The organism is Streptomyces mangrovisoli, assembly GCF_000974985.2.
Lineage (GTDB): Bacteria > Actinomycetota > Actinomycetes > Streptomycetales > Streptomycetaceae > Streptomyces > Streptomyces mangrovisoli.
On record NZ_LAVA02000025.1, the window covers coordinates 1 to 53,537 of the forward strand.

The following is a 53,537-nucleotide window of genomic DNA, read 5'->3' on the forward strand; positions in this document are numbered from 1 at the left end:
ACCGGTGGTGCCGTGTCAGGTGGGACCTGACCGGTGGTGCCGTGTCAGGTGGGACCTGACAGGTGGCGCCATGTCGGGTGGGGCCCGACGGGTGGTGCGGCGTCGGGTGGGGCCCGACGGGTGGTCGCGTGTCAGCTGGGCCGGACGCCGAGGGCGGGGAGGACCACGGCGTCGATGTACGCGGACAGGAACGCCTGGGTCGGCGGCTTGTCCTCCAGAATCGCGCGCGTGGCGAACCCGCCGATCATCATGTGCAGCGTGAAGTCGAGCGCCGGGCAGTCCGGACGGACCTCGCCCCGGTCGACCGCACGCTGCATGACCTGCCGGAACCCGCCGATCTCGGGATCGACGATCTGCTCGTAGAACGCCTCGCGCAGATCCTCGTTGTGGTGCATCGCCATGGCGACGCCCCGCATCAGCGCGGAGTTCCGCTCCATGGTGCAGTCGTCCTCCAGCGCCACCAGCGCGTGCAGGTCGCCCCGGAGGGACCCCGTGTCGATGTCGTCGAGATGGGCCGTCTTGCTGTGCCGCAGCGCCTTGACGACCAGGTCGGCCTTGCCGCCCCACTGGCGGTAGAGCGTCGCCTTGCTGGACCGGGTGCGCGTGGCCACGGCGTCCATGGTGAGGGCGTCGTAGCCGACTTCTCGGAGCAGGTCGAGGACGGCGCCGTAGAGCTCGGCCTCGCGCTCGGGCGTGATACGACTGCGACGCGCCGTTGCGACCTCAGTCATGGCCCTCACCTTCCACTCCGGACGACGGGCTTTCGTTCGCGTACACGATGAATGTAGCGCAGCAGATAGCGAAACGAAACCGTTTCGTACGTGTCTTGAGTCACGCCGGCGGGGAACGGGGTGCGGGAGCTAGGGCGCCGGTGGGGGCGCGCGGGCGCTCGACGGGGCGCGGGCGCACGCGGCGAGCGCGGATCGGGCGGCACACGCGGGGGCGGGTCGCGCGGGGCGGGCCGCGCTCGGTGCTGCGCGATCGGGGCGCGAGGGCGGGGCGCGCGGGCGAGGCGCGCGATCGGGCGGCGCGCGATCGGGGCGCGCGGGTGGGCCGCGCCCAGGCGCGCCCCGACGGCGCGCACCCCGTGTCCGCACGCGGGCGCGGGCAGCGCGCAAGCCGAGCGCGAGTTGCGCACCATCAGCGCGCGAGCCGGTGACGCGCCCTTCCGGCGCACGCGAGAGCCCGCGCGCCGGTTTTTCACAAGTTGCTCCGGTCCGTCCCGCGGAAAAGCATGGGGAGGTGAGCTATCTGCGCCTGCCCCACCTCAATGGCGACCTGCTGTGCTTCGTGGCCGAGGACGATCTCTGGCTGGCCGACCTCGACGGCCCGGGCCGGGCCTGGCGGATCACCGTCGACCGCACCAAGCTCGGCCACCCCCGCTTCTCGCCCGACGGCCGCCACATCGCGTACACGAGCTGGCGCAGTCTCGTACCGGAGATCCACGTCGTGCCCGTCGAGGGCGGCGAGGGCCGCCGGCTGACCTACTGGGGCAGCCCCGACACCCGCGTCTGCGGCTGGACCCCGCCCGCCGAGGACGGCGCCGCCGAGATCCTGGCCGTCGCCTCCCACGGCGAGCCCTTCTCCTACTACATGTGGGCCTACAAGGTCGCCACCGACGGCGACCCCGGCCGCAAGCTCCCCTGGGGTCCGGTCTGCGACATCCAGGTCGCCGACATCGAGGACGAGCGCCGCACCCTCCTGCTGACCGGCACCCCGCCGCACGAGCCCGCCGCGTGGAAGCGCTACCGCGGCGGCGCGACGGGCCGCCTCTGGCTGCACGGACAACGGCTGCTGCCCGGCCTGAACGGGCATCTGCACTCTCCACTCTTCGTGGGCGGCCGGATCGCTTTCCTCTCCGACCACGAGGGCGTCGGCAACCTCTACTCGTGCGCCTACGACGGCTCCGACCTGCGTCGGCACACCGATCACGACACCTTCTACGCCCGCCACGCCGCCGGCGACGGCACCCGGGTCGTCTACCAGTGCGCGGGCGACCTGTGGATCGTCGACGACCTCTCCGCCGGCTCCGAGCCGCGCCGCCTGGACGTGCGCCTGGCCGGTCCGCGCGCCGGCCGCCGCCCCTACCAGGTGCCCGCGGCCCAGCACGTCGACGGCATCTCCGTCGACGAGACCGGGCGGGCGAGCGCGGTCGTCGTCCGCGGCAGCCTGTACTGGCTCACCCACCGCGACGGACCGGCGCGCACCATCACCGACACGCCCGGCGTGCGCGTCCGGCTGCCGGAGATGCTCGGCGAGAGCGGGCAGGTCGCCTACGTCACCGACGCCGACGGCGAGGACGCGATCGAGATCGCGCACCTGCCGCGCGCGACCGGTGACCGCGAGCCCCGGCGGCTGGCCTCCGGCGAGCTCGGCCGCGTACTGGAACTGGTCTCCGACCCCGACGGCGAACGGCTGGCCATCGCCGCGCACGACGGACGGCTTCTCCTCCTCGACTCGACCGAGGACTCCAACGGAGAGGTGACCGAGCTGATCCACTCGGTCAACGGCCCCGTCCGCGACCTCGCCTTCTCGCCGGACGGCGCCTGGCTGACCTGGTCCCACCCCGGCATCGGGCGCACGCTGCGCCAGATCAAGATGGCGCGGATCTCCGGCCCGCAGCCCGCCGGCCGGCTGATCGTCGACGTCACCGACGGCCGCTTCGAGGACGAGAACCCCGTCTTCACGCGCGACGGCCGCTATCTGGCGTTCCTGTCGTGGCGCGGCTTCGACCCGGTGTACGACGTCCACACCGGCGACCTCTCCTTCCCCCTCGGCTGCCGCCCCTACCTGGTCCCGCTGTCCTCGGCGACCCCCTCCCCGTTCGCGCTCAGCCCCGACGGGCGCCCCGCCGCGGGCGGCCTGGACCCGCTGGAGGACGATGACACCGGCGGCTCCGGCGAGGGCGGCTCCACGGTCACCGTGGAGGTGGAGGGGCTGGCGAACCGGGTAACGCCGTTCCCGGTCTCCGCCTCCAAGTACTCGGCGCTGTACCCGGTCGCGGGCGGCGGCCTGGTGTGGCTGCGCTGGCCGATCTCGGGCGCGCTGGGCGAGACGTTCGCGAACCCGTCGGACACCAGCGGCCGCCCGACCCTGGAGCACTTCAACATCGCCAAGGCGAAGAAGTCCGAACTGGTCGACCACCTCGACTGGTTCGCGGTGAGCGGCGACGGCAGCCGGCTGGTCGTGGTGGACGAGGGCGACCTGCGCGCGGTGCCGTCGAGCGAGAGCGGCGACAGCGACTCCATCACCTGGATCGACCTGCGCCGCATCCTGCACGAGGTCGACCCGGGCGCGGAGTGGCGTCAGGCGTACGAGGAGGCGGGCCGGCTCATCCGCGCCTACTTCTGGGACCCCGGGATGTGCGGCATCGACTGGGACGCCGTCCTCGCGCAGTACCGTCCGCTCGTCGAACGGGTCGCCTCACCCGACGACTTCGCCGATCTGCTGCGCGAGGTGCTCGGTGAACTGGGCACCTCGCACGCCTATGTCACGGCCGCCCGCCGCGACGAGGGCCCCCCGCACTACCAGCGCCGCCAGGGCCTGCTCGGCGCCAACCTCGTGCGCCGGGACGCCGGCTGGACGGTGAAGCGCATCCTGCCCGGCGAGTCCTCGGACTCCAAGGCCCGCTCACCGCTGGCCGGCACGGGCATCCGCGAGGGCGCGGTCCTCACCCATGTCGACGGCCGCCCGGTGGATCCGGTGACGGGCCCGTACCCGCTGCTCGCCGGGGCGGGCGGTACGACGGTGGAGCTGACGTTCACCCCGGCGGCCGGGGAGGGCCGCTCGCGCCGGGTCGCGGTCGTCCCCCTCGTCGACGAACGCCCGCTGCGCTACCAGGACTGGGTCGCCAAACGGCGTGAGGTGGTGCGCGAGTTGAGCGGCGGGCGGTGCGGCTATCTGCACATCCCCGACATGGGCGGCTCGGGCTGGGCCCAGTTCAACCGAGATCTGCGCATGGAGGTCTCCCGGCCCGCCCTCATCGTCGACGTGCGCGGCAACGCGGGCGGCCACATCAGCGAACTGGTCGTGGAGAAGCTGACCCGCACGATCCTCGGCTGGGACCTCACCCGCGACGCCCAGCCGGTGTCGTACGCCTCGAACGCCCCGCGCGGCCCGGTCGTCGCGCTGGCCGACGAAGCGACGTCGTCCGACGGCGACATGATCACGGCCGCCTTCAAACTACTGAAGCTGGGGCCGGTGGTGGGCCAGCGCACCTGGGGCGGGGTCGTCGGGATGACCGGCCGCCACCGCCTCGGGGACGGCTCGGTGATCACCGTGCCGATGAACGCGGCCTGGTTCGACGCCTACGGCTGGTCCGTGGAGAACCACGGTGTCGCCCCGGACCTGGAGATCCTGCGCACCCCCCTCGACTGGGCCGAGGGCCGCCACGCCCAGCTGGACGATGCCGTCCAACTGGCCCTGGATCTCCTGAAGACGACTCCGGCGGCCGTTCCCCCGGACCTCCACGACGTCCCGGACCGCTCCCGCCCGAAGCTTCCGCCACGGGGGGCGTGAGGCGATGGTTCGCGCGCGGGCGTGAAATGACATTCTCCGGCGCGCACTTCGACACTTCCGCCGGGCGCTCGCTCCACTTGAGGGGCGCGCACCTGAGTCAACGCACCTCCTGGCGCGGGACAACGGCTTGCACGCCGGGCGCACATGCGGCGAGGGGCGCCCCCGTGGGGCGCCCCTCGCGTCACGAGGACCTCGCGTCAGGCGTCGTAGTCCTGGGCGAAGCGGTCCTCGTCGTCGCGCTGCATGCGCTCGGACTGCTCATCCATGTTGTCCTGGCGGCGCGCACGCTGCTGCACCTGCTCCTTGGCCTGACCGGCCTTCTGGCGGGCCTGCTGCGAGCGCTGCTGGGACTGCTCCTGGAACTTGTCCTTCATACCCATGTGGGTTCACTCCTGTGGGAGATGAGATGTCGGGGCCCCCTGTCGGGGCCTCCATCAGATTCACACGGGCGGTGACCCTGCGCATGTCGATCAGTCACGCTGAGCGACGCGCTGCTGTTCATCGGCCGCGCCGCCGGCGCCGACGAGCCCCGTGCGCATCCCCTGGAGCCGCGGCGCGAACCGCCGCATCTCCCGCTGCCCGACCGTGCCGATCAGCCCCGGCAGGTAGCCGCGCACGCCCTGCATCCCGCGCAGCCACCACTGCCCGTAGACATGGCTCGCGCGCCGCTCGATCCCGGCCACGAGCCGGTCCACGGCGGGGCCCAGCGGATACGTCTTGTTCGACGGCCACGGCAGCCGCTGCCGCAACTCCCGCATGACCTCCTCCTGATCGGCACCGCGCACCATGTCCGTGTCGGTCCACGAGAGGTAGCCGACGCCGACCCGCACACCCTTGTAGCCGACCTCGGCGCGCAGACTGTGCGCGTACGCCTCCACACCGGACTTGGAGGCGCAGTACGCCGTCATCATCGGCGCGGGCGTGATCGCGGCGAGGGACGCGATCTGGAGCAGGTAGCCGCGGCTCTCCATGAGCAGCGGCAGGAAGGCGCGGGCCGTCACCGCGGAGCCGATGAGGTTCACCTCGATCACCCGGCGCCAGGACTCCGGGTCGGAGTCGACGAAGGGACCGCCGGTGGCGACACCGGCGTTGGCCACGACGATGTCGACCTTCCCGAAGCGCTCCTTGACCTCCCGCGCCACCCGGGACATCGCCTCCTGGTCGGTGACGTCGGCGTACCAGTGGTCGCTGTCGCCGTGCAGCCGCCCGGCGACCTCCTTGAGCGCGTCCGGCTCCAGTCCGACCAGCGCCACCGTCGCGCCGCGCGCGGAGAGTTTGCGCGCGAGCAGCTCGCCGACGCCCCGCGCCGCGCCGGTCACGACCGCGACCTGACCCTCCAGGCTCACCCTGCTCATGCGCCCTCCTTGACCTCTGCGGCCGTCACGGCCGCTCCGTCTTCCGTCACGGCCGTGCCGTCGGTCACGTCTTCAGCTTCCCCGCCGGCCGGTGCGGCCGCCAGGTAGGTACGGGCCAGCTCACGGATCTTCACCGTGACCGTCTCGGGCGCCTCGACCGGAGTCATGTGGCCGAGCCCCGGCAGCTCGGTGAGCCCCACGCACTGCGGGAGCGCGGCGACCAGTTCGCGCGCGTGCACCGGCGGGGTCAGCCGGTCGGCGGTGCCCACGATCACGGCCGTGGGCACCGTCAGCTGCCGTACGCCGTGCGCCAGATCGAGCGCCTCCAGCGTGCGCGACCAGGCGTGGCGCACCTTGCGCGGGCAGGCGTGCACGATGTGCGCGCACGCCTCGACCATGTCGGGGTCCGAACCGGCGCCCATGGTGGCGTACTTGAGGATGCGCAGCGCGACCGGCGTGACCGGGCCGAGGGGGGCGCGCGAACTCAGCACGCGCGCCGTGAGCCAGGTGCGTACACGCCCGGCGGGCAGCGGCAGCACCCGCGACTCCGCCACCAGCCGCGAACTGCCCGTGCTGCACAGCAGGACGGCGGCGGCGTGCTCCTTGAGGCGGGGGCGCGCGGCCGCGGCCATCACGGTCATGCCGCCCATGGAGTGGCCGGCGATCACGGCCTTCTCCCCGCGCGCGAGGGTGGCCGCGAGCACCGCTTCCAGGTCGTCCGCCAGCGCGTCGGTGGTGCACGCGGGGCTCGCGGGACTACGCCCGTGCCCCCTCTGGTCGTAGACGACGACCCGGTGATCGGTGGCCAGCTCGCGGACCTGCCACGCCCAGAAGGCGGTCGAGCAGGTCCAGCCGTGCGCGAGGACAACCGGGGGCGCGTTCTCGGGGCCGTGCACCTCGACATGCAACCGCGCGCCGTCGGCGGAGGTGACGGTGAGCTCGTGGGCCGCGGCGGGGGGCGCGTACGGACCGGAGGCGACGTGCGTCAGGCGGCTCACGCGGTCACCGACTTCCGGCCGGTGGAGGGCTTGCCCTTGGAGGACGGCGCGCCGCCTTCCGCAGCAGGGGCGCCCCCTTCTCCAGGGGGCGCGTCCACAGAAGGCGCGCCCCCCTCGGAAGCGGGTGCGCCCCCTCCGGCAGCAGGCGCCGGCGCGCGCAGCACCGCGTACTCCGCCAGGTCCACCCGCCGCGTCGCGCGCCGGAACTCCGCGGTCGTACCCGGCCAGATCGTCGTGTTGCGGCCGCTCGCGTCGAGGTACCAGCTGGTGCAGCCGCCGGTGTTCCACACCGTGCGCTTCATGCGCTCCTGCACCGTGCGGTTCCAGGCGTTCACGGCGCTCGGGCGGGCGTCGAGGGCGGCGCGCCCGCCGAGCACGCCCAGTTGGTGCAGATAGTCGGCCATGTAGTTCAGCTGGGACTCGATCATGAGGATCATCGAGGAGTTCCCGAGACCGGTGTTGGGGCCGATGATCGTCATCCAGTTGGGGAAGCCGGCGGCGCTCGCGCCGCGCAGCGCCTGCATGCCGTCCTTCCAGGACTCCGCGAGCGTGTGCCCGTCCGCGCCCACCACGCGCTCGGCGATCGGCATGTCCGTCACATGGAAGCCGGTGCCGAAGACGATCACGTCGACCTCGGTCTCGGTGCCGTCCGCGGCCACCACGGTCGAGCCGCGCACCTCGGCGAGCCCGCTGGTGACGACGTCGACATTCGGCCGGGCGAGCGCCGGGTAGTACTCGCTGGACAACAGGATCCGCTTGCAGCCGATGCGGTAGTCGGGCGTGAGCTTGGCACGCAGGGCCGGATCCTTGATGGCGCGCGCCATGTTGCGCTTGGCCAGCTTCTCGACGAAGCCGAGCTCGTCGGGGCGCTTGGTGAACGCCTGGACCTGTAGCTCCCTAATGCCCCACAGCATCCCCCGGCGCATCTGGGTGGTGAAGGGGAGCGCGCGGTGCAGCGCGCGCTCCGCACCGCTGATCGCGCGGTCCATGCGGGGCATGACCCAGGGCGGGGTGCGCTGGAAGAGCGTGAGCCGTCCGACCTTCGGCTGGATGGCGGGCACGATCTGGATGGCGGACGCGCCGGTTCCCACCATGGCGACCCGCTTGCCCGACAGGTCCTCGTCGTGGTCCCAGCGCGCGGAGTGGAAGACCTTGCCCGGGAAAGAGTTGAGCCCCGGGATCTCGGGAACCTTGGGATCGGACAGCGGCCCGGTCGCGGAGACCACGACATCGGCGGACAGGTTCCCGCTCGCGGTCTCGATGTCCCAGCGCAGCAGCTCGGCGTTCCAGGTCATCCGCTTGACCTCGGAGTCGAACCGCAGGTGCGGCCGCAGCCGGAAGACGTCGGCGACGTGCTCCAGGTAGGCGCGGATGTGCTCCTGCCCGGAGAAGGTGCGCGGCCAGTCGGGATTGGGGGCGAACGAGAACGAGTACAGGTGCGAGGGCACGTCGCAGGCGCAGCCCGGATAGCTGTTGTCCCGCCAGGTCCCGCCGACGCTGCCCGCCCGTTCGAGGACCACGAAGTCCGTGATCCCCTCGCGGCGCAGCCGTACGGCCGCCCCGAGCCCGCCGAACCCGGACCCGATCACCGCCACCCGGACATGCTCGTGCGCACGCCCGTCCTCGTGCTCGTGCTCGGCCATCCCGGAGCCTCCACGCATCGCATCGGACCACGCCAGTGAATACTGGCGCAATGGGACTGTAGAACAGCTCCGTACCGATGGGTAGGGGGCGGGGAGGGAAAGTTACCTGCGGTACGGACTAGGGTGCCCGTGTGGCGGAGAAGCGTGAATATCGCATGGATGAGCTGGCCGAGAAGGCCGGGATCACGGTGCGCACCCTGCGCTTCTACCGCGAGCGCAAGCTCATCCAGCCACCCCGCCGCGAAGGCCGTATCGCCTGGTACGACGACACGCACCTGGCCCGGCTGCACACCATCTCCACGCTGCTGGAGCGCGGCCACACCCTGAACGGCATCGCCGAGCTCGCGGAGGCCTTCGACCACGGCCGGGACGTCGCCGACCTCCTCGGCGTGGGCGCCCCCACCGAGGAGGAACCGGTCCGCCTCACCCCCGAGGAACTCGCCGCCCGCTTCGAGGGCGAGGTCACCCCCGAGAACCTCGCCGCCGCCCTGGACCTCGGCTACCTCGGCACCGACGGCGGCGACATCGTCCACATCAGCCGCCGGCTGCTCGACGTCTCCTCGGCCCTGGTCCGCGAGGGCATCCCGCTCGCCGAGGTCCTCCAGGCCGGCGCCCGCGTCCGCGAACACGCCGATGCCCTCGCCGCCCTCTTCACCGAACTGATCCTCCGCCACGCCCCGGAGGAAGACCTCCACCGCCTGCGCCCCCTGGCCCGCAGCGTGGTCGAGGCGGAACTCTCCCTGGCACTGGACCGCCGGATGCGCAAGCGGGACTGAGGGGCGCGAGCAGGACTGACGCCCGGAGGGGCGTGCGCGGGGGCGCGCAGATGGGCGCGCAGGGGCGCGCGAGAATCTGAGGCGCCCCCTGGGGGCGTGTCAGAGGTCGTAGACGACCGTGACCGGCGCGTGGTCGGACCAGCGCTCCCCATGCGTCGCCGCGCGCTCCACGTACGCCTTGAGCGCCCGGCTCGCGAGCCCCGGCGTGGCCATTTCGTAGTCGATACGCCATCCACTGTCGTTGTCGAAGGCCCGCCCCCGGTACGACCACCAGGAGTACGGACCCTCGGCGTCGGGGTGCAGTGCGCGTACGACGTCGACGTAGCCGCCGTCCGCCGGGTCGAGGACGGTACCGAGCCACTCGCGCTCCTCCGGGAGGAAGCCGGAGTTCTTGGTGTTGCCGCGCCAGTTCTTGAGGTCTGCCTGCTGGTGGGCGATGTTCCAGTCGCCGCAGACCACGACATGGCGTCCGTCGGCCGCAGCCCGCTCACGCAGTTCCTTGAGGTAGGCCGCGAACTCGGCCATGAAGCGCATCTTCTCTTCCTGGCGCTCCGTGCCGACCTCGCCGGAGGGCAGGTAGAGGCTCGCGACGGTGACGCCGGGCAGGTCGGCCTCGACGTAGCGCCCGCTGCCGTCGAACTCCGCCGACCCGAACCCGATCCGGACCCGGTCCGGCTCGCGGCGCGTGTACAGCGAGACACCGGCGCGCCCCTTGGCCGCCGCCGGCGCGTGCACGACGTGCCACCCTTCGGGCTGCCGGACCTGCTCCGGGAGCTGCTGCGGCTCGGCGCGCACCTCCTGGAGGCAGAGCACGTCCGCGGAGGTGGCGTCGAGCCACTCCACGAAGCCCTTCTTGGCGGCGGCGCGCAGCCCGTTCACATTCACGGAGGTCACAGTGAGCACCCCGGCACGATACCGGCACACTGGACGATGCCCCTGCCCGTCTCATGCATAGAAGTACGATCTCCCACATGAACATACGCCGCGTCCCGTTCGACCACCCCGACGCCGTCAAGCTGAACGACCAGGTACAGGCCGAGTACCACGTGCGCTACGGCGACGGGGGCGACTCCACCCCCATGGCCCCCTCGGACTTCGTCCCGCCGTACGGCGCCTACCTGATCGCCTACGACGAGTCCGACCACCCCGTCGCCACCGGCGGCTGGCGCAGCCAGAACGAGAACGGCGAGGGCAACACGGACGGCGATGCCGAGCTGAAGCGCATGTACGTGGTCGAGGAGGCCCGCGGTCTCGGCATCGCCCGGCGCATCCTGGCGGCGCTGGAGGAGGACGCCCGCGCGGCGGGCCGGCTGCGCATGGTGCTGGAGACCGGCGACAAGCAGCCGGAGGCGATCGCGCTGTACACGTCCAGCGGCTACGAGCCGTGTGCCAAGTTCGGCTACTACCGCGACTACGAGTCGAGCCGCTGCTACGCCAAGGCACTCTGAGGACGGGGTTCCTCTTCCGGCGGCACCACGGCCCGCCGGAAGGAGGACGCTCCGCGTGGTTGCATGCATGAAAGAGCCCCTGTCGGCTACTGCCGACAGGGGCTCAAAGATGCGTGGACCTGAGGGGATTCGAACCCCTGACCCCCTCGATGCGAACGAGGTGCGCTACCGGACTGCGCCACAGGCCCTTGCAACGAGTGAAACTCTAGCATCCAGATCCGGGTGCTTGGAAATCCATTCCCCGGCAGGTCAGCGACCCGGCTGCCCGGGGCACCCCAGGGGGTGACCCGGGGCACGTCGGCCGGGCCTCCGGCCGACGCGGGCGCCCGTCATTCGTTGGCCGCGCGCGGTCGGCCGTCTTCGTCGTACTGGTCGAACAGGGGCGTACGGCCGCGCTCACGCGCCCGGCGTGCGGAGGCCGCGCGGCGTGCGTCGCTGCGGCCGTCCGCCGTGGAGCGGTCGTCCGCGCCCTCCTCGTCCGCGTCCGCCTCCGGAGCGGCGGGCTGCGCCGCGTGCTCCTGCTGCTCGGGCACGACGGCGCTGGAGCGCGCCGAGCTCCAGGTGTCGGGCGCCCCGAGGTCCACCTCGGACGTGGCGCGCGGCGCGACGGGCGCGGTCACGTAGGTCGGCAGCGGTACGGGCACCGGGTCCCAGCTGTCGCCGTTGCCGGGGCGCTGGCGCTCGCGCTGCTGATCGACCCACTCGGCGTGGTCGGTCTGCTCCACGAGGGCGCGCCGGTCGGCCGCGAGCGACGACAATTCCGTGTCGGTCTGCGCCGCCGCGGCCTCGTCCATCTCGGCGGCGCCGGTGTCCACGGGGGTGCGGCGGCGCGGCTGGCGCTGCCTCTCCCGCAGTCGCTGCGCCGCGGCCTCGGCGCGGCGGCGGTCCATCTGGTAGGCGAAGCGGTGGCGTTCCTGGGAGCGCAGGTAGGCGATGTACGTGCTCAGGAGCAGGGCGGGTGCGGCGGGCGCCCAGAGGAGGGAGAGTCCGCCGACCGCCGCGACGATCGCACCGAGTGTGAAGGCGAGGAAGAGGACGACGGTGGTGCGCCGACGGCGCGCGAGCACCTTCGTGCGCCGGGCGCGCGCTGCAGCCGCCTCCGCCGAGGGCGTGCGCCGGGCGTGAGGGATCTGCTTGCGCGCCGGCGTGGACCCGGTCGCGGGCGCCGGGTTCACCGGTACCGGCGCGGACGCCTGTTCGCGCGCCGGTTCGGACACCGAGTCCGCGCGCTCCAGGCGCTCGGTGCGCTCGGTGTGTTCCGGGCGTTCGTGCTCCTCCGTCGGGACCGGGGCGTGCGCCTGCCGGCGGGTCGGAGGCATGGCGAAGGCCCGGACGTCCACCGAGTCGGTGGCCGCGTCCGGTTCGCCGGCGCCCTGCTCCCCCTCTTCGGTGGAGCGCGCCCGCAGGTCCTTGGCGTATCGGCGCTCCATGCCCGCCCGTCCGGACAGCAGCCGGATGGCGGTGCTGAAGCGTTCCGTCGGACGGGCCTCGTTCAGCTCGTCCTGCCTACGGAGCCACATCGGCACCAAGTAGGCGGCCCAGGCCCCGACAATGACTGCGTAGATGAGGCCGCTGCTGCTCACGCCTCACACGGTAGAGGGGTTTGCGTGAGGCCATCCGCCAATTGAGCCGGTGTGTCGCACGATCTGGCTGATATTTCCAGCGTTTTTTCCGACCGATGCGATCGACGGGCCATCAGGGACGTGAATTTCCACGCCCCGAGCCGATCACCCGCCGATCAATTTCGAACACACATTCAATTTTTGCAGCCTAAGCGGGATTGCCGGGAGTGTTCTGCGGATTCCTCGGCGCGCCGTTGGCGCTCGGCCGCGCGCTCTGCGCACGCCCCCGCCGCCAGCGGTTGAGCAGCCCTTCCGGGACCTCCTCCACGGTGAGCGCGAAGACGAGGTGGTCGCGCCAGGCGCCGTCGATGTGCAGATAACGCGGCCTGAGGCCTTCCTCGCGGAATCCGAGTTTCTCCACGACGCGGCGGCTCGGCCCGTTCTCCGGGCGAATGCAGACCTCGATGCGGTGCAGGCCGACGGTCCGGAAACAGTGGTCCACGACGAGCGCCACGGAGGTGGGCATCACCCCGCGTCCGGCGACTCCCTGATCCACCCAGTAACCGATGTGCCCTGAGCACATCGATCCCCAGGTGATTCCCGCGACCGTCAACTGTCCGACCAGCCGCCCCTGGTACTCGATGACGAACGGCAGCATCCGTCCCGCGTTCGCCTCGGAACGCAGGTGCCGGACCATCTGGCGGTAGGTAGGCCGGTGCGTGATCGGGCCGCTGGGCGTGGGCGGCGGGATCGTCGCCTCCCAGGGGCGCAGCCAGTCGCGGTTGCGCCGGTTCACCTCGCGCCAGGCTCGCTGGTCGCGCAGCCTTATCGGCCGGAGGACGATGTCGCCGTCCCTCAGCACGACGGGCCAGGATGGGCTGTTCAGCTCGCACCCCCCGTGGTGGCACCGGGTCTCGGGTGGTCGCCGCCGCGGATCTGGTCCACGGCGTGCGCCAGCAGGGGCGCGAGGACGGCCAGCCCGTCCTTCACCCCGCCGGTGGAGCCCGGCAGATTGACGATCAGCGTCCGGCCTGCGACTCCGGCAAGGCCCCGGGAGAGCGCGGCGGTGGGCACCTTCTCGCGGCCGTACGCGCGGACGGCCTCCGCGATGCCCGGCACCTCGTGGTCGATCACCTCGCGGGTCGCCTCGGGGGTGCGGTCGGTGGGCGAGAGGCCGGTGCCGCCGGTGGTGACGATCACGTCGTAGCCGGCCGCGGCCCCGGCACGCAGCTGCTCCGCCACCGGGTCGCCGTCGGGGACGACTCGCGGCCCGTCGACGGCGAAGCCGAGGCCCTGGAGCCCTTCGGCGATCAGCGGGCCGCCCTTGTCCTCGTAGACACCGGCGGAGGCGCGGTTGGAGGCGGTCACGACCAGCGCGCGGTACGGCTCGCGCGCCCCGGCGCTCACGACCGGCTCCAGTCGCCCGAGGCGCCGCCGGCCTTCTCCTCCACCCGTACGTCCGTGATGACCGCTCCCTTGTCGACCGCCTTGACCATGTCGATCACGGTGAGCGCGGCGACGGAGACCGCGGTGAGGGCCTCCATCTCGACGCCCGTGCGGTCCGTGGTCCGCACGGTGGCCTCGATCTCCACGGCGTCGTCCGCGACCGACAGATCCAGTCTCACACCGGACAGCGCCAAGGGGTGGCACAGCGGGACGAGGTCCGGGGTGCGCTTGGCACCCATGATGCCCGCGATGCGCGCGGTGGCGAGGGCGTCGCCCTTGGGCATGCCCTCGCCGCGCAGCAGTTCCACGACGCGTGGGGAGACGAGGACCCGGCCGCTGGCGCGCGCGGTGCGCGCGGTCACGTACTTGCCGGACACATCCACCATGCGGGCGGCGCCCGCTTCGTCGATGTGCGTCAGTCGGTCCTGCGCAGGGGTTCCGGGGGTCTCCCCCCGGGATGGCACGGTCATGGCGTGTGGCGCTCCCGGTCCGGGCCCGTCGCGGTACGGCGCGCGGGCCTGTTGTGCGCGCTACGGTACCGCCAAGTCGGCGCGGGCAGCGGACCAGGAGTGCCTTGCCGCGCTCCCGCGCGCGGGGCTCAGCCGAGCAGGACGACCTCGACCTCGGTGCCGGGCTCGACGGACTCGACGTCCTCGGGGACGACGATCAGCGCGTCGGCGAGCGCCAGGGCCGCCACCAGGTGCGATCCCGCGCCACCGACCGGGCTGACGGTCCCGTCGGCGTGGACGCCGCGCAGGAACTGCCTGCGGCCCTTGGGCGAGCTCAGCGCCTCGGCGGCGGCCAGCGTCGCCCGGGTCCTCGGCCGGTGGACGTCGGGCAGGCCCATGAGGGTGCGGATCGCGGGCCGGACGAACAGCTCGAAGGAGACGTACGAGGAGACCGGGTTGCCCGGCAGCGCGAGCAGCGGGGTGTGCTCGGGTCCGATGGAGCCGAAGCCCTGCGGCTTGCCGGGCTGCATGGCGAGCTTGCGGAAGTCGATGCCGCTGCCCGCCTCGTCCTCGTCGCCGGCGTACGACAGCGCCTCCTTGACGACGTCGTACGCCCCCACGCTCACGCCCCCCGTGGTGACCATGAGGTCGGCGCGCACGAGTTGGTCCTCGACGGTGGACCGGAGGGTCTCCGCGTCGTCGGCGACGGCGCCCACGCGGTAGGCGATGGCGCCCGCGTCGCGCGCCGCGGCGGTGAGGGCGAAGCTGTTGGAGTCGTAGATCTGTCCGGCCGCCAGCTCCTCGTCGGGCTGGACGAGTTCACTGCCGGTGGACAGCACGACCACGCGCGGGCGCGGGCGCACGCGGACGGTGCCGCGGCCGATCGCCGCGAGCAGCGCGATCTGCGGCGGTCCGAGCACGGTGCCCGCCTCGAGCGCGCGGTCGCCCGCCTTCACGTCGCTGCCCCTCGCGCGCACGTGGGCGCGTGCCTCGGCCGGCCGGTAGACGGCGACCTGTCCGGAGGCGCCCTCGGGTGCCAGGCTGCGGGCACGCATCCCGGTCACGGGGCCTTCACCGAGTCCGCCGTCGGTCCACTCCACGGGGACGACGGCCTCGGCACCGGACGGCATGGGGGCGCCGGTCATGATGCGGGCGGCCTGGCCGGGGCCGACGTGCACCTGGTCGGCCGAGCCGGCCGCGACGTCGCCGACGACCTCCAGGGCGGCCGGGAACTCCTCGCTCGCGCCCGCGACATCCGCGACCCGTACCGCGTACCCGTCCATGGAGCTGTTGTCGAACGGGGGGAGGGACACCGGCACCATGACGTCCTCGACCAGGACGCAGCCCTGGGCGTCGAGCAGTTGGAGCTCGATCGGCTCGAGGGGACGTACGGTGGTGAGGATGTCCTCGAGGTGCTCGTCCACGGACCAGACGTGGTCCGGGTCGTCGGTGCGGGTCGCGGCGCTGCTCAATGTTGCTGCATCTCCTCGGCTACGTAACTGCGAAGCCAGGTCCGGAAGTCCGGGCCCAGGTCTTCACGTTCGCACGCGAGTCTGACAATGGCACGCAGATAGTCACCTCGATCGCCGGTGTCATACCGGCGGCCCTTGAAGACGACGCCGTGGACGGGTCCGCCGACCTTCTCGTCCTCGGCGAGGTGCTGGAGGGCGTCGGTGAGCTGGATCTCGCCGCCACGGCCAGGCTCGGTCTTGCGCAGTATGTCGAAGATGTGCGGGTCCAGGACATAGCGCCCGATGATGGCGTAACTCGACGGGGCGTCCGCGGCGTCCGGCTTCTCGACGAGGCCCGTGACGCGGACGACGTCACCCTCGTCGGTGGGTTCCACGGCCGCGCAGCCGTAGAGGTGGATCTGCTCGGGAGCGACCTCCATGAGCGCGACGACGCTGCCGCCGCACTTCTCCTGGATCTCGACCATGCGCGCAAGGAGGGGGTCGCGCGGGTCGATGAGGTCGTCGCCGAGGAGGACGGCGAAGGGCTCGTGCCCGACGTGCGGGGCGGCGCACAGAACGGCGTGCCCGAGGCCCCTGGGGTCGCCCTGGCGGACGTAGTGGATGCTGGCGAGGTCGCTGGACTCCCGGACCTTGGCGAGCCGTTCGCCGTCGCCTTTCTTCTCCAGGGCCGACTCGAGCTCGTAGTTGCGGTCGAAGTGGTCCTCCAGGGGCCGCTTGTTGCGGCCGGTGACCATCAATACGTCATCGAGACCAGCCGACACGGCCTCTTCGACCACGTACTGGATCGCCGGCTTGTCGACGACCGGCAGCATTTCCTTGGGCGTGGCTTTGGTGGCCGGCAGGAACCGGGTGCCGAGGCCCGCAGCAGGGATGACAGCCTTGCTGATCCTGGGGTGCGACTGAGTCATGCCCGCAACCTTAACCGGTCGCTTTGCACGGAATCTGTAGCTCCGGTTAATTCGACGTCATATGAACGTATTAGGAAGGGTACGGTGCGACCTGTGAGTTCCCTGGGACGTCAACCCGATGCTGGCAAGCGGATGTTGCGGCGAGAGTTCCTCGCGGTGAGGAACAGGTTGACTGCCGGTGACGTACGTGTGGCATCGGAGGCGCTGGCCCGGCGGGCGCTCGAACTGCCGGAGCTGGCGGGGGCGCGCACGGTGGCGGCGTACGTCTCGGTGGGGACCGAGCCCGGGACGCTCGCGCTGCTGGACGCGCTGCGCGCGCGGGGTGCCCGCGTCCTGCTCCCCGCGCTGCTGCCCGACAACGACCTCGACTGGGGCGCGTACACCGGGGAGGGCTCCCTCGCGCGCGTGCGGCACGCGGGGCGCATGGAACTCCTGGAGCCCGCCGGCGAGCGCCTCGGCCCGGACGCGGTGACCACCGCCGACGCCGTACTGCTGCCCGGACTCGCGGTGGACGCCCGGGGCATGCGCCTGGGGCGCGGCGGAGGGTCGTACGACCGCGTGCTCGCCCGCCTGGAGAGCGCGGGCGCACGCCCCTCGCTGGTGGTGCTCCTGTACGACACCGAAGTCGTCGAGCACGTCCCCGAGGAGGCGCACGACCGTCCGGTGCACGCCGTGGTGACCCCCTCGGCCGTACGCCGCTTCGGGCAGGCGTGACGGCCTGCGTGAAGCGACCGGCCCGGTGAAGCAGTAGGCCGGCGAAGCAGTGGACGAAACGAAGTGGCCCTCCACGCGCGCGTGGAGGGCCACTTTCTCGTCCGGCTGCCGGAGTCCCGCGGACCCGTCAGGGCTTGAGGACGAGGGTGTCGCTGGTGCTGTCGTCGACGGCCTTCTTCGAGAACGACCATGGCAGCAGTTCGCCGTTGGCCCATTTGCTCGTCTGGTCGGTGTAGTGGGCGCTGAAGGCGTGACCCGAGGCGCCGGTGAGGTTGATCCACTTCGACTTGTCGAGGTCGTCGAGGTTGACCACCATGCGCATCGAGGGCACCCAGACGACGCCGTAGCCGCCCGCCGCGTTCCAGCCGGTCGCGTTGACCGTCGCCTCGCCGCCGCTGAGCTTCCAGGGGCCGCGGTTGAGGACGTACTGGATGATGTCGGGGCCGCTGGTGCCGAGGGTCTGGTTCTTCAGGAACAGGCGGTGCAGCCGGCCCCAGCTCCAGGTGTCGATGTCCTTGCCGAGCTTCGAGGTCAGCTCCCAGCGGGCGTCGATCATCGCGCGCTCGAACAGCTGGTCACGGTTGTCCGCCTTGGGGCGGGTGCCCTGGGCCGGCGTCTTCCACCAGTCGCTGTTCTCGTCGTCCATCAGGTTGCGGACCACCTCGAACCAGCGGTCGCCGCCGTCCGGCTGCGCCTGGTCGGCGTCGCGTTCGCCGCACTCGCGGACCTTGTCGGCGTCCTCGTCCACCGGGCCGGTGCTGTCGATCTTGCTGACCCAGAGGCACTGGCCCTCGACCCGCAGCTCCTTGGGGAGCTTGTTGCCGAAGGCGAGCTTGAGGATGTTGCGCCAGACCGCGTTGAAGTAGGCGGCCGCCGCCGAATCGGCGTCCTGGGTGTAGTCCCAGCCCTCGAGGAGCTTCTGCGCCTCACGGACGTCCGGGTCGTCGATGTCGATCTTCAGCAGCTTGGGCACCAGCAGCTTGGCGATCTCGCTGCTGTCGTCGAGCTGCATCTGACGCATGTCGTCGGTGGAGATCTTGCCGCCGCCCTTGATCTTCGACTCGATCAGGTCGGTGATGCGCTGGCTGCGCGTGCCGTAGCCCCAGTCCGTGGTGAGCGTGTAGGGGTACTTGTCCTTGTCGACGACGGCCTGGTTGGCGGTGACGATGTAGCCGCGTTTGGGGTTGTACTCGTAGGGCAGTTCGCTCTGCTTGATGTAGCCGGTCCACTTGTACTTCGAGTCCCATCCCGGTGCCGGGATGGAGCCGTCGTCGCCCTTCGCGCGCGTGGGGATGCGGCCCGGCAGGGTGTAGCCGATGTTGTTCTTGGTGTCGGCGTAGATCAGGTTCTGCGACGGCACGTCGAACAGGGCCGCCGCGGACCGGAACTCGCTCCAGTCGGACGCCTTGTCCATCGCGAAGACGGCGTCCATGGAGGTGCCGGCGTCGAGGGCCGTCCAGCGCAGGGCGATGCCGTAGCCGTCACCACGGTCGGGCGCGGAGGTGTCGACGGTGGCCTTCTTGCCGACCGTCACGAGTTCGTCGTCCCGGTCGGACAGCAGCGGGCCGTTGTTGGTCTCGCGGACGACGATCGTCTTCGACTTGCCGCCGGCGACCTTGATGGTCTCCTTGCGGCTCTTGAAGGGGACGGTCTTGCCGTCGTAGAGGTAGCCGTCGCCGCTGAGCTTCTCCAGGTAGAGGTCGGTGACGTCGACCCCGGAGTTGGTCATGCCCCAGGCGATGTCCGCGTTGTGTCCGATGATCACACCGGGCATTCCGGCGAACGTATAGCCGGTGACGTCGTACTGGCACTTGCTGGAGACGGTGCGGCAGTGCAGGCCCATCTGGTACCAGACGGACGGCAGCGAGGCCGACAGGTGCGGGTCGTTGGCCAGCAGCGGCTTGCCGGTGATCGTGTACTTCCCCGCGACGACCCACGAGTTGGAGCCGATGCCCTGGCCGTTCACGCCGACGGCCGTCGGGACGTTGTCCAGGAGGTTGTAGAGGCCGCTCAGCTGGCTCTGGAGCGCCGAACCCTCCGTCGAGGTGGTCGAAGTACCCGTGGTGCTCGTGGACGTCCCTGAGGAGCTCGTGGAGCCGTTCTGCTCGAACGTGCCCGTGAGCTCGTCGTACTGGCCCTCCTGGACGATCGTCTTGTTACGGCTGTACGGGTACTCCGGGTACAGGTCGGCGATCTGCTTGGGGCCGAGCCGGCTGGTCATCAGGGCGCGGTCGATCTCGTCCTGCATGTTGCCGCGCAGGTCCCACGCCATGGCCTTCAGCCAGGCGACCGAGTCGACCGGCGTCCACTTCTGCGGCTTGTAGTCGTTGGTGAACCCGAGAGCCGCGTACTCCAGGGAGATGTCCTTGCCGTCCTTGCCGGCGAGGTAGGCGTTGACACCCTCGGAGTAGGCCTGGAGGTACTTCTTGGTCGACGCCGACAGGGTGGTGTCGTATTCCTTCTGCGCCGTGCGGTCCCAGCCGAGGGTGCGCAGGAACTCGTCGTTCTTGACCTGGCTCTTGCCGAACATCTCCGACAGGCGCCCGGACGTCATGTGCCGGCGCACGTCCATCTCGTAGAACCGGTCCTGCGCCTGGACGTAGCCCTGCGCCATGAACAGGTCCTCGTCGGAGGAGGCGTAGATCTGCGGGATGCCGTAGCCGTCGCGTTCGACCTCCACGGGCCCCGAGAGGCCCTGGAGCGTGATCGAACCCTTGGTCTGCGGGAAGGAGGCCCGGACCGTGCTGATCGACCAGTACGCCCCGAAAGCAATGCCTCCGACGACGGCCAGCACCAGCACGAGCACGACAAGACGGGCTTTGCGCCCCTTCTTCCTGCCGGACTTGCCGGACGTGTCACCCGTTGTGGCGGTGGTGTTGGGGGGCATCGCTGTCCTTGCTGTCCTAACGCGAGCGGCAGGCGGTCTCGGAGTGCTGGAGCAACCATAGGCGCAGGGCTTCGCGGCGCTTGACGCGGAGTCGGGTACCAGCACGGGACGGGGTTCGATCTTGCCGTCAAAAGCGTCAAGAAAGCGTCAAGAGTTAGGTAAGGTAACGAAGTAGTTGGTGTGGGACGGCTCGCTCCGCACCGGCCCGCATGTGCGCAGCGTCCACATGCGTTCAGGGATCGAGGAAAGGTACGGCCGCTGACTGTCCACCACCTCAACCAGCTTCTGCTCGTCTGCTCGCTCGTCCTGCTCATCGCCGTCGCAGCGGTCCGGATCTCCTCGCGCAGCGGGCTCCCCAGCCTGCTCGTGTACCTGGGGATCGGCGTCCTCATCGGCCAGGACGGCATCGGCGACGTCCACTTCGACAACGCCGAACTGACCCAGGTCATCGGCTACGCCGCCCTGGTCGTGATCCTCGCCGAGGGCGGCCTCGGCACGAAGTGGAAAGAGATCCGGCCGGCCCTCCCGGCGGCCACCGCGCTCGCGTCGGCGGGCGTCGCCGTGAGCGTCGGGGTCACGGCCGCGGGCGCGCACTGGCTGATCGGGCTGGAATGGCGGCAGGCGCTCATCATCGGCGCGGTGGTGTCCTCGACCGACGCGGCGGCGGTCTTCTCGGTGCTGCGCAGGGTCCCGCTCCCCGCGCGCGTGACGGGCACCCTGGAGGCGGAGTCCGGCTTCAACGACGCCCCCGTCGTCATCCTGGTCGTCGCCTTCTCCACCTCGGGTCGCGTCGAGCACTGGTACATCCTGATCGCCGAGATAGCCCTGGAGCTGGCCATCGGCGCCGTCATCGGCTGCGCGGTGGGCTGGCTCGGCGCCTGGGGGCTGCGGCACGTGGCGCTGCCCGCGTCCGGCCTCTACCCCATCGCCGTCATGGCCATCGCCGTCATGGCGTACGCCGCGGGCGCCCTGGCGCACGGCAGCGGCTTCCTCGCCGTCTACCTCGCGGCCATGATGCTCGGCAACGCCCGGCTGCCCCACTGGCCCGCCACGCGCGGGTTCGCCGACGGGCTCGGCTGGATCGCCCAGATCGGCATGTTCGTCCTGCTCGGCCTGCTGGTGACCCCGCACGAGCTGGGCGACGACATCGTGCCCGCGCTCGTCATCGGGCTGGTGCTCACCATGGTCGCGCGGCCCCTGAGCGTGCTGCTGTGCCTCACGCCGTTCCGGGTGCCCTGGCAGGACCAGACGCTCATGTCCTGGGCCGGGCTCCGGGGCGCCGTGCCCATCATCCTGGCGACCATCCCCATGGTGAACGGCGTCGACGGCAGTCAGCGCGTCTTCAACATCGTCTTCGTCCTGGTCGTCGTCTACACCCTCATCCAGGGGCCGACCCTGCCCTGGCTGGCCCGCACGCTGAACCTGCGCGAGGGCCCCGAGACGGCCGCCGACCTGGGGATCGAATCGGCGCCCCTGGAGCGGCTGCGCGGCCACCTCCTGTCGATCGCGATCCCCGAGGGCTCGCGCATGCACGGCGTGGAGGTCGACGAGCTGCGGCTGCCGCCCGGCGCCGCCGTCACCCTCGTCGTCCGGGAGGGGCGGTCGTTCGTGCCCGCGCCCTCCACGGTCCTGCGGCACGGCGACGAACTGCTGGTGGTCGCCACCGACCCGGTCCGCGACGCGGCGGAGCAGCGCCTGCGCGCGGTCGCCCAGGGCGGCAAGCTCGCGGGCTGGCTCGGCGTGAACGGCGCGCACGGGCATTAAGGGCACGTTTCGTAGTGTTCACACCCCTGTCGATGCCAGGCGGACGCGCCCTGTGGTGCTCACTTTCACAGGTGTCCCGCGGGATCACCCCTGTACGATGAAGCCAACCTGATCGAACCAACTCTGCCTGACGCAGAGCTGGCGCGACCGTATGGCGGCCGGCGCACCCACGAGGCGAACGCCGGTATCTACCGCAGTTACGCGCACCGAGGACAGCTCTCGGCGCCCCCGCACGGGCGCGCTACCAGGTGGCAGAAAGGCACGGGCCGTGGCTCCCACGGTCTCCGACGCGTCGGCGAAGAATTCGACGACGTCCTCCCGCACCGGCTACGGACAGCTGTTGCGCACGCCCGGCGCGTGGACGTTCCTGCTTCCCGGCTTCGCGGCGCGCCAGCCCTTCGCGATGCTGACCATCTCGATCGTGCTGCTCGTGCAGCACACCACCGGCTCGTACGGCGCCGCGGGCGCCGCCGCGGCGGCCACCGGCGTCTCGATGGCGCTTTTCGCGCCGTACAGCGGGCGCCTCGCCGACCGCTACGGTCAGCGCGCCGTGCTGCTGCCGGGCGTGCTGGTGCACACCGTGAGCGGGCTCACGCTCACGTCGCTCGCGCTGGCGCACGCGCCCCTGTGGGCGCTGTTCGTGGCGGCCGTCCCCACCGGCGCGTCCGTGCCGCAGATCGGCCCCATGGTGCGCTCCCGCTGGGGCGTCGCCCTGAAGGACTCCCCCCTGATGAGCACGGCGGCGGCGTTCGAGTCCGTCACCGACGAGCTCACCTTCGTCCTCGGCCCGCTGCTGGCCACCGCGCTGTGCACCGCCGTCACGCCGGCGGCCGGCCTCGTCACGGAGGCGTCGTTGACCCTCGTCGGCGGCCTGCTGTTCGCCGCACAGAAGGGCACGCAGCCGCCCGTGGCGGCCGCCGGGCACGCGCGCGTGGAGCGCGGCTCCGCTCTGCGCATCCCCGGCGTACGCGTCCTCATCGTGGCGTTCCTCGGCATCGGCTCCGTCTTCGGGGGCATGCAGGTCTCCCTGGCCGCGTTCACCGAGTCGATCGGCTCCCCGGGGCTGAACGGCGTCCTGTACGGCGTCTTCGCCGCGGGCAACATGCTCTCGGGGATCGTGTGCGGCGCCCTCGCCTGGCGGGTCGCGCCGCAGCATCGCCTGGTCGTCGGGTACGCCGCCCTCGCGCTGACCGCGTCCGCCCTGTGGACCGCCCACTCCGCGCTGTTCCTGGCCGGGCTCGGCCTCCTCGTCGGCATGTGCATCGCGCCCGCGCTGATCACCGGCTACACCCTGGTCGAGGGCCTGGTCCCGGCAGGGGCGCGCACCGAGGCGTTCACCTGGCTGACCGGTGCGGTCGCGCTGGGACAGGCCGCCGCGGTGACCGTCGCCGGACAGCTGGAGGACCACCTCTGGGGCGGTGCCGGGTTCCTCGTGCCGATGGCCGGTACGGTGCTGGCTCTGGCGACCCTCGTGACCCTGCGTTCACGGCTCGCCCCACGCTCCACCGCGCGCACCGTCGCACGTGGCATCGGTCACCGCGCGCCGGTGACGGTGGACTGATCCCCCGGAATACGTCACTATGGATCGTCGTTAGCACTCATCGAGTGAGAGTGCCAGGAGGAAGACAGTGCCGACCTACCAGTACCAGTGCACCGAGTGCGGCGAGGGCCTCGAGGCGGTGCAGAAGTTCACCGATGACGCCCTGACCGAGTGCCCCAACTGCAGTGGCCGCCTGAAGAAGGTGTTCTCCGCCGTCGGCATCGTCTTCAAGGGTTCCGGCTTCTACCGCAACGACAGCCGCGGCTCCTCGTCGAGCAGCTCCCCGGCGTCGTCGTCGAAGTCGTCGAGCTCTGCCGGCTCCTCGGACTCGTCGAGCTCGAGCACGTCCAGCACGTCCTCGTCGTCGTCCGACTCCAAGTCGACGTCGTCGAGCTCCGCCGGCACCTCCGCCGCCTGAGATTTCTTCCGAGAACCCTGCCGTCGTACGACGGCAGGGTTCTCGGCGTTCCCTGAGCGGGGCGGTAGGGCGCGGGCGGTGCCGGGCAGGACGGAGTGCGTGCCCCAGGCGGGCCCGAGACGCTCCTGGGCCGCCCCGATACGCTGCCGTCATGGCGAACGCAGAGATCGGTGTAATCGGCGGCTCGGGCTTCTACTCGTTCCTCGACGACGTGACCGAGATCCAGGTGGACACCCCGTACGGACCGCCCAGCGACTCCCTCTTCCTCGGCGAGATCGCCGGGCGGCGGGTGGCGTTCCTGCCCCGGCACGGGCGCGGCCACCATCTGCCGCCGCACCGGATCAACTACCGGGCCAACCTCTGGGCGCTGCGTTCCGTGGGCGTGCGCCAGGTCCTCGGCCCGTGCGCGGTGGGCGGTCTGCGCCCGGAGTACGGGCCGGGCACCCTGCTCGTGCCCGACCAGCTGGTGGACCGCACCAAGTCGCGGGTGGGGACGTACTTCGACGGCCTGCCGCTGCCGGACGGTGCGGTGCCGAACGTGGTGCACGTGTCCCTGGCCGACCCCTACTGCCCCGTGGGCCGGGCCGCCGCCCTCAAGGCGGCACGCGGCCGGGACTGGGAGGCCGTGGACGGCGGCACGCTGGTGGTGATCGAGGGGCCGCGCTTCTCGACCCGCGCCGAATCGTTGTGGCACCAGGCGCAGGGCTGGTCGATCGTCGGCATGACCGGCCACCCCGAGGCGGCGCTCGCCCGTGAACTGGAGCTCTGCTACACATCGTTGACCCTGGTCACCGACCTCGACGCGGGCGCCGAGAGCGGTGAGGGCGTCTCGCACGAGGAGGTCCTTCGGGTCTTCGCCGCGAACGTGGACCGGCTGCGCGGCGTGCTGTTCGACGCGGTGGCCGCCCTGCCGGACGGCGGAGAGCGGGACTGCCTGTGCACTCAGGCGCTGGGCGGGATGGACCCGGGGTTCGAGCTGCCGTAGCCGTCGCGGTGGCTTGGTGTGATCGAGCGGGGCGGGGCGGGGCGGGAATCAAGCCGGGCCTGATGAGTCGAGCCGGGCGGCAGGCAGGCAGGCGGGCGGGCGGGCGGAGGGGGAAGTCCTCGTTCGGGTGAGGAAGTTGTCCACAACCGGTCGGTAGTACACCGGCCCGAGCGAGCGGCGGCGCGAGGCCCCATCGTGGCCTCACAGCCCGATCACTCGTCGCAGGTGGTGGTTCCCCATGCCCCTTCCCCCTCGCCCGTCCTCTCCCCACCCGTCAGCCCCTCACCCTTCAGCCCCTCACCCGTCCTCTGCTTCGTCTCCCCAGCCGCCCCCGCCCCCGTCCTTCCCGCCGCCGTACTTCTCCGCGCACCCGCCCGGCGCCGACACCCCCGCCACGTGCGAGGTGCCGCAGTTCGATCCCGTACGGGTGCGCGGCGGGCGCCATCAACTGCAGCGGCTCGTACGGCACCGCCGCCGGGCCCTGGCGGCCGGGCTCGCGGTCACCGCGGCCGCGCTCGTGGCGGCGGGCCCACGCTCCGGCGCGAACCCGCACCACGGCGAACGGGCACGCGGGCACCCGGCGGCGACACCCGCGCGGCCGCATCGCGCTGCCCGCCCGGTGACGGCGCCCGTACGGATCGCCGACGCCGCCACGGTCCGGCTGCTGCGGCCCGGTGACCGGGTCGACGTCATCGCGGCCGGCGACGAGGCCAACGGCGCGGCGGCCCAGGTGATCGCGCGGGGCGCGCGCGTCGCGGCCGTCCCCGAGCCGCTGGACGAGTCCGCCGGCAGCGGGGCCCTGGTCGTGCTGCGGGTACCGCGTTCCACTGCCGCCCGTCTGGTCGGCGCGAGCGCGACGGCACACCTGGCGGTGACGCTGTGCTGAGCCTCGTGTACCGGCTGCTGGGAGATCTCGTCCCAAATACCTTGCGCGGAAGGGGTGATTGGACAGGGGGACCGCTCCGTGCCGTAGGTTGCGGACCTGTTCGTTCCACACCCCCTGCATGCAAGGAGAGTCCCCTACGTGGCCGAGAAGAAGGGACCGAGCGTCTGGCAGGGCTTCAAGTCCTTCCTGATGCGCGGCAATGTCGTCGATCTGGCAGTCGCGGTGGTCATCGGCGCGGCCTTCACGAACATCGTGAACGCGGTGGTGAAGGGCGTCATCAACCCGCTGGTGGGTGCTGTCGGCACGAAGAACCTCGACAGCTACAGCTCGTGTCTGCAAGCCCCTTGCAAGGTGGCGGCGGACGGCACGATCCAGAGCGGTGTGCCGCTCCTGTGGGGCACGGTTCTGGGTGCCGCGCTGAACTTCGTGATCACCGCGGCGGTGGTCTACTTCCTGATGGTGCTGCCCATGGCGAAGTACCTGTCCCGCCTGGAGGCGCGCAGGAGGGCTCGCGAGGGCACGCACGAGGTCATCGAGGTGACCGAGCTGGAGGTGCTGAAGCAGATCCGCGACAGCCTGGTCGCGCAGCGTGGTCCCGGCGGCCCCGGCGGTCATGGCGGTCCCAGCCAGGGCCTGCGCTAGACGCGCGCCGACGCGGGTGCCGAGGCGCCCGCGCGGCGGCGGTGGCCGTCGGACGACGGGCTCAGAGGTGGTGGGGCGGCTTCTCGTCGAGGAAGCGCTTCAGGTCGGCGGCGCTGTCGGCCTCGCTCCGCTCGCCCCACCCGCGGTCGGTGTCGTCCGACGACTGCTGGTCCATCGGGTCGTCGAAGATCAGCGCGGTCTTCGGCCGGCTCGGCTCGGGGGTCGGGGTGCTGCTCATGCGTCCAGGGTACGGCGCCGGAGGCGACCGTCGCCCGGACCGCCGGCCCGACCTGAGCGAGGGGACGGGGCGGACCGGCGGGACCGGGCCGGGCGGGGAGCCCGGGGAGGCCGCGCCGCCCGAGGGGCCAGGCCAGGCCAGGCGGACCGGGCTGTGCGGCGGCGGTTCCGTGCCGGACGCGGACGGCTCCGCACCCGCGGGCCCGTGCCGCTCAGACGGCGTTCAGACCGTGAGCGGCGAAGATGCTCCGGGCCAGGTTCGTCTGCTCGGTGGTGGGTACGGGGGTGTCACTCAGGGTGAACGGCCTGTGCAGCGCACGCCATTTGGCCTCGCCCAGCTTGTGGAAGGGCAGCACGTCGACCCGTGTGACATTGCCGAGGGACGCGGCGAACGCGGCCACTCCGTCGATGTTGTCCGGGTGGTCGGTGAGGCCCGGGACGAGCACGAACCGCACGTGGACCTCCTTGCCGAGGTCGGCGAGGCGCCGGGCGAAGGCGAGGGTCGGGTCGAGATGGCGGCCCGTGACCCGCTGGTAGGTGGCGCGGTCCCAGGACTTGATGTCCAGCAGGACGAGATCGGTGTCCCGCAGCAGCGCGTCGGTCGCCCGCGAGCCGAGGAACCCGGAGGTGTCCAGGGCGGTGTGCAGCCCGAGTTCGTGCTTGAAACGGTGGAGCAGCTCGCCGGTGAACACCGGCTGGAGCAGCGGCTCGCCCCCGCTGATGGTGGCGCCGCCGCCTGCGGCCGCGATGAAGTGCGTGTACCGGGAGGCCTCGGCGACGACCTCGTCGGCCGTGGTGCGCTTGCCGTCGCGCATGCGCCAGGTGTCGGGGTTCTGGCAGTACAGGCAGGTCAGCGGACAGCCGGACAGGAAGACGACGAACCGGCTGCCGGGGCCGTCGACACCGGTCGACAGGTCCCACGAGTGGACCGACCCCACGACCGGCCGCTGCATGACTGCGGCGGCCGGGGTGGCGGGGGCGGACAGCGCGGCGGGCGGGCGGGCCGCCCGCGGCGGCGTGGCCGCCGCGGGCGCAGGAAGCGCGGTCATCGTTCCTCGCTCTCAGAGCGAACCGTGGAAGGTCCGGTTGATGACGTCGAGTTGCTGCTCGCGCGTGAGGCGGACGAAGTTGACGGCGTAGCCGGAGACCCGGATGGTCAGCTGCGGGTACTTCTCGGGGTGCTCCATCGCGTCCTGGAGGGTCGCCTTGTCGAGGACGTTGACGTTCATGTGGAAGCCGCCTTCGGCCATGAAGCCGTCGAGCACGCCGCTGAGGTTGCCGACCCGTTCCTCAGGGCTGCGGCCCAGGGCGCCGGGGGTGATCGTGTTGGTCAGCGAGATGCCGTCCTCCGCGTCGTCGTACGGGAGTTTGGCGACGGAGAGCGCCGCGGCGATGTAGCCGTGCTGGTCACGGCCGTTCATCGGGTTGGCACCGGGCGCGAAGGGGGTACCGGCGCGGCGGCCGTCGGGCGTGTTGCCGGTCTTCTTGCCGTAGACGACGTTCGAAGTGATCGTCAGCACCGACTGGGTGTGCACCGCGTTGCGGTACGTCGGGTGGCGGCGGACCTTTTCCATGAACTCGTGGACGATCCAGCGGGCGAGGTCGTCGGCCCGGTCGTCGTTGTTGCCGTACGCCGGGTAGTCGCCCTCGACGACGTAGTCGACGGCGAGACCGGTCTCGTCGCGGACGACCTTGACGCGCGCGTGCTTCATGGCGGACAGCGAGTCGGCGGCGACGGACAGTCCGGCGATGCCACAGGCCATGGTGCGCAGGATCTGCCGGTCGTGCAGGGCCATCTCGAGCCGCTCGTAGGCGTACTTGTCGTGCATGTAGTGGATGATGTCGAGCGCCTGGACGTAGGTCTTCGCGAGCCAGTCGAGCATGATGTCGTAGCGGGCGAGGACGGTGTCGTAGTCGAGCTCGTCGTCGGTGATCGGCTCGAGGCCCTCGACGATCGTCTTGCCGGACATCTCGTCGCGGCCGCCGTTGATGGCGTACAGCAGGGCCTTCGCGACGTTGACGCGGGCTCCGAAGAACTGCATCTGCCGGCCCATGGCCATGGCGGAGACGCAGCAGGCGATGGCGGTGTCGTCGCCGTACTTGGGCCGCATCAGTTCGTCGGACTCGAACTGCAGGGCGCTGGATTCGATGGCGATCTGCGAGGCGAACCTCTTGAACGGCTCGGGCAGGCGCTGCGACCAGAAGACGGTGAGGTTCGGTTCGGGGGCGGGGCCGAGGTTGCGCAGGGTGTTGAGGGCGCGGAAGGTGGTGCGGGTGACGAGGGGGCGCCCGTCCTCGCCGATGCCGGCCATCGACCAGGTGACCCAGGTGGGGTCGCCGGAGTAGAGCTCGTTGTACTCGGGGGTGCGCAGGAAGCGCACGATGCGCAGCTTGATGACGAAGTCGTCGATGAGTTCCTGCGCCTCGGTCTCGGTCAGGGCGCCGGCTTCGACGTCCCGCTGGAGGTAGACGTCGAGGAAGGCGTCGATGCGGCCGATCGACATGGCGGCGCCGTTCTGTTCCTTCACGGCGCCGAGGTAGGCGAAGTAGAGCCACTGGACGGCCTCGCGGCCGGTGCGGGCGGGGCCGGAGATGTCGTAGCCGTAGGAGGCGGCCATGGCCTTGAGTTCGGCGAGGGCCCGGATCTGCTCACTGGTTTCCTCGCGTTCCTGGATGACCTGCTCGGTGGGCCACTCGGCGTCGAGGAGGGCCTTGTCCGCCTTTTTGGCGGCGATGAGCCGGTCGACGCCGTAGAGGGCGACGCGGCGGTAGTCGCCGATGATGCGGCCGCGGCCGTAGGCGTCGGGCAGGCCGGTGATGATTCCGGAGGAGCGGCAGGCGCGGATCTCGGGCGTGTAGGCGTCGAAGACACCGTCGTTGTGGGTCTTGCGGAGCTTGGTGTAGATCTCCCGGACGGCAGGGTCGGGCTCGTAGCCGTAGGCGCGCAGGGCGCCCTCGACCATGCGCCAGCCGCCGTTGGGCATGATGGCGCGCTTGAGCGGGGCGTCGGTCTGGAGGCCGACGACGAGGTCGAGGTCGCGGTCGATGTAGCCGGGTGCGAAGGCGTCGATGCGGGAGGGGGTGCTGACGTCGACGTCGTGGACGCCCCGCTCGATCTCGGTGGGGAACATCGCGAGGAGCTTGTTCCAGACCTTCGTGGTGCGCTCGGTGGGGCCCGCGAGGAAGGCGTCGTCACCCTCGTAGGGGGTGTAGTTCTGCTGGACGAAGTCGCGCACGTCGATGGAGTCGCGCCACAGGCCCCCGCGGAATCCCTTCCAGGCGCCGTCCGGCGTCGTGCCGGGCGCCGTCGGCGGCGTGGCAGGCACCGCAGTCGTGGATTCCGTCGGAGTGGCAGTCATGGCCGGCACCTTCCGCATCGCTCGGTGAATACCCATCCATTGCACGCCCGCGGCGCCGCGGCGGGGCACGGCAACCGTCCTCGATCGGGGGCCGAAGGTCCCGGGTCGGGCGGGTGGGGTCGACGCAGGCACGCTCTGACCTGTACGTTCTCCCGCCCCGCACGACTCCCGTCCACTTGTGAACGTCTTCACAAGATTTTCCGGTCGTTGTCTGCTGTGCTGGGAGCCATGACGTCACGTTCGGACTCCTCGCCGGCCGCGGGCGCGCGCCCCCGGCCGGGCGGTCTGCGCAGGCTCACCGCACGCGGCCGGGACGAGGCCCACCGGGCCTCCACACCGCTCGAGCTCTTCTTCGACCTGTGTTTCGTGGTGGCGATCTCCCAGGCGGGCGTGGAACTGGTGCACGCCCTCGCCGCGGGGCACGCGGGCACCGGCCTCCTGAACTACGCGATGCAGTTCTTCGCCATCTGGTGGGCCTGGATGAACTTCACGTGGTTCGCCTCGGCGTACGACAACGACGACCCGCTGTACCGGATAGTCACCCTGGTGCAGATCGCCGGCGTGCTCGTGCTGGCCGCCGGGGTCTCCCAGGCCTTCGACAGCCATGACTTCTTCGTGGTCTGGCTCGGCTATCTGATCATGCGCCTGGCGATGGCGACGCAGTGGCTGCGCGCCGCGCGGGACGCCGAGGGCGCGGAGCGGACGATGGCGCTGCGGTACGCGACGGGCGTGCTGCTGTGCCTGGTCGGCTGGCTGGGCCTGGTGCTGCTGCCGGAGCCCGCGCGCCCCTGGGTGTTCCTCGTGATGGTGATCGCAGAACTGTGCGTGCCGCTGTACGCGGAGCGCGACTACGCGACCGCCTGGCACCCGCACCACATCTCCGAGCGGTACGGCCTGTTCACGATCATCGTGCTCGGCGAGACGATCGCGGCGGCCACGGTGGCGGTGAAGTCGGCCGTCGACGAGCACGACGCGCTGAGCGATCTGCTGCCGATCGCGGCGGGCGGGCTGCTGATCGTGTTCTCCGCCTGGTGGATCTACTTCGTGGTGCCGATCCACGGGCACCTGCGCTCCAACCGGCAGGCGTTCCTGTGGGGCTACGGCCACTACCTGATCTTCGCGTCGGCGGCCGTGATCGGTGCGGGTCTGGAGGTCGCGGTCGAGGAGGCCGTGGGCACGGCCCACATCTCCACGCTGGCCGCCTCGTCGGCGGTGACCCTCCCGACGGCGCTGTACCTGCTCACCGTGTGGGCGCTGCACTCCCGCCACTTCAAGGTGGGCATCGCCCAGCAGGCGGTGCTGCCGGTCACGGCGCTCCTGGTCATCTGCTGCACCTTCCTGCGCGACTGGGCGGTCCTCGCGGCCGGTCTCGTGTGCGCGCTGGCCGTGGCGGTCGGCACGACGCTGACGGCGCGGACGGCGTCCGCGGGGAGTGCGGCGGAGGCGGACGCGCCCGCCGCGTGATTGCGGCCGGGACGGCACGAGCCGACCGGGGTGAGGGGCTCCGGCCGGGGCAACCGGAGCCGGCCGGGGCCATCGGATCCGGCCGGCGCCTCGGGGCCTGGGCGAGACTGAGCTCATGACAGTCGACGCTTTGACGGACGTCGCGGGCCTGCGGGTGGGGCATGCCACCCGCAGGGGCGACGGGTGGCTCACCGGCACGACGGTCGTCCTCGCTCCGCAGGACGGGGCGGTCGCCGCCGTGGACGTGCACGGCGGCGGCCCCGGCACCAAGGAGACGGACGCCCTCGACCCGCGCAACGTCGTACAGAGGGTCCACGCGGTCGTGCTGACCGGCGGGAGCGCGTACGGGCTCGACGCCGCGTCGGGGGTGATGAGCTGGCTCGAGGAGCAGGGGCGCGGCGTACGGGTGGGCGCGGACCCGGCGCACGTCGTGCCGGTGGTGCCCGCCGCATGCGTCTTCGACCTGGGGCGCGGTGGCTCCTTCGGCGCTCGGCCGGACGCGGCGACCGGGCGCGCCGCGGTCGAGGCGGCCGTGGCGAGCGCGCCGGGCGCGCAGGTAGCGGAAGGGTGCGTGGGCGCCGGGACGGGCGCGGCGGCGGGGCCGCTCAAGGGGGGTGTCGGCACCGCGAGCGCCGTTCTCGGTTCGGGCGTCACGGTCGCCGCGCTGGTCGTCGTCAACGCGGCCGGGTCGGTGGTGGATCCGGCGACGGGGGCGCTGTACGGCGAGTTCTTCGCGGGGCGCGTGGAGTATCCGGACGAGCGCGTGCACGAGAACGCGCGCCGGAGGCTGACCGAGAGCGCCGCGACGCACGCGCCTCCTCCGCTCAACACGACGCTCGCCGTGGTCGCCACGGACGCGGAACTGTCGAAGGCGCAGGCGCAGAAGATGGCGGGCACGGCGCACGACGGGATCGCGCGCGCCGTGCGCCCGGTGCATCTGATGCATGACGGCGACACGGTGTTCGCGCTGGCCACGGGGGCGCATCCGCTCGCCCCGGGCGACCCGCTCGCGCTCAACGACATCCTCGCGGCGGGCGCGGACGTCGTGACGCGCGCGATCGTACGGGCCGTGCGCGCCGCCGAGTCGGTGGAGACGCCCGGTGGAGTGTGGCCGTCCTACCGGGAGTTGTACGGCGCGGGGAGGTAGCGGGGCGCGGGGGCGCGGTGCCAAGCGGGGGCGCGCGGGGAGGCGTTGGGGGCGGGAGCGGTCCTGCGCGCCGGGCGTGAGGGAAGGGCCGCGCGCCCTCGTTTGTCCCGGTTCTGTCACGCAACGATCCGCGTGCCGCTCGGCGGGAACTGCCCGGCTCCCGAAGCCCTCTTTGTTCACGCACCGGAGCGGATCACGCACATCACACGAACTGGGGGACTCCGTGACAAGGCCGAACATAGCAGCGCGGCGCGCATGGGCGGCCTGTGCCGCCCTCGTGGTCGGCAGCCTCACCCTGACCGCGTGCGGTGGCGACGCCAAGGCCGACACCGACAACGGCAAGAGCGGCGCCGGCACGGCCAGGACGTCGACGGCCAGGATCGTGATCTCGGCCAAGGACGGGTCCACGGGCGCGTCGATCAACACGACCGGCGTGAAGGTCAGCGACGGCAAGCTGACCGACGTGAAGATGACGGTGGCCGGGTCGGGCGAGGCGGTGCCGGGCGCGATCTCCGCCGACGGGGCCGCCTGGAAGCCGAAGGAGCAGCTGGAGCGGGGCACCAAGTACCAGATCTCCGCGACCGCGAAGGACGGCAGCGGGCAGACGGCGGCCGCCAACTCCATCTTCACCACCGTCACTTCGTCCAACAGCTTCATCGGCACCTACGCGCCGGACAACGGCACCACGGTGGGTGTCGGGATGCCGGTGTCGTTCACCTTCGACAAGGCCATCAGCGACCGGAAGGCGGTGCAGTCCCACATCACGGTGTCCTCCAGCAGCGGACAGCAGGTCGTGGGGCACTGGTTCGGGACGCAGCGGCTCGACTTCCGGCCCGAGCAGTACTGGCAGGCCGGTTCCAAGGTGACGGTGAAGATCGACCTGGACGGCGTGCAGGGCGCGAGCGGCGCCTACGGCGTGCAGAAGAAGACGGTGACGTTCACCGTCGGGCGCTCGCAGGTCTCCACCGTGGACGCCGACACACAGACCATGACGGTCGTACGGGACGGCAAGACGTTCAAGACGATCCCCGTGTCCACGGGCAGCCCGGAGCACACCACCTACAACGGGCAGATGGTGATCTCCGAGAAGTTCGAGCAGACCCGGATGAACAGCCAGACGGTCGGGCTGGGCGGCGAGTACGACATCGCAGACGTGCCGCACGCGATGCGCCTCACCTCCTCGGGCACCTTCATCCACGGCAACTACTGGTACAACCAGAGCAATCCGCCGTTCGGGCAGGCCGGTACGAGCCATGGCTGCGTGGGTCTCGCGGACACGCAGGGCGGGGGCGGCGCCACTCCCGCGAAGTGGTTCTACGACAACTCGCTCGTCGGCGACGTGGTGATCGTCAAGAACTCCCCGGACAAGACGGTCACCCCGGACAACGGGCTCAACGGCTGGAACATGCCGTGGAACGAGTGGACGGCCGGCAGCGCCGTCTGATCCACCTGGGCGCCACTCGCCAAAGACGGTCATGATCTGGGGATATGCCGTCTGAGCAGCGGCTTCTGACAGTCCGTCGGGCCGCGCGGGAACATTCCGCGCGGCCCGAACGTTTTCGGTGAGCACGTTTTCTCGGTTCCAGGACATGATGTCCGACCGAGGGGCTACGGTATGCACCCACAAGGTGACATGCAGCAACGCCGGGAGAAGCCTTGAGCGTTCCGTACGAGACGACAGCGTACGAACCACCCGAGTCGCCGGAGTCTCCGGAGGAGCACCTCGCGCGACTGCTGGGGCGCGCGCTGAACTCCTTCGAGCTGCCCGACGAGACGATACGGCTGCTCGACTGCGCGCTGGCGCACGACAGTTCGCTGCACTCCGCGCACCACAGCGCGGGGCTGCACCGGGAGACGTACCGGCACACATGGCTGCTGGCGGACGGCTCCGCGCTCACGCTGTGGGAGCTCGTCCACAACACCGTCCCCGGCGGCGACCCGCAGCACGAGGTGTACGTGGACGAGGAGGAGCTGCGCACGGCGACCACCCGGCTGCCGCTGCCGTCGGACGCGCCGGACTTCGAACTGCCCGTGCTGGTGCAGTTGTCACCGGTCCCCGGTCCGCGCCACGCGTACGCGCCGGACGACTCCGCCGATCACGCGCGCAGGCTGCTGCGCCGGGCGGAGAACGCGGACGTGCCGGACGCGGAGACGCTCGCGTTATTGCGCTCGGCGTTCGCGCACCAGATCACCCAGGCGTTCGGGCGCCCGTGCCGGGCCGGCCGCGTGGGTCTGTGCTTCTCGCTCTACGAGCACGCGTTCCTGCTGCGTGACGGCAGGGAGATCTCCCTGTGGGAGGTCGAGCACACGGCGACGCCCGACGGCCGTCACATGTGCGAGGTGTACAACACCGAGGACGCGGCGCGGGACGCCATGGAACGGCGGGCCGCCCAGCTGTCCTGAGACATCGTTCCCACGACACCGCCCCCACGACACCGCTCCTACGACACCGCTCCTACGACTCGGCGCCGCGACCCGTTCGGGGCGGGCGCCGGAATGACCGGGGAACGCCGCGGTACGGCTAGCGGCCGTCGGCGAGCTGTCGTACGAGACCCGCGAAGGCGTCCTGTTCGGCCGGAGTCAGCTCCACGGCCTCCAGGTGGGGGCCGGACTGGCGGGGCTGCGGGAGCGCGGGGAGCTCCTGCCCCGGCGTCAGTCCGGCCGGGCGGCGCGGGGCGTCGCCGTGGCGGTAGCGGCGAGCGACCCGCGACAGGCCGGTCACCCATATCGCGGTCGCCAGGGCGAGGAAGACCACACCCACCGGCTGGATGATGGAGACGTGCTCAGGCATGACGCCAGTAGACACCACGGTTGGGGCCTTTGACCGCGCACCGTGACGTATCTCGCAGGTGGCCTGAACAACACATCAAACGGCGCAAGCGCCCCAAAGGCGGCGCATGCCGATCGGCCGCACTCCCCCGGCTGGGCAGTGCGGCCGATCGGCCGGAGGGTCCGTCCTGTCGCTCGGTCAGGCGGCGACAGGCTGCGTGGACTCCGTCTTCGTGGCGGCCGCACCGTCCGCCGCACCTCCGGCGGTGCCGGTCGGGGCCTGCTTGCGCAGGCCCTTCAGGGCGACGACGAGCGCCGTGGCCGCGCACATGCCCGCCGCGATGGCGACCAGGTAGAGGAACGGGTTGCCGATCAGCGGGACCACGAAGATGCCGCCGTGCGGGGCGCGCAGCGTGGCGCCGAACGCCATGGACAGGGCTCCGGTGATCGCGCCGCCCACCATGGAGGACGGGATGACGCGCAGCGGGTCGGCCGCCGCGAAGGGGATCGCTCCTTCGGAGATGAAGGAGGCTCCGAGGACCCAGGCGGCCTTGCCGTTCTCGCGCTCCGTCGCGGTGAAGAGCCTGGGGCGCACGGTGGTGGCCAGGGCCATCGCCAGCGGCGGGACCATGCCGGCCGCCATCACGGCCGCCATGATCTTCATCGCGGAGTCGCTCGGGTTGGCGACCGCGATACCGGCGGTGGCGAAGGTGTACGCGACCTTGTTGACCGGTCCGCCGAGGTCGAAGCACATCATCAGACCGAGCAGGGCGCCGAGCAGGACGGCGTTGGTGCCGGTGAGGCCGTTCAGCCAGTCCGTCATGCCCTTCTGGGCGGAGGCGATGGGCTTGCCGATCACGACGAACATGAGGAACCCGACGATGGCCGAGGAGATCAGCGGGATCACCACCACCGGCATGATCCCGCGCAACGCGGCCGGGATCCGCACCTTCTGGATCGCCAGCACCACGCCACCGGCGATGAGACCGGCGGCCAGGCCGCCGAGGAAACCGGCGTTGATGGTCGTCGCGATCATGCCGCCGACGAAGCCGGGCACCAGGCCGGGCCGATCCGCCATGCCGTAGGCGATGTAGCCGGCCAGGACCGGGACCAGGAAGCCGAACGCGACCCCGCCGATCTGGAAGAGCAGCGCGCCCCAACTGTCGGACTGCGTCCACACGAAGTGGTTCATGACGGAGGGGGCGTTCTTGATCTCGTACCCGCCGATCGCGAACCCGAGGGCGATCAGCAGACCGCCGGCCGCGACGAAGGGCACCATGTAACTGACGCCCGACATCAGCCATTTACGGAGCTTGGTGCCGTAGCCCTCGCCGGGGTCGCCTGAGCGTTCGACGGGGGTCGCGTGCGCCGCGGGCGTGGTGGCCTCGCCGCGCGCGGCCTTCTCGCGCACCTCGCCGATCAGTTCGGCGGGCCGGTTGATGCCCGCCTTCACGCCGACGTCGACGGTCGGCTTGCCCGCGAAGCGCTCCTTGTCGCGGACGGGCACGTCGTGGGCGAAGATCACGCCGTCCGCCGCCGCGATCACGGCCGGGTCGAGCCGGGTGAAGCCGGCCGAGCCCTGAGTCTCCACGACGACCTCGACACCCGCCTCCCGGCCAGCGTTCTCCAGGGACTCGGCCGCCATGTAGGTGTGGGCGATGCCGGTCGGGCAGGAGGTGACGGCGACGACGCGGAACGGTCGCGCGCCGGAGGCTCCCGCGCTCGCCGTGGGGCGCGCGTCGTCGGCGCTCGCGCCGGGCGCGGGGACCGTACTGCCCGCCGCTGCGCCGGCGGAGGCCGCCCCCGGCGCCGCAGCGGTGTCTTCGGGGGCGCTCACGGCACCCTTCGCGCCGCCCTGAGCGCCGCCCGCGCCCTCGCCGCTGATGAGCGCCGCCGCGGTGTGCGCGTCGGCGGCCGACCGCAGCGCGGAGGTGAAGTCGGCGTTCATCAGCTGTCGGGCCAGGGACGACAGGATCGTCAGGTGGGCGTCGTCGGCGCCGGCGGGTGCGGCGATCAGGAAGATCAGGTCGGCGGGGCCGTCCGGGGCACCGAAGTCGATGCCCGCGGCGCTGCGCCCGAAGGCGAGCGTCGGCTCGGTGACGTGAGCGCTGCGGCAGTGCGGGATGCCGATGCCGCCGTCCAGGCCGGTCGGCATCTGTGCCTCGCGGGCGGCCACGTCGGCGAGGAAGCCCTCCAGGTCGGTCACCCGGCCCAGGGCCACCATGCGTTCGGCGAGCGCGCGCGCCGCCGCTTGCTTGGTGTCGGCGGACAGGTCGAGATCGACCAGGTCCGCGGTGATCATGTCGCTCATCGCGGGCTCCTTAGCGCGCGTATCGCCCGGGGTGCGGAGTGGGCGGGGGTGGGGACGGGGGTGCTTCGGGGAGGGGTGACGGCCGTGACGGGGCCGGCCGTGACCGGGCCGGTCGTGGCGCGGCCTGTCCCGGCGGAAGCCGTCGTCGTGCGGTCCGTCGTCGTGCGGTCCGTCGTCGTGCGGCTGGGCGGGGTGGGGAACGGGGAGTTCCACCTCAGGACCACTCGCGAGATCTTCGGTTTGGTCCGCCGCGACATCCGTCGGGGAAACGGTCGCGCGGGTGGGCGTACGTCCGCCGTCGGGGCGCCGGTTCGCGCGGCGGGCGGGCGGGTCATGGCGCCGGTTCCGTCAGTTCGCGGTCCGTCGGGACCTCCGTCGTGACCGTCACCGCGGACGGGTCCAGGTCGGCCGGGGCCGGCATCACACTGCCCGGCAGCCGGACGGCCGCCGCGCCGTGCGCGACCGCGGAGGCCAGCGCCTCGGGACCGCTGCCGCCGGCGATCAGGAAGCCGGCGAGCGAGGAGTCGCCCGCGCCGACGTTGCTGCGTACGACATCCACGCGCGCGCTGCCGAACCAGGCGCCCGCGTCGTCGACGAGCAGCTGCCCGTCGGCGCCCAGGCTCGCGAGCACGGCGCGCGCGCCCATCGCGCGCAACTCCTCGGCCGCCTTGAGCGCGTCGCCCACGGTCGTCAGGGGGCGCGCGACGGCCGCCGCGAGCTCCTCGGCGTTCGGCTTCACCACGTCGGGCCGCTCGCGCAGCGCCTCGAGGAGCGCACGCCCCGAGGTGTCCAGTGCGATGCGCGCGCCCCCGGCGTGCGCCCGCGCGACCACGTCGGCGTACCAGGACGGCGCGAGCCCCCGCGGCAGGCTTCCGCAGCACGCGATCCAGTCGGCGTCGACCGACTGCGCGCGCACCGTCTCCAGGAGCAGTTCCTGTTCGGCGGCGGACAGTTCCGGGCCCGGCGCGTTGATCTTGGTGAGGACCCCGTCCGCTTCCGCGAGCGCGATGTTCGAGCGGGTGGCTCCGGCGACCGGGACGGGCGCGACCTCGATGCCCTGCGCGTCGAGCAGGTCCGCGACGAGCGCGCCCGGCGCACCGCCCAGGGGCAGTACGGCGACCGTGCGCCGGCCGGCGGCGGCGACGGCGCGGGAGACGTTGACGCCCTTGCCGCCGGGGTCCATGCGCTCGCCGGAGGCGCGGATGACCTCGCCTCGCTCCAGGGACGGCACCTCGTAGGTGCGGTCCAGGGACGGGTTGGGGGTGACGGTGAGGATCATGCGCGCACCACTTCCGTGCCACCGCGCTCGATGTCGGCGGCGTTCTCGTCGCCGAGCCCGCTGTCGGTGATCAGCAGGTCCACGTCGGCCAGGTCGCCGAAGCGGGCGAAGTGCTCCTCGCCGTGCTTGGCGGAGTCGGCGAGCAGCACCACCCGGCGGGCCGCGGCCACGGCGGCCCGCTTCACCGCGGCCTCCGCGAGGTCGGGGGTGGTCAGGCCCTGGGCGGCGGAGAAGCCGTTGGCGGCGACGAACAGCACGTCGGCGCGGATCTCGCCGTAGGCGCGCAGGGCCCAGGCGTCGACGGCGGCGCGCGTACGGTGCCGTACGCGCCCCCCGACCAGGTGGAGCTGGATGCCGGGGTGGTCCGCGAGGCGGGCCGCGATGGGCAGGGAGTGCGTGACGACGGTGAGCGAGGCCTCCAGCGGGATGGCGGCGGCCAGGCGGGCGACGGTCGTACCGGCGTCGAGAATCACCGTGCCTTCGGCGGGCAGCTCGGCGAGGGCCGCTTTGGCGATGCGGTCCTTCTCGTCGGCGGCCGTGCCCTCGCGTTCGGCGAGGTCCGGCTCGAAGTCGAGGCGCCCGGCGGGGAGGGCGCCGCCGTGCACACGGCGCAGCAGTCCGGCGCGGTCGAGGGCCTTCAGGTCGCGGCGGATGGTCTCAGCCGTCACCTGGAACTCCTCGGCCAGCGATACGACGTCCACCCGGCCGCCGTCGCGGGCGAGCCGCAGGATCTCCTGCTGCCGCTCCGGTGCGTACATGTCGCTTCGCCTTCCGCCGTGGTGTCCGGTCCTCCGCAGTGGCGCCCGGTCGTGATGTCCGACCGCTTCCGCCCGGTGCCCGAATTTGTGGATTTCTTGGGAGGCTACGCCGCCGTTTTCGAAAAGTAAACAGGTTCGGAAACGAATCGGGCATGAACGGGCATGGGCAGGCGTGAGCGGGCACGCGGTCCCGCCCGCCTCCGTGCCCGGCCGGGCATGGCGAACGCCCGACCGGACATGGCGGAGGACCGACCGGACATGGCAGAGGACCGACCGGACACGGCGGAAGACGGACCCGGCCCGGCGGACATGGCAGAGGCCCCCCCGGGCATGGCGGAGGGCCCGGTACCCCCTCGGGTACCGGGCCCTTCCAGGACGAGGATCGCGCCCCGTCACCGACCGCGTCCTCAGCCCGACCGGCCCGCCAACTCCCGCTCGTCCGCCAACTCCCGCTCGTCCGCCAACTCCCGGTCGTCCGCCTCCCGTCCGGCGGCCGCCGACAGCTCGTCACTCACGTCCGCCCGTTCTTCCGCCTGCCCCTCGCCCTGGTCCTCCGCCTGCCCCTCGCCCTGGTCCTCCCCCTGTCCCTCGCCCTGGTCCTCGGACTGCCCCTCCAGATGCTGCGCCGGGCGCTTCGGCAAGGCGGACATCAGCAGGAAGATGACGCCCAGCACGGCCGCCACCCACCAGAGCGCGTGCTGGAAGGCGTGGACGAAGGCCGGGCGCACCTGGGTCCGGACGAGGTGGTCCGGGATCACGCCGTAGAAGACCACGGACACCAGGCCGAGTCCGAGCGCGTTGCCCATCTGCTGCACGGTGTTGATCAGGCCGGAGGCCGAACCGGCGTGCTCGCGCGGCACGCCCGACAGCACCGCGTCGGTCAGCGGCGCGACGATCAGCCCCATGCCCGCGCCCATCACGACCAGCGGGAGCGCCATCTGCCAGGAGGCGATGCCGAGACCGTAGCGGTGGGCCTCCCACAGGTAGATCAGGACGCCCGCGGCCATCACGAGGGCGCCCGCCTGGAGCACCTTGCGGCCGAAGCGCGGCACGAGCTTCTGGACGGACATCCCGGCGGCGGTCGAGACCGCGAGGGAGAAGGGAACGCCGGTCAGCCCGGCGTGCAGCGGGCTCCAGCCGAGGCCGATCTGCATGTACAGCGTCCAGACCAGGAAGAAGATGCCGAGGGAGACGCCGAAGACGGTCTGCACGGCGATGCCCGCGGCGAAGCTCTTCACGCGGAACAGCGAGAGTTCGATCAGCGGGGAGCCGTCGCGGGTCGCCTTGCGCCGCTCGTAGGCGACCAGTGCCGCGAAGACGGCGAACGCGCCGGCCATGGACGCGTACCCCCACAGCGGCCAGCCCAGCTCGCGGCCCCGGGTCAGCGGGTAGAGCAGCATCAGGAGGCCGAGCGTCACCAGCGCGACGCCGACGAGGTCCAGCTTCAGCGCCTTCGGGGCGCGGGACTCCGTGATGAAGCGGCGGCCGAGGAGGAGGGCCGCGATGCCGACGGGCAGGTTGATGAGGAAGATCGGCCGCCACTCCAGGCCGAACAGGTTCCACTCGGTGAGCAGGGCGCCGAGCAGCGGGCCGGAGACCGCGCCCAGCCCGACGATCGCGCCGAACAGGCCGAACACCTTGCCCCGCTCGTGCGCGGGGAAGGTCGCGTGCACGATCGACAGCACCTGCGGCACCATCATCGCCGCCATGCCGCCCTGGAGGAAGCGCGAGGCGACGAGCATCTCCGGGTTCGCGGCGAAGCCGCACAGCGCGGAGGCGATCGTGAAGCCGCCGACGCCGATGAGGAAGAGCCGCTTGCGGCCGTGGATGTCGCCGAGCCGCCCGCCGGTGATCAGGCCCGCGGCGAACGCGAGCGCGTAACCGGCGGTGATCCACTGGATCTGGCTGAAGGTGGCGCCCGCGTCCTTCTGGATGGACGGGATGGCGATGTTGACGATCGTGACGTCGACGAGATCCATGAAGGCGGCGGCCATCACGATGGCGAGGGCGAACCAGCGACGGCGGTCACCCGCGGCGCCACCACCCCGGCCCACGCCGACCGCCCCGCCGTCCGCCGGGGTCGGGACGCTGTCCGTCGCCGGGACCGGAACGCCGTCCGCCGGGACCGGAACGCCGTCCGTCGGGAGGGGAACGCCGTCCGTCGGGAGGGGGACGCTGTCCGAAAGGTGTTCGGTGGAGGTCATGCATCCAAGCTAGAAGCCAAATAGGTCAGATCATGTCCTAGATCTACGGCATCCTCGGACGCATGACGACGGATACGCCGGCCCGGCTGCTCCAGCTCCTCTCCCTCCTCCAGACGCCCCGCGAATGGCCGGGCGGCGAGCTCGCCGATCGGCTCGGGGTGTCCCGGCGCACGGTGCGCCGCGATGTCGACCGGCTGCGCGAACTCGGCTACCCGGTGCAGGCGTCCAAGGGCGCCGACGGCGGCTACCGGCTGGTCGCGGGCAAGGCGATGCCGCCCCTGGTGCTGGACGACGAGGAGGCCGTGGCGATCGCGGTCGGCCTGCGGGCGGGTGCCGGGCACGCGGTGGCGGGCGTGGACGAGGCGTCCGTACGGGCGCTGGCGAAGCTGGAGCAGGTGCTGCCCTCCCGGCTACGGCACCGGGTCAGCACCCTCCAGGCCGCGACGACGCCGCTCACCAGCGGGGACGGCGCGAGCATCGCACCCGAGACGCTGACCGTGATGGCCTCGACGGTGGCGGGACACGAACGGCTGCGGTTCGCCTACCGCGCGGGCGACGGCACCGAGTCCCGGCGCCTGACCGAGCCGCACCGGCTCGTGTCGACGGGCCGGCGGTGGTACCTCGTGGCCTACGACCTCGACCGCGCCGACTGGCGCACCTTCCGCGTGGACCGGGTGAGCGAGCCGTTCGCGACGGGTATGCGGTTCGCTCCGCGGGAGCTGCCGACGGGGAGCGCCGCGGAGTACCTGCGCCGGTCGATCCACCGACGGCAGGAGACGTACGACTACGACGTCACGTTCGAGGCCTCCGCCGAGGCGCTCGGCCGCAAGCTGCCGGCCTGGCTGCCGCAGCCGGAGCCCCTCGGGGAGGGGCGCTGCCGGCTGCGGGGGTCGAGCGAGGACCCCGTGGAGTGGATGGCGGTACGGCTGGCGATGGTGGGACACGACTTCACCGTCACGGCCCCTGATGAACTGGTCGCTCGCGTACAGGAGTTGGGGGCACGGCTGGTACGGGCGGGAAAGCCGGGCCCGACAGGCCTCACTCCCCCGCCGACTTCTCCCAGCTGAACCCCCGCAGCGCCTCGACATTGCGCAGTGCCAGGGCCGTCGGGCCCTCGGGTCCGGTGGCCGACTCGTCGCCCGTCGCCCAGGACTCCACCGCCACGCGTACGGCGGCGCTCGCCACGGCCGCGGCGAAGCGCAGGCGCGGGGAGGCGGCGAGGCGCGGGGCAACGTTGTCGGGGCCGCCGCCGCTCCCCACCCGTTCCGCCAGCACGTCCGCCAGGATCCGCTCCGAGTCCTGGCAGACCTCCGCCCACACCTTGCGTGCGGCGGGGCTGTCCTCGGCCAGGCGGACCAGGGTGCGGACCCACTCCCAGGAGGCGGCCGAGACGCCGACGCCCGGGGTCAGGGTGTGCCGTACGGCGTACTCCAGGGCGTCCACCACGGACAGCTCGGGCGGTGCCGTGCGGACGGCGTCCGTCCAGCGCAGGGAGCCCGCCGCGTACAGCGGGGCGATGGCCTCTTCCTTGGTGGCGAAGTAGCGGTAGAAGGTGCGGGGGGCGATCCCGGCCCGCTGGGCGATGTCCTCCGCGCGGGTGGCGCGCAACCCCTGCTGCACGAAGAGCGCGGCCGCCGCGCGGGCGATCTCCATCCGGGTGGCTTCCTTGCGCCGTTCGGTCAGTGACCTGGACGAAGCGTGGGAGGGGGTCGAAGCGGAGGGTCTACGCGCGGGGGTGGGGCTACTCACATCGGCAGGCTATGCCGCTGTGGCACAATCTGCCATTCGGCGGGCCACCCCGGGGTTCAGGTACGGGGTGCCCCGCCCCTCGGCGCGCCCGCACGAAAAGAGCCGGGCCCCGGCGCCTGGGGGGAGTGGCACCGAAGCCCGGCTCGGGGAAAGTCCCGGCGCCGGGGGGGAGTGCGACGGGACGTGGCTCAATGGTTCAGCGATTCAGTGGTTCAGTGGTTCAGCGCGGTGCGGTGCGGTGCGACAGCGGTCGGGACCCGAACTCCCGGGCCTACGAAACCCCTTGGGTCCCGAACTCCCGGTGCCCGACTCACGGACCCCGAACTCACGGGTCCCGAACTCCGGGGCCGCGAACTCCTGACCCTCGAACTCCTGGGCCCCGCAAGGTTGTTCCCGGCGCTCCGGGGCTCGAAGCGGCGTTCCAACGCCATGTTTGCGCCGTCTTTCGCCACCCCGGGCACCGTCGTGAGCGCCTCTTGCGGATCCCGTCGCGATCAGGCCGCCGCGTCGAACCCGGTCTGCCGTGCGAGCTTCTTGAGCTCCAGCAGCGCGTGCTTCTCGATCTGGCGGATGCGCTCCCGGGTCAGCCCGTGCTCCTTGCCGACCTCGGTCAGGGTGCGCTCGCGGCCGTCCTCGATGCCGTAGCGCATCTTGATGATGGAGGCCGTGCGCTGGTCCAAGCGGCCGATCAGGTCGTCGAGTTCCTCGCTGCGCAGCAGCGTGAGCACCGACTGCTCCGGGGAGACCGCGGAGGTGTCCTCCAGGAGGTCCCCGAACTGCGTATCGCCGTCGTCGTCCACCGACATGTTGAGCGAGACCGGGTCACGGGCCCAGTCCAGCACGTCGATGACGCGCTCCGGGGTCGAACCGAGCTCGGCCGCGATCTCGGCGGGCTCCGGCTCGCGGCCGTTCTCGCGGTTGAACTCCCGCTGTACGCGCCGGATCCGGCCCAGCTCCTCCACCAGGTGGACGGGCAGGCGGATGGTGCGCGACTGGTCGGCTATCGACCGCGTGATGGCCTGACGGATCCACCAGGTCGCGTACGTCGAGAACTTGAAGCCCTTGCGGTAGTCGAACTTCTCGACCGCGCGCACCAGGCCGGCGTTGCCCTCCTGGACGAGGTCGAGGAGCGGCAGACCGCTGCGCGGGTAGCGCCGGGCCACGGCGACCACGAGACGGAGGTTGGACCGGATGAAGACGTCCTTGGCCCGCTCGCCCTCGGCGTACAGAGCCTCGAGTTCCTCGCGGGTGGCGTCCGACGCGGACTCCTCCTCGCCGTCGAGGACCTGCCGCGCGAACACACCCGCCTCGATGGTCTGGGACAGCTCGACTTCCTTGGCGGCATCGAGCAGCGGTGTGCGCGCGATCTCGTCGAGATACATGCCGACCAGGTCGCGATCGGCGATCTCGCCGCCATGGGCGCGAACACTGCTTGCCGCGCCGGAGGTCTCGCCGGTGGCGGACTTACGACGGGCGACGGCACGGGTTGCCATGCGTGCTCCCTTGCGATGGTGGCTGGCGGGTGGTCCTTGGACGCTCGGCTACTGCGGCGAGCCCGACCGGACCTGTCCAGGTCCTCGGACTCTCCTCGAGTGCCCGCGTTCAATGGGAACAACGACTGGAATCAGGACAGAATTCCCAACCCGCCCTCCGATTTTTCTGATCTTGCAGTACCCTGTCCGGCCACAGAGGGAGACACGATGCCGCCAGAGCGTGCAGAGGTGCAGGTCAGGCCGGGAGCCGAGACCGATCTCGACGCCCTCACCGAGATCTACAACCACTACGTGCGTGAGACGCCCATCACATTCGACACCGTCCCTTTCACCCCGGAAGAACGCCGCCCTTGGCTGCTCTCCCACCCTGAAGACGGCCTGTACCGCCTGAAGGTTGCCGTGGCCACGGACTCACAGCGGATTCTCGGATACGCCACTTCCTCGGCTTACCGGGCGAAGCCCGCCTATGCCACGTCCGTGGAGACGACCGTGTACGTCGCCCCGGACGCCGGCCGCCGGGGCATCGGCACCCTGCTGTACGCGTCGCTGTTCGAGGCCCTGGCGGACGAGGACCTGCACCGGGCGTACGCGGGCATCGCGCAGCCCAACGAAGCGTCCGCGCGGCTGCACGAACGCTTCGGGTTCCGCTACGTCGGCACCTACCGGGAGGTGGGGCGGAAGTTCGGCCGCTACTGGGACGTGGCCTGGTACGAGAAGGACCTCTGACCGGGCACCGGTGCGCGGCCTGGCACGAGAAGGCCTCCGACCCGCGCCCCGCTCACCCCAGCGTCGGCGCCGGCCTCAGCCGAACTGCACCGACCGCTTGGCCATCCCCAGCCAGAACCCGTCGATCACCGACCGCTGGGCGTCCAGTTCGCCGCCGGCCTCCGCCGCGCCCATCGTGACGAAGAGCGGGGCGAAGTGCTCGGTGCGCGGGTGGGCGTAGCGCCCCGCCGGCGCCTTGTCGAGGAAGTCGAGGAGGCCGTCCCAGTCCCGCGCCTCCAGCGCCTGCCGCCCCCAGTCGTCGAACTCGGAGGACCAGCTGGGCACGCCGGCGCCGGTGTGGCGCAGGGCGGCCAGGTTGTGGGTGAAGAAGCCGGAGCCGACGATCAGCACCCCCTCGTCGCGCAGCGGGGCCAGTTTACGGCCGATGTCCATCAGCCGTACCGGGTCGAGGGTCGGCATCGAGATCTGGAGGACCGGGATGTCGGCGGCGGGGAACATCTCGACGAGCGGCACGTAGGCGCCGTGGTCGAGGCCGCGGTCCGGGATGTCCTGCACGGGCGTGCCGGGCGCGCGCAGCAGCTTGCGGACGGACTCGGCGAGCGCGGGCGCGCCGGGGGCGTCGTACGTCACCCGGTAGTAGTGCTCGGGGAAGCCCCAGAAGTCGTAGACGAGCGGAACGGGCCGGACCGCGCCGACGGCGAGCGGCGCCTCCTCCCAGTGGGCGGAGACCATCAGGATCGCGGTGGGGCGGGGCAGGTCGGCGGACCAGGCGGCGAGCTGGCCGGGCCAGACGGGGTCGTCGGCGAGCGGCGGCGCGCCGTGGCTGAGGTAGAGGGCGGGCATGCGCTCGCTGGTGGTGGCGGACATGACGGCGGCTCCCTCTGCGGGTCCCGGGGCCCGGACCTCGCGTCATCGCTTCAGCTCTCGATCGGCGGCTCTCGGCCTACGACCCTCGATCTGCCGGTCTCGGCGTACGACCCTCGGTCTGCGGCCCTCGGCCGGCGACCCGCGGCCCTGACCCTGCAGCTCGCGACCCGCGGCCCTCGGTCCCGGACCTTCGACCTGATTGCTTTAACTCTCAAGCTTTACTTTCCCTCACCCTACGCGTGACTTGTTCAACTTTCAAGGAGGTGCCTCGTACAGTGGATCCCATGAACACGGCACCCGACACGGCCGCGCAGCGCTGGCTCTCCCCCGACGAGCAGCGCGTCTGGCGCTCGTACCTCCACGCCACCACCCTCCTCGAGGACCATCTGGACCGCCAGCTCCAGCGTGACGCGGGTATGCCGCACATCTACTACGGCCTGCTGGTGCAGCTCGCCGAGGCGCCGCAGGAACGGCTGCGGATGACCGAGCTGGCGATGAACGCGAAGATCACCCGCTCCCGTCTCTCGCACGCGATCGCGCGCCTGGAGGGCAGCGGTTGGGTGCGCCGCGAGAACTGCCCCTCCGACAAGCGGGGCCAGTTCGCGGTCCTGACCGAGCAGGGCCGCGAGGTGCTGGCGCGCACGGCACCGGGCCATGTGACCGCCGTACGGCAGGCGCTGTTCGAGCGGCTCACCCCCGAACAGCAGCAGGCCCTCGGCGAGATCATGCAGATCGTCGCCGAGGGCCTGCAGCCCAGCGAAGCGGGTGCGGACCTGCCCTGGCTGCGCTGAGCGCGCGACCGGGGCAGGTCCGCGGGATCGTCCGGGGTCCAGGGCCCCGGTGGCGATCCGGTCCGTACGGGAGGAGCGTCCCCTTCCCCTCCCGTACGGGGCGCGCGGGTCCACGGGTCGCCCACCCGCGCGCGGTGTTCCGAAGTGGGGTCCGCGACCGTCAGTGCGCGATCACCGGGACGGCCACCGCGTCCTCGGCGTCGTCCGCGCCCGTGCCGGAGCCGGTGACGGTGGTGCTGCCCGGCGTACCGGCGTTGACGAGGGTCACGACGATCACCGCGGCGAGCACCAGCATGCCGACGGCGAACCAGATGGCGTTGGTGTAGCCGTGCACCGCGCCTTCCATCTGGACCAGCTGCGCCTGCGACTTGGAGGTCGCACCCGCGATGTGGTCCTTGATGTACGCCGTCGTCGCCGAGGCGGCGATGGTGTTCAGCAGGGCGGTGCCGATCGCGCCGCCGACCTGCTGCGAGGTGTTGACCATCGCGGAGGCGACGCCCGCGTCCCGGGGCTCGACGCCCAGGGTGGCCAGCGACATGGCCGGCATGAACGCCGTACCCATGCCGAGACCGAGCAGCAGCATCGCCGGCAGGATCGTCGAGGCGTACGACGAACCGATCTCCAGCTGCGTCATCAGCAGCATGCCGACCGCGGCGACCAGGAAGCCGGGGCCCATCAGCAGCCGGGCCGGAACCCGGGTCATCAGGCGGGCACCGATCTGGGTGGAGCCGACCATCATGCCCGCGATCATGGGCAGGAAGGCGAAGCCGGTCTTGATCGGCGAGAAGCCCTGGATGACCTGGAGGTAGTAGGTCAGGAACAGGAAGGTGCCGAACATCGCGATGATGGCGATGCCGAGCGAGAGGTAGATGCCGCCGCGGTTGCGGTCGGTGACCACGCGCAGGGGCAGCAGCGGGGCCTTGACCTTGGCCTCGGTGACGACGAAGGCGATCAGCAGCACGGCCGCCGCAACGAACAGCGAGACGGTCGTGACGTCGCCCCAGCCGTCGGACTCGGCGCGGGTGAAGCCGTAGACGAGCGAGACCAGGCCGAGGGTGGAGAGCAGGACGCCCGGGATGTCGAGCGGGTTGCGGTTGCGGCCGCCCTCCGGCTCACGGATGACGAAGTACGCGCCGAGCGCGGCGATCACGGCGAACGGGATGTTCACGAAGAACGTCCAGCGCCAGTCGAGGTACTCGGTCAGCACGCCGCCGAGGATGAAGCCGACGGCGCCGCCGCCACCGGCGATCGCGCCGTAGATGCCGAACGCCTTGGCGCGCTCCTTGGCGTCCGTGAACATCACGGCGAGCAGGGAGAGCGCGGCGGGCGCGAGCAGGGCGCCGAAGACGCCCTGGAGGGCGCGGGCGCCGAACATCATCGCGCCGGACTGGGCGGCGCCGCCGAGCGCGGAGGCCGCGGCGAAGCCGATCAGGCCGATGACGAAGGCGCGCTTGCGGCCCCACAGGTCGGCGATGCGGCCGCCGAAGAGCAGGAGTCCGCCGAAGGCGAGGGCGTAGGCCGTGACGACCCACTGCCGGTTGCCGTCGGAGATGCCCAGGTCCTGCTGGGCGGAGGGCAGCGCGATGTTCACGATGGTGGCGTCGAGGACGACCATCAGCTGGGCGAGCGCGATGAAGACGAGCGCCTTCCAGCGATTGGCGTCGCCGGCCGGTGCGGCCGGTGCGGCGCCTGGAGCCTTTGCGGCTGTTTCAGACATGGGGATACCCACTTCGGGACTTCGTGACGGAAAAAAGGTGACGGAAAGGAGACGACGCGCCGTCGTCGGCGGTCGCTTCCTCTGTGTGCGTGTCGGGGACTGGTCGGTTCGCTACGAGTCTTGGTCTCTACGACCCCTTCGGGCCCGCGGACTCATCGCCGGGGCCGGCGCCTTTGCGGCGGTCGGGGTCAGGCCTGGCGTAGATCCTCCATGGTCACAGCCGTACCCGGCAGGGTGGAGCGGGCCGGGGCCCGCAGTCCGTCCAGGAACAGCTGAAGGTGTCGGTGGACGAAGCGGTCGATGCTGAGGCAGTCGGCCCCGGCCGGGGGCCGGCTGAGCTGGGCCACGACGACCATGAGGTCGCCGACTCCCACGTCGCCGCGGAGCTGACCGGCCGCCTTCGCCCGGTCCATGACCTCCGCGACGAGCTCCTCGACGCGTCGACGCGATGCTTCGAGATCGGGGTGGTGCTGGTCGAAGGTGCTGGAGATCATCGGGCACAGAGCGCTGATCCGCTCGTCGGCCGCGGTGTGCACGAAGCGCTCCAGGGCGGCGAAGGCGTCTCCGGTCTCCGCGAGGGCCTGTTCGGCCGCCTCCGCCGTACGGTCCATGACCGAGCAGACGACCTCGCGGACGAGGGCGTCACGGTCGGGGAAGTTGCGGTACACCGTGGCGTTGCCGACGCCGGCCCGGCGGGCGATCTCGTCGAGCGGCACCTCGGGGCCGTACTCGACGAACATCTCGCGGGCGGCGATGACGATCCGCTCGCGGTTGCGCAGGGCGTCGGCGCGCGGCCGGGTCGCCTTGCGCGGTGCGAGGGGCGCGGTCTGCACGGTGTGCTCCTTCGTCGGTGTCTCTGTTCGCTGTGTCGCTGGTTGTCCCTGTCCCCCGATGTGATCGGGGTCCCCCGAAGCGATCCGGGGATCGTTTCCCCGTTTCGCGCGGACACAGGTCTAAACGGGGAAAGGATCCCCGGATATTTCCCTCCTTCGCGAAGTTCTCATGTGACCTGAGTCACACTGCTACGCGCGGGAAACCCACGATCGGTCCTCCCAGCGCGCGCCCCCCTCCCCCTCGACACAGGGTGATCGAAAGGGAGCAGCCGGTGACCAGGGGCTGCCGGGAGCGAAGGGCCCCGCATGGAGCCGGAGCAGCAGCCGCCGACCAGCCGTCGCATACGCCCGCGTCGGACGGCCGCACTCGGCGCGGTGACCGCGCTGATCCTGGCGTTCGGCACCTCGGCGGGGTCGGGGCATCTGACCACCGGCTTCCGCGGGGCCGGCGCCGGCCCGCTCACCGTCGCCCGCTCCTCCGCGCTCGGCCCGTGCATGATCAACGGCAACATGGACGTCCAGATGTCCGAGGGCGTCCCGACCTCCGGCGGTTACTCCCGCTCCACCGGCACGGTCCACGCGCTGACGCTGATGGTCGACTTCCCGGACACGCCCGGCGAGGGCGGCGCGATGGACCGCTTCCACGAGTTCTTCCCGCAGACCCAGCAGTGGTTCCGCACCAGTTCCTACGGCCGCCTCGACTACGTGCCCGAAACGCCGATCCGGCACTGGCTGCGCATGCCGAAGGCGTTCGGCGCGTACGACATAGAACGCGGCGCGCCCTTCGACCCCGGCTACCGCAAGCTGATCCAGGACATCGTGGCCGCCGCGGATCCGGAGGTGGACTTCCGCAAGTACGACTTCCTGAACGTCCTCATGACCCCGAACGCGGGCCCCTCCGCGCTGGACACCGTGCTGTCGGTGACCTTCGCGGGGAACTCCGAGGCGCCCGTGGCCGACGGCGTCCCGGTGGCCAACGCGTCCTTCGTCTACTCCCGGCAGGACGACGGCTCAGGCTCCTACGCCCGCACCGGCTTCCGGGTCCTGCCGCACGAGAACGGCCATGTGTTCGGCCTGCCCGACCTCTACACCCAGGAGGGCGGGGGCGCGGTCGGGCACTGGGACATCATGAGCGAGGACTGGGGCGCCGACAACGATCTGCTCGGCTGGCACAAGTGGAAGCTGGGCTGGCTCGACCCCTCGCAGGTGCACTGCGCGGCGGCGCCGGGCACGACACAGTTCACCCTCAGCCCGTTGGAGCGGCCCGGCGGCCAGAAGCTGATCTTCGTCCCCGTGGACTCCCGCACCGGCTACGCCGTGGAGGTCCGCACGCACGAGGGCAACGACGAGTCCGTCTGCCACCCCGGCGTCCTCATCTACAAGGTCGACGCGGACGTCGACACCGGCCGCGGCCCGGTCAAGGTCTACGACGCCCACCGCGACAGCGGCGGCTGCACCCGCAGCCCGAACGTGCAGGCGGAACTGTCGGACGCCGCCTTCTCCCCGGGCGAGTCCTTCCGCGACCCGCGCCACGGCATCGGCATCGCGGTCACGGGGACGGACGCGTCGGGCAACTACCGGGTGGTCGTACGGCGGGACTGAGATCCCGAACGGGCGATGGAGCCGGTGAACATAAGGCGGGACCGGGATCCCCGGGCGAGGGGACCCGTGGTCGTACGGCGGGACCGGGGTCCCGGGACAATGGGGGTGTGCCCGCACAACCGATGACGCCGCCCGCGAGCGCGGGGCCCGCGCCCGGCGCGCCCGTCCCCGACACCGCGTCCGTGTCCGAGTCCGCGTCCGCGTCTGCTTCCGCGTCCGCCGTACCCGATGAGGCGGTGGCGCCGCTGATCCGCGGGGTGTCGGTGCTGCTGCGGCTGACCGAGGCGGGCGGCAGGCTGAGCCCGAGCGACCTCGAACGGGCCACCGGCCTGGCCCGCTCCACGGTGGACCGGATCACCACCACGCTCGCCCGCATGGAATACGTCCGCCAGGACGGCCGGGACGTGGTCCTGACCCCCCGCGTGATGGAGCTCGGCAACGCCTACCTCGGGGCGCTCCGCCTGCCCGGCCTGCTGTCGGCCCGCGCCGACGCGCTGGCCGACGAACTGGACGAGTCGGTGTCGCTGGCGGTCGCCGACCGGGACGGCATCCGCTTCATCCACCAGGCGACGCGCCGCCGGGCGATGTCCCTGAGCTTCCGCATCGGCGACCTGCTGCCGGCCGAACGCACGGCGCCGGGCCCGCTGTTCGCGACGGAGTGGACGGAGGCGGACTGGCGGCACTGGCGCGAGCGCCGGACCCGGGACCCGAGGGACACGAGCTTCCCGGCCGTCCCCCCACGCACCCGTCCGGCCCCGGAACCGGACCCCGAGCCGGACCCGACCCCCGCCGCCACCCCTGCCCCTCCCCCGAACTCGCACCCGGACCCGGACGACTTCGCCACCCGTACGACTCGCGCGTCGGCGGACGGCTGGTCCCTGGACGACCAGCTCATCGAACCGGGCCTGGTGGCGGTGTCGGTCCCCGTACGGGATCCGGAGAACGGCCGGATCGCGTGCGTGGCGAGCGTGGTCAGCCACACGAGCCGCCGTACGGCGGCGGATCTGCGCTCCGCGCTGCTGCCGCGCCTGCGTGCGGCGGTGGCGGAGATGGAGGAGACCCTGCGCACGGCACCGCCCACGCTGCCCGCCCACTCCGCGACCGGTCTCGCGGCCTGGACCTCGGCCTCGAAGCACGAGTTGGGCCGCGGATTCGTCGAATCGCTGGCCAGGGGCCTGACGGTGCTGACCGCGTTCGGGGAGGGCCGCGCGGCGCCGACGCTGACGGAGGTGGCGAACGCGACGGGCCTGCCCCGGGCGACGGCGCGCCGCGCGCTGATCACGTACACCCACCTCGGCCTGGTGGAAGCGAGGGACCGCGCCTTCGTCCTGACCCCCCGCACCCTGTCCCTGGGCTTCCCGGCGCTGTCCCGCCTCTCCCTCCCCCAGATCGCGACCCCGCACCTGGCGGACCTGTCGTCCCGGATCCAGGAGTCGTCCACGCTGGCGGTCCTGACGGAGGACCACGAGGAGACCCAGTACACGGCAGGCGTGCCGGCTCCCCACGTCCTGAGCGTGCGCATCGCGGTGGGCACGCGCCTGCCCGCGCGGGCGACGGCGTCGGGCCGGGTGCTGCTGGACCCCCGGGACGGCTACGCCCTGGTCGACGGCGTACTGGAGGAGGGTCTGCGCTCGCTGGCGGTACCGGTGCGCGACCGCGCGGGCCGGGTGGTGGCGGCCCTGGGCACGGCCCTGCACGCGGCCCGCCGCACCCCCGAACAGTGCGTCGCCGACCTCCTGCCCGCCCTGTGGGCCACGGCGTCCCACATCTCCGCGGACCTCGCGGCGGCGTCCCGCTTCACCCCCACCCCCCTGACCTGA

The 53,537-nt window shown here is 71.8% G+C and carries 45 protein-coding genes and 1 tRNA gene; 19 read left to right on the forward strand and 27 right to left on the reverse strand.

What is annotated here, in order from left to right; all coding sequences use genetic code 11:
• Nucleotides 1-131 precede the first annotated feature (131 nt).
• Nucleotides 132-731 carry a TetR/AcrR family transcriptional regulator gene (locus WN71_RS12200; protein WP_046588590.1) on the reverse strand — a complete coding sequence of 200 codons (600 nt, stop codon included), beginning with the start codon at nucleotides 729-731 and terminating at the stop codon, nucleotides 132-134.
• Between the two features lie 511 nt (nucleotides 732-1,242).
• Between WN71_RS12200 and WN71_RS12205 the strand changes: the two genes are divergently transcribed.
• Nucleotides 1,243-4,518: a S41 family peptidase gene (locus WN71_RS12205; RefSeq protein ID WP_046588592.1), complete on the forward strand. Its 3,276-nt coding sequence runs from the start codon at nucleotides 1,243-1,245 to the stop codon at nucleotides 4,516-4,518.
• Between the two features lie 197 nt (nucleotides 4,519-4,715).
• Here the strand turns inward: WN71_RS12205 and WN71_RS12210 are convergent, their stop codons facing one another.
• The 4 genes from WN71_RS12210 to WN71_RS12225 form a co-directional block, all read right to left on the reverse strand.
• Nucleotides 4,716-4,898, reverse strand: coding sequence for a hypothetical protein (locus WN71_RS12210; protein ID WP_046588594.1), 183 nt, complete (start codon nucleotides 4,896-4,898; stop codon nucleotides 4,716-4,718).
• Between the two features lie 90 nt (nucleotides 4,899-4,988).
• Complete coding sequence (locus tag WN71_RS12215) at nucleotides 4,989-5,873, reverse strand: SDR family oxidoreductase (RefSeq protein ID WP_046588596.1); 885 nt, start codon at nucleotides 5,871-5,873, stop codon at nucleotides 4,989-4,991.
• Nucleotides 5,870-6,871 (reverse strand): alpha/beta fold hydrolase, encoded by a 1,002-nt coding sequence (locus tag WN71_RS12220; RefSeq protein WP_046588597.1) that lies wholly within the window; start codon nucleotides 6,869-6,871, stop codon nucleotides 5,870-5,872. The genes WN71_RS12215 and WN71_RS12220 overlap by 4 nt, the downstream gene beginning before the upstream one ends.
• Nucleotides 6,868-8,514 carry a flavin-containing monooxygenase gene (locus WN71_RS12225; protein ID WP_046588599.1) on the reverse strand — a complete coding sequence of 549 codons (1,647 nt, stop codon included), beginning with the start codon at nucleotides 8,512-8,514 and terminating at the stop codon, nucleotides 6,868-6,870. Before WN71_RS12225 ends, WN71_RS12220 begins: the two co-directional genes overlap by 4 nt.
• A gap of 131 nt (nucleotides 8,515-8,645) precedes the next feature.
• Here WN71_RS12225 and WN71_RS12230 point away from each other — a divergent pair, with 131 nt between their 5' ends.
• Nucleotides 8,646-9,290, forward strand: a complete 645-nt coding sequence (locus WN71_RS12230) for a MerR family transcriptional regulator (RefSeq protein ID WP_107469639.1) — start codon at nucleotides 8,646-8,648, stop codon at nucleotides 9,288-9,290.
• Nucleotides 9,291-9,389: 99 nt separating this feature from the next.
• Here WN71_RS12230 and WN71_RS12235 read toward each other — a convergent pair whose 3' ends face one another.
• Nucleotides 9,390-10,193 carry an exodeoxyribonuclease III gene (locus tag WN71_RS12235; protein WP_046588603.1) on the reverse strand — a complete coding sequence of 268 codons (804 nt, stop codon included), beginning with the start codon at nucleotides 10,191-10,193 and terminating at the stop codon, nucleotides 9,390-9,392.
• Between the two features lie 68 nt (nucleotides 10,194-10,261).
• On the opposite strand from WN71_RS12235, the gene WN71_RS12240 reads away from it, so the two are divergent.
• Nucleotides 10,262-10,738, forward strand: coding sequence for a GNAT family N-acetyltransferase (locus tag WN71_RS12240; protein ID WP_046588604.1), 477 nt, complete (start codon nucleotides 10,262-10,264; stop codon nucleotides 10,736-10,738).
• Between the two features lie 114 nt (nucleotides 10,739-10,852).
• On the opposite strand, the gene WN71_RS12245 is transcribed toward WN71_RS12240, so the two are convergent.
• The 7 genes from WN71_RS12245 to galU form a co-directional block, all read right to left on the reverse strand.
• Nucleotides 10,853-10,926, reverse strand: a tRNA-Ala gene (locus tag WN71_RS12245).
• A gap of 141 nt (nucleotides 10,927-11,067) precedes the next feature.
• On the reverse strand, nucleotides 11,068-12,321 hold the full coding sequence (gene sepX, locus WN71_RS12250) for a divisome protein SepX/GlpR (protein WP_046588606.1): 1,254 nt from the start codon (nucleotides 12,319-12,321) through the stop codon (nucleotides 11,068-11,070).
• Nucleotides 12,322-12,508: 187 nt separating this feature from the next.
• Nucleotides 12,509-13,162: a GNAT family N-acetyltransferase gene (locus WN71_RS12255; protein WP_046588609.1), complete on the reverse strand. Its 654-nt coding sequence runs from the start codon at nucleotides 13,160-13,162 to the stop codon at nucleotides 12,509-12,511.
• A 20-nt stretch (nucleotides 13,163-13,182) separates the two neighbouring features.
• Nucleotides 13,183-13,719, reverse strand: coding sequence for a MogA/MoaB family molybdenum cofactor biosynthesis protein (locus WN71_RS12260; RefSeq protein ID WP_079177822.1), 537 nt, complete (start codon nucleotides 13,717-13,719; stop codon nucleotides 13,183-13,185).
• Entirely contained in the window at nucleotides 13,704-14,216 is a 513-nt protein-coding gene (moaC, locus tag WN71_RS12265; protein WP_046588611.1) for a cyclic pyranopterin monophosphate synthase MoaC, read from the reverse strand. Before moaC ends, WN71_RS12260 begins: the two co-directional genes overlap by 16 nt.
• A 128-nt stretch (nucleotides 14,217-14,344) precedes the next feature.
• The gene (gene glp / locus WN71_RS12270; protein ID WP_046588612.1) at nucleotides 14,345-15,667 is read right to left on the reverse strand and encodes a molybdotransferase-like divisome protein Glp; all 1,323 of its coding nucleotides are present in this window, start codon (nucleotides 15,665-15,667) and stop codon (nucleotides 14,345-14,347) included.
• Nucleotides 15,664-16,575, reverse strand: a complete 912-nt coding sequence (gene galU, locus WN71_RS12275; protein ID WP_046588613.1) for a UTP--glucose-1-phosphate uridylyltransferase GalU — start codon at nucleotides 16,573-16,575, stop codon at nucleotides 15,664-15,666. Before galU ends, glp begins: the two co-directional genes overlap by 4 nt.
• Nucleotides 16,576-16,707: 132 nt before the next feature.
• Between galU and WN71_RS12280 the strand changes: the two genes are divergently transcribed.
• Nucleotides 16,708-17,289 carry a 5-formyltetrahydrofolate cyclo-ligase gene (locus WN71_RS12280; RefSeq protein ID WP_046588615.1) on the forward strand — a complete coding sequence of 194 codons (582 nt, stop codon included), beginning with the start codon at nucleotides 16,708-16,710 and terminating at the stop codon, nucleotides 17,287-17,289.
• Between the two features lie 127 nt (nucleotides 17,290-17,416).
• Here the strand turns inward: WN71_RS12280 and WN71_RS12285 are convergent, their stop codons facing one another.
• Nucleotides 17,417-20,176 carry a penicillin acylase family protein gene (locus WN71_RS12285; protein WP_046588618.1) on the reverse strand — a complete coding sequence of 920 codons (2,760 nt, stop codon included), beginning with the start codon at nucleotides 20,174-20,176 and terminating at the stop codon, nucleotides 17,417-17,419.
• A 180-nt stretch (nucleotides 20,177-20,356) separates the two neighbouring features.
• Between WN71_RS12285 and WN71_RS12290 the strand changes: the two genes are divergently transcribed.
• From WN71_RS12290 to mscL, 6 genes are all read left to right on the forward strand, one after another.
• The gene (locus tag WN71_RS12290; protein WP_046588620.1) at nucleotides 20,357-21,940 is read left to right on the forward strand and encodes a potassium/proton antiporter; all 1,584 of its coding nucleotides are present in this window, start codon (nucleotides 20,357-20,359) and stop codon (nucleotides 21,938-21,940) included.
• A gap of 337 nt (nucleotides 21,941-22,277) precedes the next feature.
• A complete protein-coding gene (locus WN71_RS12295) occupies nucleotides 22,278-23,501 on the forward strand; it encodes an MFS transporter (protein ID WP_420856494.1) in 1,224 nt (407 codons plus the stop codon).
• A gap of 67 nt (nucleotides 23,502-23,568) precedes the next feature.
• Nucleotides 23,569-23,898 carry an FmdB family zinc ribbon protein gene (locus WN71_RS39725; protein WP_079177819.1) on the forward strand — a complete coding sequence of 110 codons (330 nt, stop codon included), beginning with the start codon at nucleotides 23,569-23,571 and terminating at the stop codon, nucleotides 23,896-23,898.
• 151 nt (nucleotides 23,899-24,049) lie between these two features.
• Nucleotides 24,050-24,883: an S-methyl-5'-thioadenosine phosphorylase gene (locus tag WN71_RS12300; protein ID WP_046588628.1), complete on the forward strand. Its 834-nt coding sequence runs from the start codon at nucleotides 24,050-24,052 to the stop codon at nucleotides 24,881-24,883.
• 403 nt (nucleotides 24,884-25,286) lie between these two features.
• Nucleotides 25,287-25,769 (forward strand): CpaB family protein, encoded by a 483-nt coding sequence (locus WN71_RS12305; RefSeq protein WP_046588630.1) that lies wholly within the window; start codon nucleotides 25,287-25,289, stop codon nucleotides 25,767-25,769.
• A 138-nt stretch (nucleotides 25,770-25,907) separates the two neighbouring features.
• The gene (gene mscL, locus WN71_RS12310) at nucleotides 25,908-26,411 is read left to right on the forward strand and encodes a large conductance mechanosensitive channel protein MscL (RefSeq protein WP_046588632.1); all 504 of its coding nucleotides are present in this window, start codon (nucleotides 25,908-25,910) and stop codon (nucleotides 26,409-26,411) included.
• A gap of 61 nt (nucleotides 26,412-26,472) precedes the next feature.
• Here the strand turns inward: mscL and WN71_RS40870 are convergent, their stop codons facing one another.
• The 3 genes from WN71_RS40870 to pflB all read right to left on the reverse strand — a co-directional run bounded on the left by WN71_RS40870 (nucleotide 26,473) and on the right by pflB (nucleotide 30,007).
• Nucleotides 26,473-26,649 carry a hypothetical protein gene (locus WN71_RS40870; protein WP_107469641.1) on the reverse strand — a complete coding sequence of 59 codons (177 nt, stop codon included), beginning with the start codon at nucleotides 26,647-26,649 and terminating at the stop codon, nucleotides 26,473-26,475.
• 211 nt (nucleotides 26,650-26,860) lie between these two features.
• Nucleotides 26,861-27,697 (reverse strand): pyruvate formate-lyase-activating protein, encoded by an 837-nt coding sequence (gene pflA / locus WN71_RS12315; protein ID WP_046588633.1) that lies wholly within the window; start codon nucleotides 27,695-27,697, stop codon nucleotides 26,861-26,863.
• Between the two features lie 12 nt (nucleotides 27,698-27,709).
• A complete protein-coding gene (pflB, locus tag WN71_RS12320) occupies nucleotides 27,710-30,007 on the reverse strand; it encodes a formate C-acetyltransferase (protein ID WP_079177823.1) in 2,298 nt (765 codons plus the stop codon).
• A gap of 228 nt (nucleotides 30,008-30,235) precedes the next feature.
• Between pflB and WN71_RS12325 the strand changes: the two genes are divergently transcribed.
• From WN71_RS12325 to WN71_RS12340, 4 genes are all read left to right on the forward strand, one after another.
• On the forward strand, nucleotides 30,236-31,471 hold the full coding sequence (locus WN71_RS12325; protein WP_046588637.1) for a low temperature requirement protein A: 1,236 nt from the start codon (nucleotides 30,236-30,238) through the stop codon (nucleotides 31,469-31,471).
• Between the two features lie 115 nt (nucleotides 31,472-31,586).
• Nucleotides 31,587-32,618, forward strand: a complete 1,032-nt coding sequence (locus tag WN71_RS12330) for a P1 family peptidase (protein WP_206300064.1) — start codon at nucleotides 31,587-31,589, stop codon at nucleotides 32,616-32,618.
• A 223-nt stretch (nucleotides 32,619-32,841) separates the two neighbouring features.
• Nucleotides 32,842-34,062: a L,D-transpeptidase gene (locus WN71_RS12335; RefSeq protein ID WP_206300065.1), complete on the forward strand. Its 1,221-nt coding sequence runs from the start codon at nucleotides 32,842-32,844 to the stop codon at nucleotides 34,060-34,062.
• 212 nt (nucleotides 34,063-34,274) lie between these two features.
• Nucleotides 34,275-35,021, forward strand: a complete 747-nt coding sequence (locus tag WN71_RS12340) for a DUF6227 family protein (protein WP_046588643.1) — start codon at nucleotides 34,275-34,277, stop codon at nucleotides 35,019-35,021.
• Between the two features lie 118 nt (nucleotides 35,022-35,139).
• Here the strand turns inward: WN71_RS12340 and WN71_RS12345 are convergent, their stop codons facing one another.
• The 5 genes from WN71_RS12345 to WN71_RS12365 form a co-directional block, all read right to left on the reverse strand.
• Nucleotides 35,140-35,409, reverse strand: a complete 270-nt coding sequence (locus WN71_RS12345; RefSeq protein WP_046588646.1) for a hypothetical protein — start codon at nucleotides 35,407-35,409, stop codon at nucleotides 35,140-35,142.
• A 177-nt stretch (nucleotides 35,410-35,586) separates the two neighbouring features.
• Nucleotides 35,587-37,698 carry a PTS fructose transporter subunit IIABC gene (locus WN71_RS12350; protein ID WP_046588648.1) on the reverse strand — a complete coding sequence of 704 codons (2,112 nt, stop codon included), beginning with the start codon at nucleotides 37,696-37,698 and terminating at the stop codon, nucleotides 35,587-35,589.
• A gap of 331 nt (nucleotides 37,699-38,029) precedes the next feature.
• The gene (gene pfkB / locus WN71_RS12355; RefSeq protein ID WP_046588651.1) at nucleotides 38,030-38,977 is read right to left on the reverse strand and encodes a 1-phosphofructokinase; all 948 of its coding nucleotides are present in this window, start codon (nucleotides 38,975-38,977) and stop codon (nucleotides 38,030-38,032) included.
• Entirely contained in the window at nucleotides 38,974-39,735 is a 762-nt protein-coding gene (locus WN71_RS12360) for a DeoR/GlpR family DNA-binding transcription regulator (protein ID WP_046588653.1), read from the reverse strand. The genes pfkB and WN71_RS12360 overlap by 4 nt, the downstream gene beginning before the upstream one ends.
• A 407-nt stretch (nucleotides 39,736-40,142) precedes the next feature.
• Nucleotides 40,143-41,729: an MFS transporter gene (locus tag WN71_RS12365; protein WP_240529637.1), complete on the reverse strand. Its 1,587-nt coding sequence runs from the start codon at nucleotides 41,727-41,729 to the stop codon at nucleotides 40,143-40,145.
• Nucleotides 41,730-42,001: 272 nt separating this feature from the next.
• Between WN71_RS12365 and WN71_RS12370 the strand changes: the two genes are divergently transcribed.
• Nucleotides 42,002-43,006, forward strand: a complete 1,005-nt coding sequence (locus tag WN71_RS12370; RefSeq protein WP_046588655.1) for a helix-turn-helix transcriptional regulator — start codon at nucleotides 42,002-42,004, stop codon at nucleotides 43,004-43,006.
• Here WN71_RS12370 and WN71_RS12375 read toward each other — a convergent pair.
• Together WN71_RS12375 and WN71_RS12380 are read right to left on the reverse strand one after the other, a co-directional pair.
• Nucleotides 42,978-43,688, reverse strand: a complete 711-nt coding sequence (locus tag WN71_RS12375; RefSeq protein WP_420856493.1) for a TetR/AcrR family transcriptional regulator — start codon at nucleotides 43,686-43,688, stop codon at nucleotides 42,978-42,980. The genes WN71_RS12370 and WN71_RS12375 overlap by 29 nt on opposite strands.
• A gap of 494 nt (nucleotides 43,689-44,182) precedes the next feature.
• Nucleotides 44,183-45,181: a sigma-70 family RNA polymerase sigma factor gene (locus WN71_RS12380; RefSeq protein WP_046588658.1), complete on the reverse strand. Its 999-nt coding sequence runs from the start codon at nucleotides 45,179-45,181 to the stop codon at nucleotides 44,183-44,185.
• Nucleotides 45,182-45,388: 207 nt separating this feature from the next.
• On the opposite strand from WN71_RS12380, the gene WN71_RS12385 reads away from it, so the two are divergent.
• Nucleotides 45,389-45,907, forward strand: coding sequence for a GNAT family N-acetyltransferase (locus WN71_RS12385; protein ID WP_046588659.1), 519 nt, complete (start codon nucleotides 45,389-45,391; stop codon nucleotides 45,905-45,907).
• A 75-nt stretch (nucleotides 45,908-45,982) separates the two neighbouring features.
• Here the strand turns inward: WN71_RS12385 and WN71_RS12390 are convergent, their stop codons facing one another.
• Nucleotides 45,983-46,774, reverse strand: a complete 792-nt coding sequence (locus tag WN71_RS12390) for a dioxygenase family protein (RefSeq protein ID WP_046588661.1) — start codon at nucleotides 46,772-46,774, stop codon at nucleotides 45,983-45,985.
• Nucleotides 46,775-47,058: 284 nt separating this feature from the next.
• On the opposite strand from WN71_RS12390, the gene WN71_RS12395 reads away from it, so the two are divergent.
• Entirely contained in the window at nucleotides 47,059-47,565 is a 507-nt protein-coding gene (locus WN71_RS12395; protein ID WP_046588663.1) for a MarR family winged helix-turn-helix transcriptional regulator, read from the forward strand.
• A gap of 160 nt (nucleotides 47,566-47,725) precedes the next feature.
• On the opposite strand, the gene WN71_RS12400 is transcribed toward WN71_RS12395, so the two are convergent.
• On the reverse strand, nucleotides 47,726-49,282 hold the full coding sequence (locus tag WN71_RS12400) for an MFS transporter (RefSeq protein WP_046588666.1): 1,557 nt from the start codon (nucleotides 49,280-49,282) through the stop codon (nucleotides 47,726-47,728).
• A 188-nt stretch (nucleotides 49,283-49,470) separates the two neighbouring features.
• Nucleotides 49,471-50,115, reverse strand: coding sequence for a TetR/AcrR family transcriptional regulator (locus WN71_RS12405; protein WP_046588668.1), 645 nt, complete (start codon nucleotides 50,113-50,115; stop codon nucleotides 49,471-49,473).
• A gap of 306 nt (nucleotides 50,116-50,421) precedes the next feature.
• On the opposite strand from WN71_RS12405, the gene WN71_RS12410 reads away from it, so the two are divergent.
• Nucleotides 50,422-51,717 (forward strand): M6 family metalloprotease domain-containing protein, encoded by a 1,296-nt coding sequence (locus WN71_RS12410; RefSeq protein ID WP_046588670.1) that lies wholly within the window; start codon nucleotides 50,422-50,424, stop codon nucleotides 51,715-51,717.
• A 122-nt stretch (nucleotides 51,718-51,839) separates the two neighbouring features.
• Nucleotides 51,840-53,537: an IclR family transcriptional regulator domain-containing protein gene (locus tag WN71_RS12415; RefSeq protein ID WP_079177821.1), complete on the forward strand. Its 1,698-nt coding sequence runs from the start codon at nucleotides 51,840-51,842 to the stop codon at nucleotides 53,535-53,537.

Bases quoted from the DNA above. Each gene is read 5' to 3' on its own strand.
- WN71_RS12200 (WP_046588590.1), bottom strand. From the start codon at position 731: ATGACTGAGGTCGCAACGGCGCGTCGCAGTCGTATCACGCCCGAGCGC.
- WN71_RS12210 (WP_046588594.1), bottom strand. From the start codon at position 4,898: ATGGGTATGAAGGACAAGTTCCAGGAGCAGTCCCAGCAGCGCTCGCAG.
- WN71_RS12215 (WP_046588596.1), bottom strand. From the start codon at position 5,873: ATGAGCAGGGTGAGCCTGGAGGGTCAGGTCGCGGTCGTGACCGGCGCG.
- WN71_RS12225 (WP_046588599.1), bottom strand. From the start codon at position 8,514: ATGGCCGAGCACGAGCACGAGGACGGGCGTGCGCACGAGCATGTCCGG.
- WN71_RS12240 (WP_046588604.1), top strand. From the start codon at position 10,262: ATGAACATACGCCGCGTCCCGTTCGACCACCCCGACGCCGTCAAGCTG.
- moaC (WP_046588611.1), bottom strand. From the start codon at position 14,216: ATGACCGTGCCATCCCGGGGGGAGACCCCCGGAACCCCTGCGCAGGAC.
- galU (WP_046588613.1), bottom strand. From the start codon at position 16,575: ATGACTCAGTCGCACCCCAGGATCAGCAAGGCTGTCATCCCTGCTGCG.
- WN71_RS12280 (WP_046588615.1), top strand. From the start codon at position 16,708: ATGTTGCGGCGAGAGTTCCTCGCGGTGAGGAACAGGTTGACTGCCGGT.
- WN71_RS12285 (WP_046588618.1), bottom strand. From the start codon at position 20,176: ATGCCCCCCAACACCACCGCCACAACGGGTGACACGTCCGGCAAGTCC.
- WN71_RS12300 (WP_046588628.1), top strand. From the start codon at position 24,050: ATGGCGAACGCAGAGATCGGTGTAATCGGCGGCTCGGGCTTCTACTCG.
- WN71_RS40870 (WP_107469641.1), bottom strand. From the start codon at position 26,649: ATGAGCAGCACCCCGACCCCCGAGCCGAGCCGGCCGAAGACCGCGCTG.
- pflA (WP_046588633.1), bottom strand. From the start codon at position 27,697: ATGACCGCGCTTCCTGCGCCCGCGGCGGCCACGCCGCCGCGGGCGGCC.
- pflB (WP_079177823.1), bottom strand. From the start codon at position 30,007: ATGACTGCCACTCCGACGGAATCCACGACTGCGGTGCCTGCCACGCCG.
- WN71_RS12325 (WP_046588637.1), top strand. From the start codon at position 30,236: ATGACGTCACGTTCGGACTCCTCGCCGGCCGCGGGCGCGCGCCCCCGG.
- WN71_RS12330 (WP_206300064.1), top strand. From the start codon at position 31,587: ATGACAGTCGACGCTTTGACGGACGTCGCGGGCCTGCGGGTGGGGCAT.
- WN71_RS12345 (WP_046588646.1), bottom strand. From the start codon at position 35,409: ATGCCTGAGCACGTCTCCATCATCCAGCCGGTGGGTGTGGTCTTCCTC.
- WN71_RS12350 (WP_046588648.1), bottom strand. From the start codon at position 37,698: ATGAGCGACATGATCACCGCGGACCTGGTCGATCTCGACCTGTCCGCC.
- pfkB (WP_046588651.1), bottom strand. From the start codon at position 38,977: ATGATCCTCACCGTCACCCCCAACCCGTCCCTGGACCGCACCTACGAG.
- WN71_RS12360 (WP_046588653.1), bottom strand. From the start codon at position 39,735: ATGTACGCACCGGAGCGGCAGCAGGAGATCCTGCGGCTCGCCCGCGAC.
- WN71_RS12365 (WP_240529637.1), bottom strand. From the start codon at position 41,729: ATGGCCGCCGCCTTCATGGATCTCGTCGACGTCACGATCGTCAACATC.
- WN71_RS12370 (WP_046588655.1), top strand. From the start codon at position 42,002: ATGACGACGGATACGCCGGCCCGGCTGCTCCAGCTCCTCTCCCTCCTC.
- WN71_RS12380 (WP_046588658.1), bottom strand. From the start codon at position 45,181: ATGGCAACCCGTGCCGTCGCCCGTCGTAAGTCCGCCACCGGCGAGACC.
- WN71_RS12385 (WP_046588659.1), top strand. From the start codon at position 45,389: ATGCCGCCAGAGCGTGCAGAGGTGCAGGTCAGGCCGGGAGCCGAGACC.
- WN71_RS12390 (WP_046588661.1), bottom strand. From the start codon at position 46,774: ATGTCCGCCACCACCAGCGAGCGCATGCCCGCCCTCTACCTCAGCCAC.
- WN71_RS12395 (WP_046588663.1), top strand. From the start codon at position 47,059: ATGAACACGGCACCCGACACGGCCGCGCAGCGCTGGCTCTCCCCCGAC.
- WN71_RS12400 (WP_046588666.1), bottom strand. From the start codon at position 49,282: ATGTCTGAAACAGCCGCAAAGGCTCCAGGCGCCGCACCGGCCGCACCG.
- WN71_RS12410 (WP_046588670.1), top strand. From the start codon at position 50,422: ATGGAGCCGGAGCAGCAGCCGCCGACCAGCCGTCGCATACGCCCGCGT.
- WN71_RS12415 (WP_079177821.1), top strand. From the start codon at position 51,840: ATGACGCCGCCCGCGAGCGCGGGGCCCGCGCCCGGCGCGCCCGTCCCC.